The organism is Veillonella sp. (assembly GCF_018381775.1).
In the GTDB taxonomy this organism is placed as follows: Bacteria; Bacillota; Negativicutes; order Veillonellales; family Veillonellaceae; genus Veillonella.
In genome coordinates this window covers 1-57,671 of sequence record NZ_JAGZRH010000003.1, presented here as the reverse complement: position 1 = coordinate 57,671, position 57,671 = coordinate 1, and the positions used below count along the sequence as shown (strand labels likewise).

Below are 57,671 nucleotides of genomic sequence, written 5' to 3'. Positions count from 1 at the left end.
AACTACAAGAGGAGGCTCGTAAAGGAGGCGGGAAATAATGGCAACCATTCATGTATTGGATGAAACCACAATCAATAAAATAGCTGCTGGAGAAGTTGTGGAACGTCCCGCATCAGTTATTAAAGAGCTCATCGAAAACTCAATTGATGCTTCTGCTACCAATATTGAGGTTGAAATTGGCGATGGTGGTGTAGCCTATATGCGGATTACCGATAATGGTATTGGTATGACGGAAGAGGATGCACGCCTAGCAATTTTGCGTCATGCCACCTCTAAAATACAACAAGTAGAGGATCTATTTGATATTGCTTCTCTAGGCTTCCGTGGTGAGGCATTGGCTAGTATTGCCTCTGTATCTCATTTCTCGTTGACTACACGAAAAGCAGACTCTGATTTAGGAACTCGTATTACTGTTGACGGTGGTACTTTTACCGATTGTATTCCTTATGGTGCTGCACCAGGTACGACTATTGAAATAAGAGATTTGTTCTACAATACGCCAGCCCGTCGCAAATTCTTGAAATCTGAGCGTACCGAATCTTCTAAAATTCAAGATATTGTAGGCAAACTTGCCCTTAGCAATCCACATATTTCTTTTAAACTTATCGTAGATGATCGGGTAGCTATAATTACACCTGGCAATGGTAATATTGGTGATACGGTAGCTGCATTATATGGATATAAAACAAAGGATGATATTTTCACTGTTGCCTACGAAAGTGATTCTATTTATATCGATGGTGTAGTGAGTAAACCGACCCTTCTTAAAAGTACTAGAATTTGGCAAACTATTATCGTCAATAACCGTGTTATTTCTGATAAAACCATTATGAAGGCTATTGATAATGCATACCATGCACTATTACCGAAAAATGGTCATCCGTTAGTGGTTCTAAATATTACAGTGCCTGCAGGAATGGTTGATATTAACGTACACCCTCGTAAGAGTGAAGTAAAATTCTCTGATGATAAGATTATATTTAAAGCCGTTTATCACGGTATTTTAAATGCTCTCAATAATCCACTTCATGAGCGATATGAACGGGAGTCTTCTGCCTATATGGGCATAAGTGAGTCATTATCAAAAGATAGTAGTAATACTCACAATACGGCTATCAACCAAAGTGATGACAATACTAATATGTCTAATGGAACTAGTAACTATGATTCTTATAGAACACCTTCTGTTGTTCACGACGATATGCAATCTGCAGAACATATAGCTACTGCTGTAGATTATGATAAAGTATTTGGTGGTCGCCGTACTAAAGGGTACGAAGTTATGCGTGGCGAAACTACCCAGTTTGTAGAGAATCTTAAAGCTAAGGGATATACACCACCTGCACCAAAGGCTACTTTTGAACAATCTTCCTTTATAGATGAAAGTTTCGACGCTGTTCCTAAGGAATACACTAGTTATACTAAAGAGGATATAGAACGTTTTAAGTCTCTATCTCAAGATATACGTGAACAAGATAGTGAGGAACGAACTATACAAAACTCTGGATTCTTACCTATGGGCCAAGTTGCGTCTTGTTATATTTTGGCTAAAAAGGGTGATGATCTCTATATTATAGATCAACATGCTGCACATGAACGTGTCCGTTATGACAAGCTATGTAAGTCTTCTGAATCTATTCCAATGCAATCTATATTAGTTCCTCAATATAACGAGGCTACAGATGATGAAATGAATTTGGTAGAGGAAGAACGAGAAACCTTACTTGATCTTGGCTTTGATGTAGAGTTAGGTGGTCCTACGAAAATCAAATTAGTAGGGGCTCCTGTAGATTTAGTAGAGTCAAAGGCTTTTGAAATTCTCCAATATGTATTCTCTTACTTGCATGAACATCAACAGCCTACTAAGGCTCAGTTACGTCATGAAATGCTAGCTTATGCATCTTGTAGAGGGGCCATTAAGGCAGGTCATAATTTAAATATGTATCAAATGACTACCTTAATTGAGGATTTATTTAGTACTGAAAAACCGTACGTATGTCCTCATGGTCGTCCAACGATTATAAAATTTACGCCTGATGAATTAGGTAAGTTATTCTTACGGTCTTAATATGAATATTGTAACAACAGCTCAAAAATCTAATGAGGCCATTCAAGAGGAAGCCAAAATATTGGCTTCCTCTATGCATATGACCTATATAAAACGAGGTAAATCATCGATACCTGCTTTATTCGGTAAGTATCGATGCGAATATATTGCGGTTCTTGCTGGTTCTGGATTAACTATTCATTTCCCAGAACATCAACAACATACCTTTCATTTGTCTATGGCTCAATTGCGTATATTACGTTTACAACGCGGTGAAGCTGATCATCTAATTAATGCGGTACAAGTCATATTAGATAAAAAAGGATTATCTAATAGAGATAGATTTACGTTTTTAGACTGTACAATTGGTCTTGGTAGTGACAGTATTGTAGTGAGTTATGGTTACCCACAGGCTCAAATAACTGGCCTAGAAGGGTCTTTACCTATTTGGCTTGCCACTAGTCATGGTTTAGCTCATTATATTCATAGTGATGATAGTGTAACGAATGCATTACGACGCATTAAGGTAAATCACGATACCTTTGAACACTATTTACCAAATTTACCTGACAATAGTATTGATATCATTTATTTTGATCCTATGTTTGAAGTTCCTGTAGAGGAAAGTCCTCAATTCAAACCTCTTCGAGGACATACTGTGGAAAGTCATATAGATGATAAAATCATGGCACAGGCTATGCGTGTAGCCACTTATGGTGTTATTATTAAAGAACGACCATTTAGTTCGGTCTTTCAAAACTATCCACCCCATCAATGGGTGGGTGGAAAATATAGTCGTATAGGCTATGGTGTATATATGAAGGAGTTAATGTGAATCCCTTAATTACCATTGTTGGACCAACGGCGGTAGGTAAAACAGATCTTACCTTGGATTTAGCAGAACATCTACATGCTGAGGTTATTTCTGGTGATGCTTACCAAGTATATAAACAACTCAATATTGGTACCGCTAAACCATCGGTGGATGAACTTAACCGTGTGAAACATCATCTTATCGATATATTAGAACCAAATGATTCCTATTCAGTATCTATTTTCCAAAATCAAGCTAAAGAGATAATTGGTAGATTAAATGACAGGAATATTCTACCTATTCTGTCTGGTGGTACAGGGTTATATGTTCAATCGTTATTAGAGAACTATAACTTTAATGACGTTAAGCCTGATGAAAGTTTACGGTTAGAACTAGATGAGCTATTTAATGCTAAAGGTATTGATGGTTTACGAGAATATGCTTTCACCTTAGGTAAAGAACATAATATAGAAATTCAATATAGTGATAAGCATCGTTTATATCGAGCTATTGAAATATTGCATCATGGCGATGTAGATTCGTTACGTAATCAGACAAAAGATGGTGTATCTTATAAAGGACCTGTTATTGGTCTTATGAGAGAGCGAGATAAGTTATATGAACGCATTAATTTACGGGTTGATATGATGTTTGATGCAGGTTTAATTGAAGAAGTTGAGGAGCTTGTTAAGTCTGGTGTAAACCCTGAGTGCCAAGCCTTTAAAGGTATTGGTTATAAAGAGGTTGTAGACTATATAAATGGCAGTATTAACCTTGATGAATGTAGAGTTTTAATCAAGAAAAACACTCGTCATTTTGCAAAGCGCCAAATCACTTGGTATAAGCGCATGCCATATATTGAATGGATTCATATTGATAATAATACATCTAAAGATTTTATATTTAATAAAGCTATGGAATTAATTCGTAGAGAAGGATTAGCATGACATTAGAAGAAATACGTAGTAAAGCCCTTGAGATGGCTGAACCTGAATTTAAAAAGTTTGAACCTATTGCGTTAGCCAATACTAAAAAAGTATTAGAAGCATTTAAAGAGTGCCAAGTTTCTGATTATCATTTTACAGGTACTACTGGTTATGGTTATAACGATGTGGGCCGTGAGAAGTTAGACGAAGTATTCGCCTATGTATTTAAAGGTGAAAAAGCTATTGTTCGTCCTCATTTTGTATCTGGCACACATGCACTAGCAACAACTTTGATTTCTTTAATGGGGAATGGTTCAAAAGGGGCTGAATTTATCTATGCAGTAGGGGCACCTTACGATACGATGCAATCTGTTATCGGTGCATCCCGTAAAGTGCGTGGGTCTCTCGTAGAAAAGGGATTTACCTATACTGAGGTACCTTTGAAAGATAATACTTATGATGTAGATGCCATTGTTAATGCTGTTAATGATAATACGCGTGTGGTCGTGATTCAACGCTCTCGTGGTTATAGTACGCGCGAACCATTATCTATTGCTGATATTAAAATTATTGTAGATGCTGTAAAAGCTAAAAATCCTAATACGATTTGTTTTGTAGATAATTGCTATGGTGAGTTTACAGAGCTTCAAGAGCCTTTAGAAGCAGGTGCAGATATTATGGCTGGTTCTCTCATTAAGAATGCAGGGGGTGGTTTAGCACCAACAGGTGGCTATATCGTAGGTCGTGAAGACTTAGTTGAAGATGCAGCCTATCAATTGACTGCTCCAGGACTTGGTGATCATATGGGTTCTTATGCGCCTGGTTACCGTTTATTCTTCCAAGGCTTGTTTATGGCTCCTCATGTAGTATTACAAGCTCTTAAAGGGGCTGTATATACGGCTGCAGTAGGTGAATTGTTAGGATATGATGTCTTCCCTAAGGTAAATGCTGATCGCTATGATTTAATTCAAGCTATTAATCTAAAAAATGGAGAAGAAATGGAGCACTTCTGTGTAGGTATGCAAGCATATTCTCCGGTAGATGCTCACGTACATCCTATTCCTGGTGATATGCCTGGGTACGAAGATAAAATTATCATGGCCGGTGGTACCTTTGTACAAGGCTCTTCTATTGAATTAAGTGCTGATGGGCCTGTTCGTCCTCCGTATACGATTTTCATGCAAGGTGGCTTAGTATTTGAACATTCCATGCTAGGTATTTTAGGTGCTGCAGAAGAATTACTAAAACATAGATAATAATTAGAATCTCTTTCTTTTGATGAAAGGGATTCTTTTTATTTCAAATCTTTTCAATGTACCTAATTCTAGGCTATAATATAAGTTGCTATAATTTCATAGCAATACTACTCGGACTTTTACACCGAACTAGTGTTTTACACGTCAGGCTTTCACCCTGATTAGTTTTATGATCAAGAGATCATTAAAAGGAGAAAGTATGGAAAAAGTTATCGCTGTAGCTATGAGTGGTGGCGTAGATAGTTCTTTAACGGCTGCAATGCTACTAAAACAAGGCTATAAAGTATTTGGTATTACCCTATGGCTGTGGGTGAGTGGTACACCTTATGATTCAGTGCCCCTCGCTGTAACAGATGCTAAGAAGATGTGTGATTTTCTTGGCATTGAGCATCATGTTATTGATGCTCGTGATGTATTCTACGATAATGTAGTAGATTACTTCGTAAAAGAATATGCCTATGGTCGCACACCAAATCCTTGTGTATTCTGTAATAAAAATATCAAATTTGATTTGATGCTCAATCGTGCTCTTGAACTTGGGGCCACACATATGGTTACTGGTCATTATGCACAGGTTAATTATAATGAAGAAACAGGTTTATATGAATTACATAAAGGCGTTGATCCTACCAAAGATCAAAGTTATGTTATGTACAATATGAACCAACGAATTTTGAGTCATCTTATGTTCCCACTAGGTGGACAATGTAAAACTGAAACACGTAAACTAGCTGCTGAATATGATTTACCAGTAGCTAAAAAACCAGATAGTGTAGATATTTGTTTCTTGCCTCATGGTAACTACCAAAAGCTTGTAGTAGAAGAAATGAAGGACAAACCAAAGTCTGGTAATATCGTTACTGAAGATGGCGAAGTATTAGGTAAGCATACTGGCTTATTTAATTACACTATTGGTCAACGTAAAGGCCTTGGTATTGCATATAAGCATCCATTATACGTTATTGGCTTTAATGGGGAGCGCAATGAGGTCATCGTAGGTCCTAATGAACGACTCTTTACAAATCGTATGATTTGCAAGTTCTATAATTTCTTAGATGATACAATTCATAAAGAATTAAAGGCGGAAGGTAAAATTCGCTACGCTGCGAACCCTTCTCCATGTACTGCACGTATCTTAGATGATGATACGATGGAAGTTATCTTCGAAGAACCACAACGGGCTATTACACCAGGTCAGTCCGTAGCCTTTTATAATGGCACTCAATTATTAGGAGGTGCTGTTATCGATCGCGTATGTTAGAAAGGAGAATACAAGTTCCTTGAACTTGTTCACATAGTATGTCAACGAAAAAGATTAGAAACTTCTGTATTATAGCTCATATTGACCATGGTAAATCTACCATCGCCGACAGATTAATTGAATATACTGGCACATTACAAAAACGAGAAATGGAAGCGCAAGTCCTAGACTCCATGGATTTGGAACGAGAACGTGGTATTACTATCAAAGCCCAATCTGTTCGCATTTTGTATAAAGCACAAGATGGAGAAGAGTATACTTTGAACCTTATCGATACTCCTGGCCATGTGGATTTCAGCTATGAAGTATCTCGTTCTCTTGCAGCTTGTGAAGGTGCATTACTCGTAGTAGATGCTGCACAAGGTGTAGAGGCTCAAACGTTGGCAAATGTGTATCTCGCTTTAGAACATGACCTTGAAATCATTCCTGTTATTAACAAAATTGATTTGCCTTCTGCCGATCCTGATCGGGTTAAACATGAAATTGAAGATATCATTGGTTTAGACGCATCAGAAGCAGTATTATGTTCTGCTAAATCTGGCATTGGCATTCCAGATATTTTAGAAGCCATTGTAAATAAGGTGCCTGCACCACCAGATAAATCTGATGAACCTACGAGAGCATTGATTTTTGATAGCCGCTTTGATTCGTATAAAGGTGCTATTGCGTATGTACGGGTAAAAGAAGGCACTATTAAGGCAAAAGATACTATTCGTATGATGCATGATAAAAAAGATTTTGATGTAACTGAGCTCGGTATCTTTACACCAAATCTCGTACCGGTACAAGAATTACCTTGTGGCTCTGTAGGTTGTATTGCAGCTAGCATTAAAAATGTAAAAGATTGCCACGTAGGTGATACGGTAACATTAGCTAATAATCCTGCACCAGAACCATTGCCAGGCTATCGTAAGGCTGTATCTATGGTATATTGTGGTCTCTATCCGACAGAGTCTAAAGACTATGAGAATCTTCGCGATGCATTAGAAAAATTACAGCTTAATGATGCTGCCTTAGAATATGAAGCTGAAACATCCTTGGCCTTAGGTTTTGGTTTCCGTTGTGGCTTCCTCGGTTTGTTACATATGGACGTTATTCAAGAACGGTTAGAGCGAGAATATAACTTGACGCTCATTACGACCGCTCCGTCTGTAAACTACAAGGTATATAAAACAAATGGAGAAATGCTAGAGGTAGATAATCCGGCTAAATTGCCACCTCCAACAGAAATCGACTACATTGAAGAACCTTATGTAAAAGCAACTACAATCGTACCAAAAGATTTCGTAGGTACTATCATGGAATTATCTCAAGATAAACGCGGTGAATATCAATCTATGGAATATTTGGATGAAACACGTGTATCTGTTGTGTATCACTTACCATTGAGTGAAATTATTTACGACTACTTTGATAAATTGAAATCTGCTACTAAGGGTTATGCATCTCTTGACTATGAGTTAATTGGGTATAAACAATCTCCAATGGTTAAGATGGATATTTTGTTAAATGGTGATCCTGTAGATGCATTGTCTATTATCGTACATAAGGACCGTGCTGCAACACGTGGTCGTGCATTAGCAGAAAAATTAAAAGAACTTATTCCTCGTCAAATGTTTGAAATTCCAATTCAAGCAGCGGTAGGTACAAAAATTGTTGCTCGTGAGACTGTAAAAGCGTGGCGTAAAGACGTTTTGGCGAAGTGTTACGGCGGTGATATTTCTCGTAAACGTAAACTCTTAGAAAAACAAAAAGCTGGTAAGAAACGTATGAAGTCTGTGGGCTCTGTAGAGATTCCACAAGAAGCATTCATGGCTATTCTCAAGGTTGAGGACTAATATAATGAAAACAGATTCTAATACTTTGAATCTGTCTACACTTGGGGATATGGGCTTGTATGTCCATATCCCTTTTTGTAAACAGAAATGTATGTACTGTGATTTTCCTGCCTATCAAAATTTACAAGATTATTATGAAACCTATGTATATGCCTTAGTACAAGAGATGGATCTTTGGGGTTCTGAACATCCTGAATCTAAAGAGCGGTCCATTGATACGATTTACTTTGGTGGTGGTACGCCTACTGAATTATCAATTCAACAGCTACAGATGATTATTGATAAAATAAAAAGTACTTTTACTATCGATGAAAACTGTCATATGACTATAGAATCTAATCCTGGGGAAGTAGATTTACAGTATCTAACAAAGTTAGTTAAACTAGGCTTTAATCGCATTAGTTTTGGCGTTCAAACCTTTGATGATAAGGCTCTTACCATGCTACATCGCAGTCATAATGGTGAAAAGGCTAAACAAGCGGTTTACGATGCTAAAAAGGCGGGCTTTACTGATATTAATATTGATTTAATTTATGGCTTGCCACGACAAACCTTAGAGGATATTCAGCATAATTTAAATATTGTAAAAGATTTGCCAATTAATCATATTTCTACGTATGGTTTACAAGTTGAGGTAGGCACTTATTTATATCATTTAGTACAAAAGAACTTGATCTCTATTCCTAGTGAAAGTATTGATGAATCCATGTATGATACGATGATGGAAGGCTTAAAAGAACTAGGTTTTGAACGATATGAAATTTCCAATTTCGCTAAGGGTAATTCCTATAGTCGTCATAATTTAAAATATTGGCACTATGTAGACTACTTAGGATTTGGTGCTGGAGCTCATTCCTTTTATGATGGTATTCGCCGCAGTAACAATCGAAATGTGATGCCTTATATACAATCTGTTGATCGATACACTATGCCTACTACCGATACGGAGACGATTACTGTAGAGCGAGCCCGAGAGGACTTTTGCTTCTTAGCGCTTCGTACTAAGTGGGGCCTTGATGAGCAAAAATTTGAGGATAGATTTGGCGTATCTGTTCATAATTTATTTGGTAATATATTAGAAGATTTGGTTACTAAAGGCTTATTAGAGTATCAAAATGGTAGTTATCATTTGAGTTCTGAAGGGGCTAAGCATGGTAACTATGTATTTAGTCAATTTATTCGAGAGTAATTTCTCACAGTTTCTCAAAATCTAATATGTTAGTATAAATAGGATGATGATGAATAAGCATGCTAGATTTGAGGAGGAACGATGAAGACATCTGTCATATTACACGGTTTACATAACGAATTTACTTTAGATCAAATGAAGGCATGCATAGAATTAGCTGAAAAATATGGTGGATCTTTCCGCCATGTTGTAACAGGTATACAAATTACAGGTATTGAAAAAGACGATAAGGAAAAACTTATCTCTGAATTACCAGAAGGTGTAACCACTGTTATTCATAGAGGTGTTAATTCCTTAATTGCTTGCGTAGGTAAAGGATACTGTAAAAATGGCCAAATGGAAACTAAAGAATTGGCTGATTATGTAGAGAGAAAACATTACGGCCGAAAAACATCTCACAAGTGCAAAATTGGAATTAGTGGCTGTGGTCGTAACTGCCCAGATGCAATGGTAAAAGATATTGCTTTTATTGGAACATCCCAAGGTTTCATGCTGGCTGTTGGTGGCAATACGGGAATGCGACCAGAGGCTGGTAAAATTTTGGCTAGAAAGCTTACTGTTGAGCAATCCAAAAAAGCTGTAGATATCTTAGTAGATTGGTATGCAGAACATGGCGAGCCCCGTGAGCGTATGGGAAAACTATTAGAACGCCTAGGTAATCCCTTAGAAGGTGTAGAACTATAAGTTGCTATATTTTTAGTGCTAATGGTTTTATAGTTCTTGATCTGTACGTTTATCTAGAGAGTTATTAGTTTTTCTCCAAATTTTAGTAACAATTAAATTATGACATATATAAACACTTATACTATTTTATGGTTTTAATAATAAAAATTTTATTAGACCATCATATTCTACTATTTAGATTTTAGAATATGGCATAAATGTAGATAGTATAAGTGTTTTCTTATTATTACACTTTGATTTTTTGACTAATTAATTTAAAATATTCAATTGTCTTTTTGACTAAATAGATATTATTTGACTTTTTAAGGATTTTTTTGCTTGACAATTTTTTCCTATGTGATAATATTATACATGCGATTAGCACTCAAAGTTTATGAGTGCTAACAAGAGGTGTCATTATGGATGAAAGAAAACAGCGCATCTTGCGAGCCATAATTGAAGACTACGTTAAATCTGCTGAACCTGTAGGTTCCAGGACGATTGCAAAGAATTATAATCTTGGTATTAGTCCTGCAACAGTACGAAATGAAATGTCCGATTTAGAGGAGTTAGGCTATTTGGAGCAACCTCATACATCGGCGGGACGTATTCCTTCAGCTAAAGGCTATCGCTTATATGTTGATTCTATGTTGAGTCAACAACCTGTTCCATTACAGGATGCTGAAAAAATTGAAATGTTATGGAAACATTCTAATGGATCTACCAGTGAGCTCTTCTTAAATATGGCTAAATTATTATCACAAGTGAGCCATAGTATGAGTTTGTTCTTAGCTCCAGCCCATGATAGAGCATTAATCAAATACATTCATGTATTGCCGCTTGATTCACATCAAGCTGTCATGGTTGTTATTACTGAGACTGGTGCTCTTGATAATGAATTAATGTACTTTACTGAAGGGGTTTCGCCTGATGTATTACAAAGTATAGCTATGCAATTTAGCAATGCTTTACAGAATATAGGTATTGGTCATGTAACGGCTGAAGCGTTAGGAACACTATTGATTCATATGGAAGGTCCACAAGGGATTTTGATGATCCTTTCAGAAACATTATTACGAGCAATTAATAAACGTAAGTTGTTCTATTCTGTAGGTACCACAGAGTTGTTAAATCAACCAGAGTTTAAGTCTGTTGAAAAGGTACAACCCTTACTTTCATTAGTGGAAGAACAAAATCAATTGGGGCAACTATTAAAGGATGATTCACCTACACCTGTAAAGGTAAAGATTGGCAATGAAAATGATACCGAAGCACTTCAATCGATGAGTGTAGTACAAGCTGATTTTACAAATCAAGATCAACCTATCGGTACTCTTGCTATTCTAGGACCGACACGAATGGAATATGGTCGTATCATTGGCATGTTGTCTCATATGAAACATATAATGGAATCTATGGTAAAAGAACAAAAATAGAAAGGGCATATAATGGCTGAAGAACAAGACATTAAACAAGAAACAGTTGACGAAACAGTGGAAACTACAAATGTAGAGACGCCAGCTGTTGAGGAAGCCGAAGAAGTTGTGGCGGACGCAGCTCAAGTATTAGAGGAGCTCAAAGCAGACTTTGATAATCGCTATAAGCGTTTACAAGCGGACTTCGACAACTTCAAACGTCGTACTAATCAAGAAAAAGAGCAACTTGCAGGATATGTTAAAGGGGATGTACTTACAGATCTACTTCCTGTATTAGATAACTTTGAACGAGCTGTTCAAAGCCCAGCGGAAGGTGATGCAAAGGTATTCCTTGATGGATTTATCATGATCCATCAAAACTTGATGGCTATGTTATCTAAACATGGTTTAGCCGTTATCGATGCGGTAGGTAAACCATTTGATCCAAATTTCCATCAAGCGATTATGCGAGTGCCGTCAGATGAATATGAATCTGATACGGTATGTGAAGTATTGCAAACTGGCTATACTGTTGATGGTCGTTGTATTCGTCCAGCAATGGTAAAAGTTGTTGAATAGATTATAAAGGTTTTAGGAGGCATATATTATGGCAAAGGTAATTGGTATTGATTTAGGTACTACAAACTCTTGTGTTGCGGTTATGGAAGGTGGCGAACCTACGGTTATTACTAACCAAGAAGGCGCTCGTACTACTCCTTCCGTTGTTGGTTTTGCAAAAAATGGCGAACGTTTAGTAGGTCAATTGGCTAAACGTCAAGCTGTATCTAACCCAGAAAACACAATCATTTCTATTAAACGTCACATGGGTACAGACTACAAAGTAACTGTAGAAGGTAAATCTTATACTCCTCAAGAAATTTCTGCAATGATTCTTCAAAAAATCAAAGCTGATGCAGAAGCATATTTGGGCGAACCTGTTAAACAAGCCGTTATCACAGTTCCTGCTTACTTTACAGATGCTCAACGTCAAGCTACTAAAGACGCTGGTGCTATTGCAGGCCTTGAAGTACTTCGTATCATCAACGAACCAACAGCAGCAGCTCTTGCATATGGCGTAGATAAAGATGAAGATGGTAAAGTTCTTGTATTTGACCTTGGTGGTGGTACATTCGACGTATCCATTCTTGAACTTGGCGATGGCGTATTCGAAGTATTAGCAACATCTGGTAACAACCATCTTGGTGGTGATGACTTCGACCAACGCATTATGAACTACCTTATTGAAGAGTTCAAAAAAGAAACAGGTATCGATTTATCCAATGATAAATTAGCTGATCAACGTTTAAAAGAAGCTGCTGAAAAAGCAAAAATTGAATTGTCTGGCGTAGCAAGTACAAATATCAATTTGCCATTCATCACAGCTGATGCTACTGGTCCTAAACACTTGGATGTAACATTGACTCGTGCTAAATTCGAAGAATTAACTGCTGATTTGGTACAAGCTACTATCGAACCTACTCGTAAAGCTATGAACGATGCTGGTTTATCTGCATCCGATATCGATAAAGTGTTGTTAGTTGGTGGTTCTAGCCGTATTCCAGCTGTACAAGACGCTATTAAAAAAGTATTGGGTAAAGAACCAACTAAAAACGTTAACCCAGATGAATGTGTAGCTATTGGTGCTGCTATTCAAGGTGGTGTATTAGTAGGTGAAGTTAAAGACGTATTGTTACTTGATGTAACTCCATTGTCTCTTGGTATCGAAACAATGGGTGGTGTATTCACACGTATTATTGATCGTAACACTACAATTCCTACATCTAAATCTCAAGTATTCTCCACTGCAGCAGATAATCAACCATCTGTAGATATCCATGTATTACAAGGTGAACGTGAGTTCGCAGCAGATAATAAAACATTGGGTCGCTTTAACTTGGATGGTATTCCAGCAGCTCCTCGTGGGGTTCCTCAAATCGAAGTAACATTCGACATCGATGCTAACGGTATCGTACATGTAAAAGCAAAAGACTTGGGTACTCAAAAAGAACAAAAAATTACAATCACTTCTTCTAGCGGTTTAAAAGAAGACGAAATCGATCGCATGGTTAAAGAAGCTGAAGCACATGCAGCAGAAGATAAAGCTAGAAAAGAAGAATTAGATGTTAAAAACAATGCAGATTCCTTGGTATACCAAGCTGAAAAAGCATTGAAAGAACTTGATGGTAAAGGCGACACAGCTTTGTTGAAAGAAGTTGAAGAAGCAAAAGATAAATTGAAAAAATCTATCGAAGCAGGCAACATCGAAGATATCAAAAAAGACAGTGAAGCTTTGGAACAACCATTACATAAATTAGCTGAGCAAATGTATGCAGCAGCACAACAAGCTCAACAAGCAGCTGGTGGTGCAGAGCAAGGTCAACAACAAACAAAATCTGATGACAATGTAGTTGATGCTGATTACACAGTAGTGGATGACGATAAGAAATAAGAAGGGTTGGTAACTAATGGCACGTGATTATTATGACATCTTAGGGGTCAGTAAAAATGCCTCTCAAGATGAAATCAAAAAGGCCTTCCGTAAAAAGGCACGCCAATACCATCCAGATGTAAATAAAGATAATCCTAAGGAAGCGGAAGCAAAGTTTAAAGAAGCGAACGAAGCTTACGAAGTATTGTCTGACGAAACTAAAAAAGCTCAATATGACCAATTCGGCCACGACGCCTTCAAACAAGGAGGCGGCGCTGGCGCCGGTGGTTTCCAAGGAGGCTTTGGCGGTTTCGGTGGTCAAGCTGGCGGCTTTGGTGATATCTTTGGCGACATTTTTGGTGGCATGTTTGGCGGTGGTCGCCAACAACAAGGCCCTCAAAAAGGCAATGACTTGCGCGAAGATATTGATATTTCCTTTGAAGATGCAGCCTTTGGTAAATCTATGGAAATAGAAGTGCATCGTCATGAAGAATGTGATCACTGTCATGGTACTGGTGGTGAACCAGGATCTCGTGTCGATACTTGTCCAAACTGTCATGGTTCTGGTCAAGAAGCGGTTATTCAAAATACTCCATTTGGACGTATGCAATCCGTTCGCACTTGTTCTCGTTGTCATGGTACTGGTAAAAGCATTGAAAAACCTTGTTCTAAATGCCGTGGTACAGGTGAAATGCTTGCTAAGCGCAAGATTTCTATCAAGATTCCAGCTGGCGTAGACAGCGGTTCTCGCTTACGTGTAGCTAATGAAGGGGAACCAGGTATTTTGGGCGGTCCTAAGGGTGACCTTTACGTATATATCTTTGTTCGTCCTCATAAGGAATTTGAACGAAATGGTAATGACGTTATTAGCCGTGTAAATATTAGTTTTGCTCAAGCTGCATTAGGTGCTACTATACAAGTTAACACCTTAGATGGTAAAGTAGAGTTAAAGATCCCAGAAGGTACTCAAACGGGAACGGCATTCCGCGTAAAGGGCAAAGGTATTCCATATTTGCGTAACCCTAAGCAACGAGGGGACCAACATATTGTGGTAACTGTTCAAACGCCTAAGAAGTTGACAGATACTCAACGTGAGTTGTTATTACGCTTTGCAAACGAAAGTAACGAAGATGTAAATAACTTACAAGTGAGCAAAAGTCTTTTTGAAAAAATTAAGGACGTTTTGACTAAATGAACAGCTCATGTGAAGGAATGGTTTGTTCCGTCACATTCCCTATAAAGGAGCATATATGCAGTGGATAGAAGTATCCATTGTCTGTGAAAGAGTAGCCACCGATGAGGTGACTACTCTTTTTGACGATTACGCAGACAATGGAATTATAGAAGAAGATGTAGAAAATCAACCAAATTTAATTAAATTAACTATGTATGCAGATCCATCATTGGACTCTAATACAATTAAGTCAGACTTAGAAAAACGTCTTACAGAAGCAAATATTAGTGTCACATCCGTTGATACAAATATATTAGATGAATCTACATGGCTTAATTCTTGGCAGCAATATATTGAACCTACAGAAATTCTACCTAATTTAATTATTAAACCTGCTTGGCAAGAATATGATAACGTCCACAATAAAACAATTATAGAAATCGATTCCGATATTTCCTTTGGTACTGGCTCTCATGAGACAACACGTACATGTGCCGAACTATTGAAATCTTATTGTGAATCCATGGATCTTAATCAAGTTACTTGTTTAGATATTGGTACAGGAACGGGTATTCTCTTATTGGTAGCAGCACATTTAGGGATCAAGCATTTGGTTGGGATTGATATTGAGGAATATGCTGCCAATCAAGCTCGTATTAACTGTGAGAATAATCATGTATCTGCAGAGATTATTTGTGGTAATTTGGATAGTGATTTCAATGGTACTGCCCAATTAATTTTAGCTAACTTAACAGTGGATCCACTTAAAATACTATTACCTCAAATTGGTAAAAAACTAGAGGATAAGGGTATTTTAATTATAAGTGGCATTATAGATGATCGGCATGATGAGATTATGCCATATATTAAGGCTGATTGGCATATTATTGAGGAGCGCATTGCAGGGCCTTGGCATACATTTGCGCTAGAAAAGCGATGAAAAAGATTTTTATTCCTACACCATTAGATGAAAGAATAGAATTACCGAAAGATGTGACACATCATGTGTTACATGTATTTCGTCATAATATGGAGAAACCCATTACTGTAACGGGCAGTGATAATCGTTGTGGTATCTATCAGATTACCGATGAAGTGGATGGTATAGCACAGGCTAAACTTATTGAATATGTATCGTCTGATGTATCGTCGTATCGAACTATTCTAGTTCAATCCTTATTGAAAGGCGAAAAGTTAGAATGGGTATTACAAAAGGCGACGGAGTTAAATGTAGATACCATTTATCTTGTATCTACGGCAAACTGTGTAGCTAAATATGATGATAAGAAACTACAATCAAAAGTCAGTCGTTGGGAAAAAATTATGCTAGAAGCAGCCCAACAGTGTGGACGCAATCAACTGCCCACACTTGTAGTAGGTGAAACGCTTTTACAAGTATTAACAATCGAAGCTGACGCATTAAAATTAGTAGCTTATGAAAATGAAGATGGTCATACTATTAAGACTGCACTACAATCAGTACACACTAATCAAACTATAACTGATATTCTAATCTGTGTTGGTCCTGAAGGGGGCTATCAAGAGAAGGAAATCAATGCTATTATAGAGAGTGGTGGAAAATCAGTTTCTCTTGGTACTACTATTTTACGAGCAGAAACTGCTGCTATTGGATCATTAGCAATGATTCAATATGAATTAGAACTATAAATTAAACAAGAATAGAGAGGTGCAATGAAAACCGTTGCTTTTACAACCTTGGGCTGTCGTGTCAATCAGTATGACACAGATGCTATGAAAGGTTTATTTTTACAAAATAATTACGAAGCAGTAGACTTCGATGAAAAAGCTGATATATATGTAATTAATACATGTTCTGTAACCAATATGGGGGAAAAGAAATCCCGTCAATTGATTCGGAAAGCAAAGCGTCAAAATGAAGATGCTTATGTAATCGTTACTGGTTGTTATGCTCAGCTTGATCCAGATGCGATTGCTGCTATTGACGGTGTTAACCTTGTTATTGGTACCAATAATCGATCTAAAATCGTTGAGCTAGTAGAGCAATTAGAATCTACAGAACGTCAAATCAATGCTGTTAGAGATATTATGAACGAGTCTAACTTTGAAGAAATGCCATTATATGGTAATGAATCTGACAAAGCTCGTGCTTTCATGAAAATTCAAGAAGGTTGTAATAACTATTGCGCCTTTTGTATCATTCCTTATACTCGAGGAAAATTGAAATCTCGTAAAGTTGATGATATTGTACAAGAAGCAAAACGTTTAGTAGAACATGGATTCCATGAAATCGTATTAACAGGCATACATTTGGGGAATTATGGTGTAGAATTACCAGGTCGCCCTACATTAGCCGATGTAGTAAAAGCTTTATTAGAGATTCCTAATTTATATCGTATTCGTTTCGGGTCTATTGAGTCTGTTGAGGTTTCTGATGAGTTAGTAGAATTAATGGCTACTAATAAACGTGTTTGCCCACATTTACATCTACCACTACAAGCTGGTTCTGATCATGTATTACAATTGATGAAACGCCACTATACATTACAAGAATATAAAGACTTGATTGCAAATTTACGTTCTCGTATTAAAGATTTATCAATTACAACTGATATAATTGCAGGATTCCCACAAGAAACAGATGAGGATTTTGAAGAAACATTAAATACAGTGCGAGAAATAGGCTTTACTCATATTCATGCCTTCCCATACTCTATTCGTGAAGGTACACCGGCTGCGACCATGTCTGATCAAGTACCTGAAGCCGTTAAAAAGACTCGTGTAGCACTTTTGAATGGTCTTAGCCAATCTGGTTATGAAGCATACGCAAAATCTCGCATTGGTAAGCCTGGTGAGATTCTCATCGAAAAAGAAGAGAATGGATACTATATGGGCTTAACAAATGAGTATGTAAATAGTAAAGTAAAGTCTGATGGATTACATAAGATTGGTGATCTAATCGGAGGTACTGTTGTAGGTTTAGAAGATAATTATTTAATTATTGAATAAGGAGTTATCGTATGAGTGACTGCATTTTCTGTAAAATTATCAATGGTGAAATTCCATCTAAAAAAGTATTAGAAAACGATAAATTTTATGCATTCCATGATATTGAACCAGTGAAAAAAGTACATGTTCTTATTGTGCCAAAAAATCACGTAGCTAACATTGCTCATCTTACTGAAAAAAATGAAGACTATGTAGAAGGTTTATTGCCATTCGTACGTGATGTAGCGAAAGAACTAGGTATTTCTAAAGATGGTTATCGTTTGATCTTTAATACTGGCGCAAAAGCAGGTCAAACGGTGTTCCATATGCATGCACATCTTTTAGGTGGCGAAGAAATGGGCTGGCCTGAAGCTTAAAATTGAGTATAATGTATTCTTTTTATAATACTTATTAAAATTCCTATAAAATATACCGGAAAATATTGACAACATCTATACCTATACATATAATATTATATGTGCGTATGTAAATTATCAGCACTTCCCGAGATTATTTTTGGAGGGAGGGATATAGATGTCTGAAATCAAAGTCGGTAAAAACGAAACGCTTGAAAGTGCTCTTCGTCGATTCAAACGCTCCTGCCAAAAAGCGGGTGTTTTGTCTGAAGTAAGAAAACGCGAACACTACGAAAAACCAAGCGTAAAAAGAAAGAAAAAATCTGAAGCAGCAAGAAAACGCAAATTCAGAGCATAAGATGATTACCCTAATTCTGCCTTTTCATGGCTTCATGAAATCCAGAATTAGGGTTTCTTTATATATAAAATAGGAGGAACTATGAGCTTAAAAGATCAATTAAAAGAAGATATGAAAGCGGCTATGAAAGCGCGTGAAGAAGGTAAAACCGCTCTTTCTGTAATTCGCATGGTTAATAGTGCTATTAAAAATACAGAAATCAATGATAAAGTAGAACTTGATGATAATGGTATTCTTGGTATTTTGGCAAAAGAAATGAAAACTCGTCAAGACTCGTTAACCGAGTTTGAAAAAGCTGGCCGTGAAGATTTGATCTCTCATGTAAAAGAAGAGATGGCTGTGCTTCAAAAATATTTACCAGCTCAAATGAGTGAAGATGAAATTCGCACTGTTGTAAAAGAAGCGATTGCAGCATGTGGCGATGCTGTAAACATGGGTAATGTTATGAAACATGTAATGCCAAAAACTAAAGGCCGTGCAGATGGTAAAGTAGTTAATAATATCGTTAAAGAGTTAATTGGATAATATATTGTAAAATAGCTAATTAAACAGTTGATATAGTTAGTATATTTAATTCATTAACATAGAACTCTTAAAACTATAGTTAAGAGAATTATGAAATTCTATAGAAAGTTATTGACATATATTTTCACTATATGATATTATGAGTGCAACAAAATAATTGGTCAACGAAGACTCCACTTTAGATATATGGAATATATATCTATTTGTTGGAGTCTTTTTATTTTTAGGAGGAACCATTATGACAAGTACTAAAGATTTATTGTATTACATTCCAGCAGGTCAATATGGTAAAGAAGGTGTTCTTGCACTATTAGAACAACATCCAGAAATTAAATTTGTATCTCTTGTTGGTATTGATTTAGCTGGTAATGATACAGATGAAAAAATCCCTATGGCAGCATTCTTTGATGATTATGAAGCATTCTTCGAAGGTCGTGCTGTTCAAACAGATGGTTCTTCTGTTGTACTCACAAATATCGCCACATTGAATAATGCACGTGTAGATATGTGGGGCGACCCAAGTGTAAACTGGTTCGTTGACTATAACTATGAAAATATCGATGAAGCAACAGGTTTACCAACTGGTACACTTCGTATTCCTGCATTCTTGATGCATAACTACCGTTATGTTGACTCTCGTTCTATCTTAAAAAACAGCTGTGATTATGTTCGTGCAGAACTATTATCCTTGATCAAAGAACATGGTCTACCTGGTATGCCTCATGTGAAAGCTGATGACGTTGTAGACATTATCTTTACATCTGCTACAGAATTGGAATTCTGGGTAAAAACTCCATCTAGAACAGTTACCAAAAAAGAATTATCTGTATCTCAAAAATTACAAGAACAATACTGGCAACGTACACATGGTACAGTTCGTACTGCATTAGAACAAGCAGTTGAACGCTTAGACCAATACGGTATGGTTGCAGAAATGGGTCATAAAGAAGTAGGTGGCGTTAAAGCTAAACTTGATGAAGATGGTCATGAAGCAGTTGTACTAGAACAATTAGAAATCGACTGGAAATTCTCTAATAACCCATTACAAACAGCAGATAATGAATTACAAGCTCGTATTATTGTTCGTGAAGTGTTCCGTGAAAATGGTCTTGATGTAACATTCAATGCAAAACCTATTATTGGCGTAGCTGGTTCTGGTGAACATACACACTTTGGTGTTATGGCTAAATTAAAATCTGGTAAACTTGTAAACTTGTTTAGCCCAGAAGATATGCGTAAAGAATCTGCTAGCTCCTTGGGTATTGGTGCTATCATGGGGTTATTGAAGCACTATGAAGCAATCAATCCATTTATCAGTTCTACAACAGACTCCTTAAATCGTTTAAAACCTGGTTTCGAAGCTCCAGTATGTATCGTTACATCTTTAGGTACTGATCCTTCCGAACCAAGCCGTAACCGTACAATCCTTTGTGGTTTGATTCGTGATATCGATAATCCTATGGCTACACGTTATGAATTGCGTTCTCCAAACCCTTACACAAATACATATACTGCATTAGCATTGATCTTCATCTCTGCATTTGATGGTATGAAATATGCTATTACATCTGGTAAAACACAAGCACAATTAGAAGCAGAGCTTTCCAAAGAAGTGGGTGAATCTGCTGATTATCTTGCTACAAATCGTGCATATCGTACAGAAAAAGACGTATTCGATGATTTCACTCAAGAAGAACGTAATCAAATGTTTGGTGTTGCACCAGCCACTGTATGGGAAAACATTAAAGGTTACCATAACAATCCTGAATTAGTTGAAACATTAGCTCAAGGCAATGCATTCGCAAAAGATTTGATGGATTCCTTTATCGCATCTATCTTGAAACGTTGGAAACTTGTATTGGCTCACCGCTTAATTCCTGATAATCTTGATACAGTTCGTAAGATGGTAGCTATTCATACTGATAGCCGTAATAGTGTAGATGATAAACGTTTTGCAGAAGTTAACGACTTACGTTTCTATCTTGCTAAAGATAGCGATGATCGCAAATCTTTATTCACTCGTTTAATCGATGCACTTAACTCTGGTGAATATGACTTAGCATCTCAATTGCAAATTGAAATGAACGATAAAATGGAAGAATTAGAAGCTAAATATGCTAACTATGCAAAAAATATCTTCTAATATCGGTTGATTCTATTGCTTAAAAAGGGCTCCTACATTTGTAGGAGCCCTTTTATTCATATTAACTTTTTATAATTTAGTCGTTAAAGCTATTACTCATTATGTCCTATAAACTTTTCTACTAATACTAAACTACATACAAGTACAAAAATTGCAACAGACCAGATTAAATTATCATATGACGATTCATGATCGATGATTAGCAGTCTAACAATTGCGGTTATGCCAATATATAAAAAGAAATTAAGCGGGAAGTGGAAGTTATTTTTAAAATATTTTACGATGAGTGCAATAAACTCAAAGTATAAGAAGAAGGTAATTAATTCTTCAATTAATAAAGAGTAAGTGCTATAACCTTGGATATTTGCCCATGTAATAAATCCTAGGCTAATTAATGTATTAATGAGGGCAATACAAAGAGCAATGCCTACACCTACAAGGGCTATATTTTTTATAGTTAATAATAATTTAGAAATACGTATCCACATATATAATTCACCTACAATAAATATCTAAATACTATACCACATAAAAAAGACCGTACACCGTACGGTCTTTTTACGATTACACCACAGTATAATCAAGAGAATATCAAAGGATTAGATATCAGCTTTAATTGCTTCTAATGCAGCATCGAAGTTAACTGCTTGAGTTACTTCAGGTACGTATTCAACATAAGTTACTTTATTTTCTTTGTTGATTACTACTACGCCACGAGTTAAAAGACGAAGTTCTTCAATCAAGAAGCCATAGTTTTCACCGAAGGAAGCGTCTTTGTGGTCAGACAAAGTAATAACTTTATCTACGCCAGCAGCGCCACACCAACGTTTTTGAGCGAAAGGCAAGTCCATAGAAATTGTCAATACTACAACATCATCAGAAAGTGCAGTAGCATCTTGGTTGAACCAACGAGTTTGAGCGTCACAAACGCCTGTATCAAGGGAAGGAACAACGGAGATAACTTTTACTTTACCTTCGAAATCTTTTAATGTTTTAGGTTGTAAGTCGTTGCTTAAAACTGTGAAGTCAGGAGCTTGTTGACCTACTTTAACTTCTGGACCAACCAATGTGATAGGGCCACCTGCAAATGTTACTACGCCAGTACGTTTTTCCATGTTGTATTCCTCCTAAGAGTTTTAATTCTAATGTTCGTAAGGATACGTTTTGTATCTATGCATAGTATAACACTTACATTACCATAAGTAAACTAAAAAATTCGATATAGTGTTTTTAAGGGAATAAATAGTATGTTATTGGCTTCATAATCAAGAAAATATCTTAAAACTACATTATATACGTATAGGTGTATTATGATATATGAAAAAAATGTGTATACTATAAGGAGTATATTTAAATAATGATAATCCTGTAATACAGAAATTTAACTGAGAGGTCCTATGAAACCTATAGAGCTATTTATGCAGTTTTTCCGCCGAGAAGGCTGGGTATATGCCATCGGCTTAACTATGCTAATCGCTATTGATATAGCATTTTTATTTGTTCCACAATTCATTGGTAATGCCATCGATACACTAAGTCACAATAAAGAGGGCTTAGTCAATTATATTATTTACTTTATTTTATTATTTATTATTATAACGATTCTAAAAGTTATTTCGCGACGCACCTTACTTGGTTCCATCCGTCGTATGGAGTACCTTTTTCGTGAAATCTTGTGTAGAAAAGCATTACAAATAAAAACAACATATTATGAGGCAAATGGACCTGGTAAAGTTATGGCGTTGATGACAAATGATGTTACATCTCTTCGTGTAGCGTTAGGTTTAGGTGTAATGATCGTGGTGGATATTATATTTTATTCCATTGTAGGATCTATTATTTTAATACAAAAAATAGATGGTCTATTAGCTTTTAAAATCATGACACCTGTATTCTTCATCATTGTTGCAATATTTGTGTTGGGCAGAAAATTACGTGCTAAACAGCGTAGTGCTCAAGCTACTTATAGTGATATGACAGAGTTTGGGCAAGAATTATTCCAAGGTATAGATGTAATTAGAGCCTTTAATCGAGAACGTATTATTTCTGACTCGTTTGAAAAAATAAATAAATTGAACTATAAGAAAAATATGGAGGTTGCCTTATTAGATTCTGTACTAACACCGTTAACAAGAATTGCACCGTTTATTTGTATTAGTATCAGTATTTTCATATGTGGTCACCTAGCTGTAAATGGTCAAATGTCCATAGGTGAATTTGTAACTATCAATTCATTCATTATGCTAATCGTAGGACCTTTAATTGGCTTTGGGGGACTCATTTCGATTGTACAAAAAGGCTTGGCATCGTTAGATCGTATTACCGATTTCTTACGACTACCAATAGAGTCAATTGATGACTCAACTGAAGTATTACCACTTGAGGATATTAATATACGATATTTAGATTTTAATTATGAAAATTCTAAAGGTCATGCATTGTCTCAAGTATCTACAACTATTCGTAAAGGCTCTTTTATAGGCATTGTTGGTAAACCTGGATCTGGTAAAAGTACTCTCTTTAAATTACTCATTGGTTTGCAACAAAGCCCCTCTAAATCTATTTATTTTGGGAACCAAGATATTTCAGATATACCTTTATCTAAGCTTCGAAATTCAATAGCTTATGTACCAACTCAATCTTATTTATTGAGTACTACTATTGAAGATAATATTAAATTTGGTAAAGAATTACCTATGCATGAATCCGTAGAGGTGGCTGCAAAAAAAGCCGACCTATATAGAGATTTAGGTAATCTATTAGATAATGACTTACATACTCTTGCAGAAGAAGGACATGATTTATCTGGTGGTCAAAAGCAACGTATTAATATGGCTAGAGGTTTTTATAAAAATGCACCATATTTATTATTAGATGATTGTTTCTCAGCTTTAGATGCCGTAACAGTAAATACTATTTTAGAGACATTACATACAGTAAATTCACAAACTATATTATGTATTTCGCAACGATTAGAGGTTATTGAAAAAGCTGATAAAATTATTGTCTTTGATGAAGGTCATATAGTTGAAGAGGGGACACATGAGGAATTATTAAATCTCAATGGTTTATATAAAACACTCTATGAAGCACAGAAAGGAGAGGCTCAAAATGAAAACGCATAAAGAAAGAAACGATTGGGCTTTATTCTCCTATATAACTGCATATATTAAACCCTATTTAGGAATCTTATTAGTAGCAACAATTGCACTTGCGGGAAATCTTGTACTACTATTATTTAGACCATATCTTACAAAACAAGTCATCGATCTTGGTTTTGCTACAAATGATATTCATGTCATTGAATATTATGCTATTTTATATGGTCTCACTATCATTGGCAGTGTGTGCTTTATTTTCATAGAAAATTACTTTTTAAAAAGTTTTGGCCAAAAGATTATCTACAATATTCGCCATATTGTGTTCCAAAAAATTCTACATAAATCACATGATGAATTCTATAAATTGCCTATTGGTAATTGGGTAACACGCATTACAAATGATGTAGAATCACTGCGCACCTTATATACAGACGTATTATTGAATTTAGCTAGTAGTGGATTAATGATTATCGGTATATTAGCCTTTATGTATGCTATTAATATACCATTAGCCATTATTATGACAATTTTAGTGCCTATTATGGGTGGCATTATTTGGGTATATCAAAAGTTCTCTAGAAAGGCTTTTCGTCAAGTAAGACGATCCGTAGCAGCGTCAAATGCGAGTATTAAGGAACTACTTAATTATATTGTTATTGTAAAGTCCTATGGTGGAGAAAAGGCTATAGAAGATAAATATGAAACTGTTAATAAAGGTTTTTTAGAAGCCGGTCTTTTTGAAGTAACAACATTTTCTATTTTTAGACCTCTCGTTGATGGATTATTTTTTGTAGCATTAATTGTTATATTTACCACTACCAATTTAATTGATTCTATAGCTGATGCAGGTACTGTTTTTGCTTTCATTCAATATATGGATCGATTCTTTCAACCATTAAAGGACATTGCAGACAAATATAATTCCCTGCAAAGTTCATTAGCTGGTGCAGAACGGTTAGTTCCATTATTAGAGGAAAAAGAGCGAAATATGGTAGATGAAGTTCCAAAGGAACTGATTCCAGTAGAATCAATTGAATTTGATCATGTTTGGTTTTCCTATGAGAATAACGATGTCTATGCATTACAAGATTTCACCTTACATATTAAAGCTGGTGATTTTACTGGTATTGTAGGACCATCCGGTAGTGGTAAGTCCACATTATTGTCCTTACTAATGGGTATCTATAAACCTACAAAGGGTTCCATCTACATTAATGGTATTGATATTTCAAAATATGATAGTTCTGTACTTCGTCATTTAATGGGCTATGTATTCCAACAAGCTTACTTATTTAAAGGTTCTATTAAAGATAATCTTACACTTTTTGATAACTCTATATCTCATGATGAAATGGTAAAAGCTGCAAAACAAGTAAATTTAGATTCTATGATTGAACAATTACCTGAAGGCTATAATACACCTGTTGGGTACTTAGGTTCTTTATTATCAGATGGACAAAAGCAATTACTAGCCTTTGGTCGTACATTAATAAGAAATATACCTATTTTATTATTAGATGAAGCAACTGCTAATATTGATAGTCATACGGAAAAACAAATACAAGCAAGTATCGAAAATATCCGTGGCAGTAAAACAATCGTAAGTATTGCTCATCGGCTATCCACCGTACAAGACGCCAATGAAATTGTTTATATTGAATATGGTAAAATAAAAGAAAAAGGTTCTTTCAACGAATTGATTGAGTTAAAGGGCGCCTTTTATAATCTATGGATTCGTCAAAAAAGTGGGAGTTAGCATGGAATTTATCCAATCTAAAGATAATAAAACTATAAAGCATATAGTTTCTCTAGGGCAACGCAAAAATCGTAGTAAATATGGTGAATACATTGTAGAAGGGATTCGTTCCATTCGTGATATTTCAACTATGGGAGTAATAAAAGCAACTGTTATACGCGAATCTAAATGTAAAGATAAAAATATAGAGGCATTATTATCCTTAGAGTCGATGCAATCGATACCTACTTATATTGCTCAAGATCCAGTATTTGATAAAATTGATAACACCGTAAATGGACAAGGTATCGTTGCAATAGTATCTAAACCTAAACATAGTATGGAATCAATTTCTATTGAAGATGGTGTATATATTACATTAGATGGCGTACAAGACCCGGGTAATCTAGGTACGATTTTACGTACCGCTGTAGCGGCAGGTGTGAAGGGGATATTTTTAATGAAAGGTACTGTTGATCCATATAATGATAAGACTGTACGTAGTACAATGAGTGCATTACATAAAATACCTGTTTATGAAGATGTTACATTATCTATGCTTAATGATCTTATTGCAGAATCTAATATGTCTACCTATGTAACTGCCCTAGATAATTCAAAACCATACCATATGGTGGCCTATGATAAACGATGTATGTTGATTTTAGGCAATGAAGGGAATGGTGTAACACCAGAGGTTATGAATCTATGTAAACACCGTATTATGATTCCTATGTATGGAGATATAGAATCGTTAAATGTGAGTGTGGCAGCAGCTCTATGTATGTATAAAGCACAAGAACAATTGATGTGCTAATTAAAATATATTAGGGTTGAATTATGTATTTATGATAAAAATTTATAAGTATATCGAAAGTCCTCTACTAGTATACAAGTAGAGGGCTTTTGTATTGATTTTATAGCTCTGTATTTGGTACAATAACATATATCCTTTGTGGGAGAACAAAGTTCTCCCTTTTTTTTATGAAAAGGAAGTAAACTATGTCCAAATTAATAGTAAATGCAGATGACTTTGGTCTTCATAGTGCAGTTAATGCTGCCGTCATTGATGGTCATCGTACAGGTATCATTACGAGCACCTCTCTATTAGCGGGAGGCGAAGCTTTTTCAGAAGCCATAAGTATGGCAAAAAATAACCCTAAGTTGGGCATTGGTGTTCATATCGCCTTAGTAGGTGGACTTAAACCAGTATGTAATCCTGCTGAAGTACCATCGCTGCTAACCTCTGAAGGCGTATTTCCAGAAACATATATCGATTTTATGAAGCGAATTTATACTGGAAAGATTAATTATAGTGAATTGCGCAAAGAAATTCACGCTCAAATGGAACGTATTATGGAATCTGGTTTACATGTAACGCATATTGATGGTCATCAACATATGCATGTATTACCGACGGTACTACCAATCGTAATAGAGCAAGCTAAACAGTATGGTATTAATGCTATACGCATTCCAGATGAATCTTCTTTATTTGTCAATTATATGTACTCTCCGGTGCGATTGTTAGGTAAGGTGGGATTATCCACTGTGGCTGCAAAAGCACGTCCTACAATACGTGATAATGGCATGTATTCCACACAATATTTTTGGGGTATGGTAAATGGGGGACACATTAATCAAAAAACGTTAATGGGTATATTAAAATCCGTATCTAAAAAATCGGGTACTCATGAATTGATGATTCATCCAGGTTTAAATAATACGCTTCTTGGAAATCAATATAAATGGGGCTATCATTGGGAAGATGAATTACAAGCTGTGTGTTCCAACCATACGCATTTATATATTAGACAACATAATATTGAGCTAATTAATTATGGAGATTTGATATGAGTAAAATGATGAAGAGAGGCATTTTTATGTTTCTCTTACTATTGGCTGTGTCAATTGGTATCATTTACTACACTATTGATCTAGATGCATTAAAAACAATTTCATCATTTAATAGTATTTCTTTATTATTGGCTTTAGTGGCCTTAATAGTAGGCATGTATTTTGATGGTTTACGTTTACAAAGACTCGTAAAAATCGGAGGATATAAGCTATCTATAAAGGCTGTGCTTCGTGTAATCTTTAGTAATTATTTCATGGCTATGTTAACCCCAGGTGCTAGTGGGGGTGCTGTTGCTCAAGTATTAGTATTACGGAGTTATGGTGTGCCAATATCTAAAGGGACTCCTATTGTGTTAATACGTACCGTATTTTCTATTATGTTCCTTGTTATTATGTTACCCTTCGTATTCTTAAGAGATGCTATTGAAATTCCATATATTTCAAGAGATATGCTATTGATTTTTGCAGTAGTATCTGTTATTGCAATGCTGGTAGGTACTTATATCTTACAAACTAAATATATGCGTCAATTCGTATATAACTTAGCGCAACGGTTTAAAGCACATAAAACGAAAGATTGGCTTTCTAAATTAGAAACATTGAATCAAGGTTTAGGATTACTATATAAACAACCAATTCAATCGTTTATTGTATTTATTGAATCTGGGTTGAGTCTATTATGCTTATACTGTATTGCGCCAGCATTAATGTATGCTTTTACACCAGATATTCCTATCATTGATATATTAGATCGAATGATTCTATTGAATCTTATTTTATATTTTGCACCAACACCAGGGGGAACAGGGATTGCAGAAGGACTATTTGTAGTATTGTTTAGTACCTTTGTCCCTAATGGAACGGTTGGTATTGTTGCTGTAGCATGGCGCGTTATGGCAGAGTATTTGCCATTTTTTGTCGGCATGTATGCGGTGTTAACATTATATGGGCGTCAATTTGTAGCCCAAGAAACTTCAACAGAACAATAAGGGAGTGTGTGTTCTATGACTAAACCAAAAAAAGATAAGTTTTATCTGGTGCAAGAAGATATTTTACCAGAAGCGATAAAAAAGACGATTAAGGTAAAAGAAATTTTGAAACTAGGTGAGGTTAAAACTATTAACGAAGCAGTGGAAAAGATGGATTTGAGTCGTTCTGCATACTATAAGTATAAAGACTATGTATTCCCATTTTTTGAAATTGCTCAAGGTAAAATTGTAAGCATTTATGTTTCAATGTCTAATGAATCAGGTATGTTATCTAGTGTGTTAAAAGCAATTGCAGAACGCAATGGTAGTATACTGACTATCAATCAAGACATTCCACTACAAGGTATAGCTAATAGCAGCATTTCCTTTGAAACTAAAGACTTACAAGGTTCATTAGAAGATTTATTATTAGATATTCGCTCTATGAAGGGCATTATTAAAGTAGAAATTTTAGGCCAAGCATAGGCTAATTAAGAGAGTAGGACAATTATGACCACTATAAAAATTGCGTTATTAGGTTTTGGTACTGTTGCACAAGGTACATTTAATTTATTGCAAGATAATGCTGAGTTAATTAGAAATCGCACAGGTGTTAATGTTGAAATTTCTAAAATCTTTGTACGTAATCCTGATAAATATAGCGATATTACATTGCCTGAAACAGCTCAATATGTAACAGATATTGATGAAGTACTAAAAGATGATTCCATTCAAATGGTTGTGGAATTAATGGGTGGTACAACCTTTGCTAAAGATTGTGTAGAAGGCGCTTTAAAGGCTAAAAAAAATGTAGTAACTGCAAATAAAGATTTGTTAGCAGAATCTGGCCCATATCTATTAGACTTAGCTAGCAAAAACGGCGTAGATTTACGCTTTGAAGCATCTGTATTAGGTGGGATTCCAATTATCCGTACATTATATGAGTCCTTAGCTGGTAACCGTATTACTGAGCTCATCGGTATTATGAATGGTACTACAAACTTTATTTTAACTAAAATGTCTGAAGAAGGTTTAAGCTATCAAGACGTACTAAAGGAAGCGCAAGATCTTGGTTATGCTGAGGCCGATCCTACAGCAGACGTTGAAGGTCTAGATGCAGCTCGTAAACTTGCTATCCTTGCATCTATTAGTTTCAATCGTCGCATTTTCTTTGAAGATGTATCCGTAGAAGGTATTACTTGCATTGATACGGAAGATATTAAATTCGGTAAAGAATTTGGTTATAACATCAAGCTATTAGGTATTGCAAAAGAAACTAGTCAAGGTTTATCTCTAAATGTATACCCAGCATTTATTCCTACCACACATCCTTTAGCATCTGTTCGCGGTTCTTATAATGCAATTTATGTAAAAGGTAATGGTATTGATGATGTAATGCTATACGGTCGTGGTGCTGGTAGCTTACCTACAGGTAGCTCTGTAGTATCCGATATTATGGAAGTGGCTAAAAATGTTTCATATAACGAAACAGGTCGTTTGAAACCATTCTATTATGACCAAAAGAATATTTACGCTCCTGGTAAGATTCAATCTAGCTATTACTTACGTTTGGAAGTAGATAATAAAACAGGTGTATTAGCTAAAATTTCTGCCAAATTGGCAGAACAAAAGATTTCTGTTTTATCCATCGTTCAAAGAAATATGGATCCAGAAACTGCTGTATTAGCGATTGTAACATCTAAATGTCCTAGATCTTATATTTTAAATCTTATCGATTCCTTTAACAGCTTGCGTTCCGTTAAGTCTGTTAATAGTGTAATTCGTATTATGGAAGCTTAAACTATGAACACTGTTCGCGTACAAGTACCAGCCACTAGTGCTAATTGTGGACCTGGTTTTGATTGCTTAGGTTTGGCACTCAATCTATACAATATTTTTAGCTTTACACCTGATGTAAAAGCTACTGAATACACCTATACTTTTGAAGGTTTTGGCGCAGACATTTTACGTGCTGAAGATCCTAAAAAAAATCTTATTGGCTTTGCGATGGATCAAGTTTTTGCTACTGTGCAAGAACCAATTCAATATGGACATATTACGTCTGAAACTTTAATTCCTCCATCTCGTGGGCTCGGTAGTAGTAGCACAGCAATTGTAGGCGGCTTATTATTGGCTAACGCGTTAGTTAAACATCCACTTTCAAAAGAGGAATTGTTAGTCATTGCAAACCGTATGGAAGGTCATCCAGATAATGTGGCACCTGCTATTTTCGGTAATTTATGCTGTGCTACAGGCTTAAAAACAAAGGTATTAAATACGGTTATCTCTGTTCCATCTGAATTGCATTTTGCCGTAGTCGTACCTGAGGTTATGGTTTCTACAGAATACGCTCGTTCTGTGTTACCTAATCATGTACCATTTAAAGAGGCTGTGCAAAATGTGAGCCATGCATCTTTATTTGTAACTAGTTTGATTACACATCAATTAAACAATTTATCTGTTGCATTAGATGATAATTTGCATGTACCATATCGTAAAACATTAATACCACATTGTGATGCAGCCTTTGAAGCAGCTAAAGCTGCTGGCGCATATGGTGCAACTATTAGTGGATCTGGTTCCACTCTAATTGCCTATGTAGATAAAGCCCACGTACAAGCTGTGGCAGATGCTATGGGTGCTGTATTTACATCTAATGGAATTGAAAATAGAACATATTGCTTAGAAGCCGATAGTAAAGGAGCATCAATTATTTAGTTTGTGGTATAATTATAGTGTTAGGCATAGTCCATAACTATAATTGGAGGAAACTATGAACAATATAAAAACAACACTTTTATTAGCGACTTTGACAGCCATTTTAGTGGTCTTAGGTGATATGATTGGCGGTAGAAGTGGTATGATGATTATGTTCGTTATATCCATGGGCATGAATTTTATGTCCTATTGGTATAGCGACAAAATCGTTTTAGCACAATATGATGCACAACAAGTTACTGCACAATCTAACCCAAAATTATATGGCATGGTAGAACGTTTGGCTAAGAATGGTAAGTTACCAATGCCAAAAGTGTATATCATTCCAAGTGATGTACCTAATGCATTTGCAACAGGCAGAAATCCGAGTCATGCAGCAGTTGCTGTTACAGAAGGTATTCAACGACTATTAACAGATGACGAGCTAGAAGGTGTTCTAGGACATGAATTAACCCATGTTAAGAATCGTGATACATTGATCAGTACTATTGCTGCTATGATGGCAGGCGCAATTTCTATGATTGCTTATGTGCTTCAATTCTCAGCGATTTTTGGTCGTTCAGATGACCGTGAAGGCTCTAACCCGTTAGAGTTAATAGGCGCCATAGTTATTGCACCTATCGCAGCAGGACTCATTCAAATGAGTATCTCTCGAGCTCGTGAGTTCTTAGCTGATGAGGGGGGCGGAGAGATGTGTCGCAATCCTTTAGCTTTGGCATCTGCCCTTGCAAAAATTGATTACTATTCAAAACATGGTGCATTGCCAAATGCAAGTAATGCAACAGCCCATATGTTTATCATCAACCCTATGGTTGGTATTGGTGAAAGCTTGAGCAATCTTTTTAGTACACATCCTCGTACAGAGGAACGTATTGCAAAATTGAAACAACAAGCAATGAATCCTAAATATAAAGAGAAAGCATTATTTTAATTAATATCTACAGGAGGATATCATGCAAGAAACATTAGTTTTAATAAAACCAGATGCAGTTAAGCGTCAATTAAGTGGTGAAATTATTAGCCGTTATGAACGTAAAGGTCTTGTCATTAAAGCGTTAAAACTTTTACAAGTACCTCGTGAACTAGCGGAAGAGCATTATGCTGAGCACAAAGAAAAACCATTCTTCGGTGAATTAGTTGATTTCATCACATCTGGTCCAGTTCTTGCTTTCGTATTGGCCGGAGATAATGCCATCGTATCCGTACGTGCTTTAAACGGTGCCACAAATCCTGTAGATGCTGCCCCTGGTAGTATTCGTGGTGACTATGCCCTAACAATGGATGCAAACGTAGTACATGCGTCTGATTCTCCAGAGGCTGCTGCTCGTGAAATTCATCTTTGGTTCCCAGAATATAAATAATCTCAAGGTTGAGAACATATAGCTTTTCATTCTACATTTATGTATTTCTATAGGAGGTAATACATATGGCAAGTAGTGTTTACACAAAAACAGGCGATGCTGGTACAACTGGTTTATATACCGGTGAACGAGTACCTAAATCCTCATTACGCGTAGAAGCTTATGGTACAATCGATGAATTACAAGCCTTTTTAGGCTTGGCTCGTTCCTATGCGGAAAATTCACGTGTTGCTACTGAATTATATGATATTGAGCGCAACTTATGGACTTTAATGGCAGATATTGCTAGTTTAAATGCAGCGCCAGTCATTACAGAGCAACATGTTAAACATTTAGAAAAGGTCATTGATCGCTTTGACGAAAAGCTTGAACCATTATCTAATTTTGTGATTCCTGGTGAAAAACAATCTTCAGCTTATTTACATGTAGCGAGAACGATTACTCGACGTGCTGAACGTGCTTTATGGCGTGTATTAGATGCTGGTGAAAGCGTTCACGAATCTAATTTAAAATATTTAAATCGTCTATCCGACCTTTGCTTTATTATGTGTCGCGTAGAAGAGGAAATTGGAGCTGAATAAACAAAAAAAGCTATGTATTTTACATAGCTTTTTGCTCGTTATAGACCTTATTGTGAAATTGTTTGATTTAAAACATCGTGAGGACTTGGATAGTAGAAGAAAATATGAGGAATTTCATAACGGAATTTTTCTCTCAATAGATCAGAAAGTGTTGTTTCGAAGTTTATAATTTTATCAGCTTCGAAATCAAAATCTTCTACCAAAACCAATAACTGTGGTTCTACTTGAGGTGCATTTTCTGGTAACATTTCTGGTGGTAGTGGAACATTTACTACTACACGTGCGGTGCCAATATATTTACCTTGTCCATCGTCGATGGCAACACGATAGGTATTATCCCATAAAGTAGCCATCATTTTTAGTTTCATATTCATAATTTCCATAGTATCGCTCCTTTGTTATACTTATAATGATACTGAAATTATAAATTCTTGTATAGGTGCATTATGAAATCACAAATTATATTGTGTTCCGGTGGGGCACGAAGTGGAAAAAGTGAATTTGCAGAACGTTTAGCCCTTGCTACAGAAGGTCGAAAAGCTTATGTAGCAACAGGACAAGCTTTTGATGATGAAATGGTTGATCGTATAAAGAAACATCAAGAGCGACGTGGTAATATATGGACGAATTTTGAAATACCATTATATTTGGCCGAAGAGTGGCAACATATTAGCAGTGTAGCGGATGTAATACTCATAGACTGTTTAACCATGTTTACAACAAATCATATGATGGCTCATGGGTCAATTCAAGGCCAACAAGATGCAAATCGGTTAGAAGATATGGTACTTTCAGAATTAGAAGCATTATTAAATCTAATCAAAGTAAGTGATGATAAAATAGTTATATTTGTAACTAATGAAATTGGTCTTGGTATTGTACCAGATAATAAGCTAGCAAGATATTTTAGAGATATTGCAGGCCGCGTCAATCGAACAGTAGCAACTGAGGCTGATAAATTATACTTAACGATTAGTGGCGTTACCATTGAATTAAAATCCCAGGAGGTTCATATAAATGGCTAAGAAAATTATGTTCCAAGGAACAAGTTCCAATGTAGGCAAAAGTATTTTATGTACTGCATTATGCCGTATCTTTTATAGAAGAGGTTTTAAAACTGTTCCCTTTAAAGCTCAAAATATGGCCCTCAATTCTTATGTGACAAAATGGGGCGATGAAATTGGTCGTGCTCAAGTAGCGCAAGCTGAGGCTGCTGGCATAGATCCTATTGTACAAATGAACCCTGTATTATTAAAACCTACAGGTAATCAATCTTCTCAAGTAGTATTGATGGGGAAACCTGTGGGCGTTTATAGTGCTAAAGAATACCATACAAAATACTCCTTAACCGCCCTTGATAAGGTAAAAGAATCTATCGATTTCTTAGATTCCAATTTTGATATGATGGTTATTGAAGGTGCAGGTAGCCCTGCAGAAGTGAATCTCAAGGCTAATGATATCGTAAATATGCGCATTGCTAAAATGACGAAAGCACCTGTATATCTCATCGCTGATATCGATCGTGGTGGTGCTATTGCATCTATCGTTGGTACTTTAGAATTGCTCGAGCCAGAAGAACGAGATCTCATTAAAGGTATTGTTATCAATAAATTCCGTGGTGATATTAAACTATTAGAACCTGCACTTACCTTCATTGAAGAAAAAACAGGAAAAAAGGTAGTTGGTGTCATTCCTGCCATTGAAAACCTTGATATTGATGAAGAAGACTCTGTTGCACTGGAAAACAAACGGAATAGTGGTGCTAAAGAAATTCAAGTAGTGGTTATGCAAACACCTAAAATTTCTAACTTTACTGACTTTGATGCATTAAATTATGAACCAGATGTTTCTGTTCGATTCGTCGGCCCTGGCGATGTTATTGGCAATCCGGACTTAATCATTTTACCGGGCTCCAAAAATACACTAGCAGATCTTACATATCTTCGTAACTCAGGTTTTGCCGATGAAATAAAAAAACTTGCTGACCAAGGTACACCTGTCATTGGTGTATGTGGGGGCAATCAAATGTTGGGTAAAACGATTTATGATCCGCATCATATGGAAGGTGATATTGAAGAAATTGAAGGTCTTGGTTTAGTCGATTCTTCTACGACTATGAAGGATCAAAAAACGACACATCAAGTAGAATTCAATGTTTCAAATCTTCAATTTTTAAATGGTACATTTACAGGTGAAAAACTAGTAGGCTATGAAATCCATATGGGTGATACTACACCATTAGTAGATACTGTGCGCCGTTGTTTCACCATTACAAGTCGCAGTGAAGAAGCCGTTAATGTAGTTGATGGTTTTATCGATGGTAATCACCAAGTAATGGGGACATATATTCATGGTGTGTTTGATAATGATGAATTTAGACGCTTTATTATCAATCAATTGCGTGAACGTAAGGGGTTAGAACCATTAGATGTAGTATTCCATTATTTCGAACACAAGAATGCAGCTTATAATCGATTAGCTGATATTGTAGAGGAACACTTAGATATGGATTATATTATGTCTACCTTGGGGTAATAGGGGAGATATATGGAACATTTAACAATCTTGCATTGGTTTACAAAGTATAGCTTTGTATGTATACCAGTCTTAGCATTTTTATTAGATTTACTCATTGGGGATCCCAATAGTAAATACCATCCTGTAGCTATTATTGGTCGCATCATATCTTTTTTTGAAGCAGTTCTCTATAAAGATACTGATAACGATACTAAAAAATTATGGTACGGTGGTATTGCGGTTGGCTTAATCCTCGTTTCTGTATATATTATAGTGTCTTTAATACTATGGCTTGGTGGCGTAATTAATGAATGGGTAGAATATGCTCTTGAAGTAATTATTTTATATATTGCTATATCTCCACGTTCACTAGCTGGTGCAGGCTTTACTATTAGCCAATTAATTAAACAAGATAATATTGTAGAAGCACGCAAGCGATTATCTTGGATTGTAGGTCGCGATACAGAAGAATTAGATGAGAGTGAAATTACACGAGCTACGGTAGAAACCATTGCTGAAAACACAGTGGATGGAATTATTGCTCCGTTATTCTTCTTTATCCTTGGCGGTCCAATGGGTGCAATTCTATATAGAACTGCCAATACTATGGACTCTATGCTTGGGTATAAGAACCAAAAATATTTATACTTTGGTCGAGTAGCAGCTCGCTTTGATGACGTGCTCAATTGGATTCCTGCACGCATTACCTTTATATTATTAATAATTTCTGCATTCTTTTTACGCTTTGATGCTAAAAAAGCTCTACAAATTGGCTTGCGTGATGCCCATAAGCATCCAAGTCCTAATGGCGGTTATGCAGAAGCACCAGTTGCAGGAGCCTTACATATTCGATTAGGTGGTTACAACCAATATTTCAAAAAAATGACCTTCCGTGAATACATGGGAGATCCCATTGAAAAATTAAATCGTAACCACATTACACGTACAATTTATATGATGTATTTTACGACTATACTAATGACTATAATTAGTACAGCCATTACTTATGGGATGAATGTATAATGACACCTTTTTTCATAGCATTACAGTTTCTAACACGTTTAAAAATCGTTAATCAAACAGAATGGTCTGTAGAAGATTTTGGTAAATCCGTTGTAGCCTTTCCCTATGTAGGCTTAATTATTGGCCTTATTTTAGCATTATTATATGGTATATTATCACCATTTATACCGTTAGTACCATTGATGTTAATCCTTGTGATAGCGGAATTCTTAATTACAGGTGGTCTCCATGCTGATGGCCTAATGGACACCAGTGACGGTTTATTTTCTGGACGTGAACGGGACCGTAAGTTAGAAATTATGAAAGATAGCCGTATAGGCTCTTTTGGTGTTGTCGCTTTTGTATTTGTTACACTTTTAAAATGGCAATTATTAACAGCGATTCCAACAGCGGAATTTATTCCAATGGCACTGATTATGATGCCATTAATGAGTCGTTGGTCCCTTGTTTTGAGTATTCGATCCTATCCCTATGCACGAGAGCAGGGGATGGGGGCTGCATTCGCTAATTTAGCTCCAAAACATGTTATTACATACAATACACTTTCAACCTTCTTTATGCCTATTGTAATGTTACTAATTGGTGTAATTTTATATACCCTTTTATATGGTGTATATTCTATTTTTTCCATAGCTGATGTAGGCTATGTTGTTGGATTAGGTGTATTGATTTACGCCACATTAGGTATTTTTCAAATCAATATTGTAAGTATGATTATTACCTATATTATCAATCGTATACTCAACCATTATATTGTTAAGCAACTTGGTGGTACTACAGGTGATACTTACGGATTTGTTGTTGAAGTTACAGAGGTTTTACTACTTTTAATTTATATTATTATATTATCTGTATTATCTGCTTCTGTGGCCTCTAATACTACGATGTTTTAATAATTATTTATCCATTGTTTTGTAAAAACAATTACTGTTTTTGTTTAATGCGAAAGGAGTTTAATGTGACCTATTATGTAAGAGCCCCAGGTACATGTGGGGAATTTCTACAAGGTTCTATTAATGGCCAGTCATTTTTAGTGACTTGTCCTATTAATCGTTACTCCTACGCATTAAGTAATGTAAAACATCCATTTTCAAAACATTATTGTGCATTACAACCTAAGTCAGCTCTGGCAAGACAATTAGTACAACGATTATTAAAGAAAAATAATAAAGATCAAACTTGTCCACCGGTATATGTACGTTCTGACATTATACAAGGTAAAGGGATGGCTTCAAGTTCTGCGGATATTTCTGTAACGGCTATGGCTACCGCTTTAGCTATGGATTATAATTTATCACTAAAAGAACTAGAGCAAATCTGTTTATCCGTAGAACCTACAGATGCTTCATTTTACCAAGGTGTAACGCAGTTTGATTATATTAAAGGTACCATTTCTCAACCACTAGGAATGTGTCCGCCATTGAAAATTCTTGTATTTGATGAAGGCGGTAGTATAGATACCATTACCTTTAATCAACAAGTAGATTTACAAACTAAAATTTTAGAAAAAGAATCTATTATACGTGAGTCACTAGATTTATTTAAACGAGGCTTACATACACATGATATCAATTTAATTGGTCAAGCAGCTACATTGAGTGCTTTTGGTAATCAACGCATACTATATAAACCAAACTTATATGATTTTCACGATATAGGTAATTACTATAACAGTGTTGGTACAATCATAGCTCATAGTGGTACCATTATGGGACTTCTATTTCCAGTAGATTATGGTCGCATTGATGATTGTAAGCAAGAAATCATACGTAAGTTACCTCACTTATCCTATGTGGATACAGTAGAAACCACAAATGAAGGATTAACCTATATTAAACGATAATATATTTAATAGAAAGAGAATTAAATGTCTAAGATACATGGGGGCAATATATTTCAGTTTGCCCATGAACAACGAATTGAACCATATGAGGTAGTCGACTTTAGCGCTAATATTAATCCCCTTGGACCTAGTCAACGTGGATTAGATGCATTAAATGCACAATTACGCTATATATCTCATTATCCGGATGCTACCAATGATGATGTATTAAATGCTATTGCTGATACATATGGAATGGATAAACATCAAATTATAGTTGGTAATGGTGCAGCCGAGCTATTATATGCTATTTGCCGTTTACCTGGATATACAGGTGCTTTTGTACCAGCACCAGGATTTTCTGAGTATAAAGAGGCTCTTGAAGCAAGTAAGATTCCTGTACGTGATATTTTTTATCGACCTCGGGAAGATGATAATGGAAAACCTTATTTTGAGGTACCATATTTGGCATTAGAAACCTTTGCAGCTGAACTAAAGGGGCAAGATGGTCGCATCATTGTATTTTTAGGGAATCCTAATAATCCAGATGGTACATTACTTGATAAAGATCATATTCGCACTGTAGCGAGCATGTTGAAAGATGCCAATAGCTTACTTGTTATAGATGAATCATTTATCGATTTTGTTGGAAATGATCCATTACAAGATAATGAATACTCTATGCGCTCTTTAGTAAATGAATTTGATAATATCATCGTAGTTCATTCCTTCACAAAATTCTATGCTGTACCTGGCTTACGCATCGGGGCCGCTTTTACTAACGAAACATTAATTACTCAATTACAGCAATATATCCCTAGTTGGTCTGTAAATACATTAGCGCAAGCATATACAAAGGCTGCCTTGAATGATGTGGATTACATTAAGCGAACAAAACAAGAATTAAATGAAGAAAGAGCATTTATGTACAATGCATTAGATGCTATAGAAGAAATTACTGTATATCCACCTTCAGCTAATTTTATTTTGTTCCAAGTTAATCAAGAAGAAATTACAGCAAACTATATTAATGAAGAGCTGAAGAAATATAATATGATTGTGCGCAATTGTGACTCATATGTAGGTTTAACTAATCACTGGGTACGCATTGCTATTAAAGATCATGAGACTAATATCAAACTAGTGGATAAACTAACAGATATTTTGAAAGTATAGGAAGATTATGAAGACATTATATATTGTGCGCCATGGTGAAACTGATTGGAATAAAATGGGGAAATATCAAGGTATTACAGATATTCCCCTCAATGAAAACGGTTTAAATCAAGCTAAAGCATGTGGTAATGCCCTTAAAGATGTTACCTTTGACCGTATCTTATCTAGTGATTTAAGTCGTGCCTTAGTTACAGCCGAAACGATTCGTGGTGACCGCACAACACCTATCACAGTGGATAAACGATTGCGAGAGCTTAATTTTGGTGACTGGGAAGCTATGCTATTTTCAGACATTGAAGCACGTTGGCCTGGCCTTATTGATGAGATGTATTTGCGGCCTCATCTTGTAAAAGTACCAAATGGCGAGAGCTTTAAAGATTTGCAAGATCGTGCCTGGGCAGGTCTTGAAGAATTCCTCAATGTTAACGATGAGGAAGAGACTCTTTTAATAGCATGTCATGGTGGAACTATTAGAACCTTATTATGTAAATTATTAGATATTTCTATTAGTCATTGTTGGAATTTTAGCCAAGGTAATACAGCTATTAACCGTATTTTCTATAATGGTATGGGCGAATATGATCATAATATTTTAAATTTGCTCAATGATACGGCTCATGTTGAATTACTCCAAGGACATGTATAATGCGACTCGATAAATTATTAGCTAATAAAGCTTATGGCAGTCGAAAAGAAGTTCATCAACTCTTAAAGGATCAAAGAGTTACTATTAATGGTGAAATAACTACAAAAAAAGATATCCATATTGATATTGAGTCTGATGTAATTACGGTTGATGGACAAGTAGTTAATACTAAGCAACAGTATTATGTAAAATTTCATAAACCCAAAGGCTATGTTACAGCTGTGGAGGATGCAAATCATCCAGTTGTTATGGATTTATTGCCACCTGAATATATTAAAATGGGTGTAGTTCCAGTCGGAAGATTAGACAAGGATACAGAAGGATTACTGTTGCTTACCAATGATGGTGTTTGGGGACATTCAATCATCAATGGTAATAAACATGTATCCAAGGTTTATTATGTAGAATATGATGGTGAGTTAACAAAAGAAGGAATTCAACGTATAAAAGAGGGGATTGTACTAGGTGACGGAACCCATTGCAAGCCTGCTTTAATTGATGTTGTATCTTCTCAATCTCTGTATATTACCATTGAAGAAGGCAAATATCATCAAGTAAAACGTATGATTGGTGCTGCAGGCGGTACTGTTACATATTTAAAACGATTAACTATAGGGCATATAGATTTAACAGGGATTGAAGAGGTTGGTTCTATACAAGACTTAACCATTGGTGATATAGAGGCTTTCAAAAAATAGCATAAAATTCTATTCAATATAGGTATTTTATGGTAAGATTAATTGTACTTTATTGACTAGGAGCATGATTATGAATGGTTTAAATCTGCTACAACAGTATATTAAAGAGCAAGAATTAACAGGTGTCATTTTGATGAGCCCTATTAATTTACATTATTTTGCTGGTTTTACTGGTACTACAGGCTTTGCTATCATTACACAAGATAAAGCCTTTATGATCACTGATTTCAGATATACTGAGCAAGCTACAAAACAATGTGAAGGATATACAGTCATTCAATATGAATCCTCTGTTATGGATACTCTTGTAGATATATTCAATGAACATCATATTCACGAAGGTTTATTCGGTATTGAAGGCAAGCAAATGCCGGTAGATACGTATGAAACCTTATGTGATACATTAGATGAACGCTTTAATTTTACTTCTATCAATTTTGCTAAACTACGAGCAGTTAAACGAGAAGATGAATTAGAATTATTGCGAAAAGCTGCTAAAATTGGTGACGACGCCTTTGCTGCATTATTACCACAATTAAAGGTAGGAATGACAGAAAACGAAGCGCGCATCATATTAGAAACAGAAATGTTAAAACGTGGATCAGAGGAGCCTTCCTTTGCAACCATCGTTGCTTCTGGTAACCGTTCTAGTATGCCTCATGGTGTAGCTAGTGATAAGGTCATTGAAGCAGGTGATTTTGTTACCTTCGACTTTGGCTCCGTATATAAGGGTTACCATTCCGATATGACTAGAACTATTGTAATGGGGCCTGCCTCTGAATTACAAAAGAAGTTATATAGTATAGTTTTAGAAGCACAAAAACGTGGCGTAGCTGCAGTTCGAGCTGGTATAACTGGCAAAGAACTTGATGCAGTATGTCGTGATTATATCAAAGAACATGGATATACCAAGGAATTTAATCATGGTACTGGTCATGGCGTAGGTCTTGAGATTCACGAAGAACCAGTAGCGAATACTAAATCCGATACGGTATTTACAGAAAATATGATCATTACGGTAGAGCCTGGCATTTATATTACAGGTACTATCGGATTGAGAATAGAGGATAGTGTCATCGTCAAATCTGACGGCTATGAGGTGTTGACACATAGTCCAAAAGAGTTAATTGAAATAGGTATTTAGAAGGAGAAGAGTTAGATGATTTCCAGTAATGATTTTCGTCCAGGTGTAACCGTTGAAATCGACGGTAATGTATGGCAAGTAGTTGATTTCCAACACGTTAAACCAGGTAAAGGTGCTGCATTCGTACGTACTAAAATGAAAAATTTGCAAACTGGTTCTGTAGTAGAGCGTACGTTCAATGCTGGCGAAAAAGTGCCTAAAGCACATGTTGATCGTCGTCGTATGCAATATTTGTACGAGTCTGATGGCTCCTACACATTCATGGATAACGAAACTTATGATCAAGTTGAACTTAACCTTGAACAATTAGGTGATGCTAAAAACTTCCTTCTTGAAAATATGGAAGTATCCATCATGTTCTTCCAAGGTATCGTAATCGGTATCGACTTGCCTGTAGCTGTTGAACTTCGCGTAGTTGAAACAGACCCTGGTATCCGTGGTGATACTGCTACTGGTGGTAACAAACCAGCTGTATTGGAAACAGGCTACACTGTAAAAGTACCTCTCTTCATTGAAGTAGATGATGTACTTCGTATTGATACTCGTACAGGTCAATACATCGAACGTGCCTAATACTTATTGATATGTATTGGGGCTAGATCTTTTCATGGAATCTGATTCCCCATATATCTAACATTTGCACTGTAAGCACTTGTCGTCTATGTAATTATATATAGGGACAAGTGCTTTTTTTGAAAGAGGCCAGTATGACCAAGAAAAATACTGAACTAGAGTCGGGTAAAATTAAGATTAGTGAAGATGTATATGCTACGATTGTCACTATGGCAGCACTTGAAACAAAGGGTATACATCATATGAGCTCCACCTTTAATGATGGTGTTAATACCTTCTTTAGACGTAAATCTGATCATGAAGGTGTAAAGATATCATTTAATGATGAAGGAGCAATTTCTGTTACTTTATATGTTTGCATTCAATATGGGTATCGTATCCCTGATGTGGCCTTACGTTTACAAGAACGTATCAAAACAGCTTTAGTTTCTTATACAGAAATTGAGGTACAAACCATTGATGTAGTGGTACAAGACATTATTTTTGATGATTTAGTAACACCATCACAGCCTTAGGAGGGTATCTATATGAGTTCAGACAATCAATTAAACTATGGATTAGATATGGATACCATTGATATTGCAGACTCTGTCATCATCGATGTAGCTACTAAAACGTTAGCTACGATTCCAGGTATTCATTCTTTAAGCCCTCGCTTTTACGATGAATTAGTAGAGGGCATTACACATGCCTTTGGCCAACGTAGTTTACCAGGTATCAATGTTAAACATCGTAAAGGTTTTATTGAAATCAATATTTATATTAAAGCCTTGTATGGATACAATCTTATTGAGTTATCCAAACAATTGCAGTTAGAAATCAAACAAACCTTAAAGAATATGCTTGATCTTGATCATGTTAAGGTTGATGTTCATATTGAAGGTATTGTTAAAGAAAAGGAGCCAACTCCACATGGTAATTAAGCGAAATCGACGTGAAGCACGTCAATACGCATTTCAAATGTTATATGCCAATGAATTTCATGTAGACCAAAGTGATGTTCAATTTCCAGAAGGACATATGCATAAATCTATGGATAAGGCCTATGCGAATAACATTATAAATGGTGTATTATCCACTTCTGAAATTATAGATGCAGCATTACAGCCATTTTGTAAATCACGTAAAGTTGAAAACTTAGACAAGGTTGATCGTGCTATTTTACGTATTGCTCTATGGGAAATGACAAATGAAGATGAACCTTTAGAACCATCTATAGCTATTAATGAAGCTATTCAATTAGCTAAAGATTTTGCTTCTGATTCTTCTTATAAATTAATTAATGCAATTCTAGATGCATATAATAAGAGTAAATAATGAAACGATATTACTTAGGCATTGATACTAGTTGCTACACTACAAGTTGTGCCATTATAGATAGCGACTTTCAAATAGTTGGGGAAGCCCGCAAAATATTAGAGGTCAAACAGGGTGAGCGAGGACTACAACAATCAAATATGGTCTTTCAACATACAAAGGCATTGCCTAAGTTGATATCTGAATTGCCACATCTTCCAATTAGTGGTATTGGTGTTAGCGGATTTCCTAGACGCGAGGAAAATTCCTATATGCCTGCTTTTATGGTTGGGCTAGGATACGGACAGTCTCTTAATCATTTAATGAATGTACCGCTACACGTTTTCGCACACCAAGAAAATCATATTTTAGCTGCCCTTCGAGAACTAAAAACAATTCCTAAAGATCCATTTTTAGCACTTCATTTATCAGGTGGTACTACAGAACTTGTGTATTGTCATTACAAAGATGAAGGCATATTTGATTCTCTTATTATTGGCGGTTCTAAGGATTTACAAGGCGGTCAATATGTAGATCGTATTGGTGTTGCAATGGGGTTGCCATTTCCTGCAGGTAAGCATCTAGAGGCATTAGCATTACAAACTACAGAATATGAACCATTACCATCTTCTGTAAAAGAAGGTTGGATAAGCTTTGCTGGGCCATGTAGTGCGGCTATGCGACGCATTAGTGATTCCATGAATGATATGGAAAAATCTAATCTATCGCGAGCTGTATTCACCTCTATTGGAAATGCACTAGAAAAAATGATTACCTATCATTTAAAAAATAAACCTGTTAAAACATTAATTGCCGTAGGTGGTGTAATGAGCAATAGTATACTTCGTCATCGTATGGAGCATTATTGTATGCGTAATCACATTACATTACACGTGGCACAACCACAATTTTCTGTTGATAATGCCACTGGCAATGCTTTTGGCGCTGCTTTTTTAGAGGAAATTAGAGGATAATCGTGAATGTATTAACCATTACACAATTAAACAATCTTATAAAGCGCACCTTAGACCGTGAATATCTACTTAAGAATCTTTATGTTAGCGGTACTATTATTAACGCTAAGCGTCATAGTAGTGGTCATATGTATTTCTCGTTAAAAGATGAAGAATCCGCTATTGATGTTACCATGTGGTCTAGTACAGTTATGCAAAAAGGACTGGCCAATGCCATTCAAAATGGATTATTAGTCACTGTGAAAGCATCTGTTAATTTTTACAATAAAATGGGCCGTTTAAATCTTATTGCATCGGATATGCAAATAGGGTCTAAAAGTCCATTACAGCTCGAATTTGATGCGTTAAAACGAGAGTTAACGGCGCTAGGATACTTTGATGACAGCCACAAACAAAGTCTTCCGTACATGGCAAGTTGCATAGGCATTGTTACATCTCAATCTGGCGCTGTATTGCATGATATTTTACATGTTAGTGAGAGACGTAACCCCTTAGTGCAATTTAAATTATTCTCTGTTCCTGTCCAAGGCAATACTGCAGGACCTGTTATTGCAAGAGGTATAGCTGCTGCCGATGCTGACCCAGAGGTAGACCTTATCATCGTTGGTCGTGGTGGTGGATCTATGGAGGATTTATGGTGCTTCAATGATAGAGCAGTTGTAGAGGCTATATATACTGCTAATACACCAGTTATCTCAGCAGTAGGTCATGAAACAGATTATACCTTATGTGATTATGTAGCAGATGCTCGTGGAGCAACGCCAAGCCACGCTGCAGAAATGGCTGTACTTCCTATTACTACACTACAAGATCAATTAACAGAAAAAGAAGAATACCTACACGAGTTTATACGTTATACATTACAGCAGAAACGTACAGATTTGACCTTGCTCTTTAATCGTAGATTAGGTATTCCAGCTCTACAATTTTTGCATAAACAGAAAACGCATTTACAAGAGCTTTCACAATCATTAACTAATGCTACAAAAGAACGATGCAATACAGAGAAACATAGTTTAGCATTATTAGCTCAACAATTAGAATCTCTTAATCCATTACAAATGATGGTAAAAGGGTTTGCAAAGGTTGAACATGATGATAAACCTATAACGTCTGTTACTCAATTACATCCAAAGGATGATATACGAGTTACACTTGCTGATGGGTATGTGAATGCTACGGTAAAGGAGGCGCACAAAGATGGCCGCATCACTAAAAAATTATGAAAAGAAATATAAAGCCTTAGAGGATATTGTGAAACAATTAGACGATGGTGATATGACCATCTCTGAACTCTTAACTCAATATAAAAAGGGCTTAACATTAGTAAAAGAATGTGCAGAAATGCTCGATTCGGTTGAAAATGAAATTCAACAAATTATCGAAGAAGTCCGCATCAGCGAATAAGGAGATTCTATGTTCAAAGATTATTTAGGGTCTAGCAAACAACATATTGAACAATGGTTAGGTGAGGTCTTAAGTAGCCCAAATCAAGAATTTAAACCTCTTTATGAATCCATGAGTTATAGCTTAATGCAAGGTGGCAAGCGAATCCGACCAATCTTATCTAAAGCTGTGTTAGAAATGCTTCATAAAGATTCAGCTGATTATAAGGAATTTCTATGCGCCATGGAGTGTATCCATACATATTCCTTAGTACATGATGATTTACCCGCTATGGATAATGATGATTATCGCAGAGGTAATTTAACAAATCATAAAGTTTATGGTGAAGGTATGGCGATTCTAGCTGGTGATGGTTTATTGACTTATGCTTTTCAGCTAATGACTGAGAATAAAACTGCTACGCCTCAGCAAAAAATAGATGCTATTAAATGTGTAGCTACTGCAGCAGGCCCGGAAGGCATGGTCGGTGGTCAAGCCTTCGATATGCTCAGTGAAAATAAGCATATCCCACTAGAAGAGTTAAAGGTTTTACACAGTGGAAAAACGGGTGCATTATTTAATGCATCAGTAGAATTAGGCCTTATTTTAGGCAATGCAGATACGACTACTCGAAAAGCGCTTATGGAATATGCTAATTGTTTAGGATTGTTATTCCAAATTACTGATGATATTCTAGATGTAACTGGAACTATTGAAGAATTAGGAAAGACTCCTGGTAGTGATATTCGACAACATAAATCGACGTATGTATCTTTCCTTGGTTTAGAAGGAGCCAAAGAGCAAGCCCTATTAGTTGGCAAACAAGCTCACGATGCATTAAACTCTGTTTCTTATGATACATCTATATTATCTGCTCTAATTGATTATCTTTTAGAACGAACTAATTAATTGGTATTACCTGAAGAAGGTATAAATAATGATTGATATATTACCACAAATAGCACACAACTACATAGCGCAAGCTGCATTTTGGGGATGGTTTACTGCGCAGGCTATCAAATTTGTATGGCAACTAGTTCGGCATGGTAAATTTCGTCCAGAACGCCTTGTAGGCTCTGGGGGATTTCCCAGTTCTCATACATCCTTTGTAATCGCTACAACTACGGCTATATATCTAAAAAGTGGGGCTTCGGATCTATTTATTCTATCCTTAGTATTTTCTATTGTAGTTATGTATGATGCATCTGGGGTGCGATTAGAAGCTGGGCGTCAAGCTCAAATTCTAAATCAAATTGTAGATTATTTTACAAAGAAAAACATACCTGTTGTCATTACTCGTAAAGAGGCCTTAAAAGAATTATTAGGACATACACCAATAGAGGTATTTGGAGGATTAATCCTCGGTATTCTTGTTGCATGTATTCAATTTTATTATATTTATAATGGTGTTATATGAGCAGTAAAGAACGTTTAGACATACTCCTCGTTAACCGAGGACTTTTTGAAAGTAGAGAAAAGGCAAAAGCGGCCATAATGGCTGGCCAAATCTTCATGGATACTACGCGTATTGATAAAGCAGGTACAAAAATTCCTGTAGATGCTAATATCGTAGTAAAGGGCAATACGTTGCCTTATGTTAGTCGCGGTGGATTAAAGTTAGAAAAAGCTATTCAAACATATCCTATCAACTTACAGGATGCTGTTATGGTTGATATAGGTGCTAGTACAGGTGGTTTTACAGATTGCGCCCTACAAAATGGTGCATCTAAAGTCTTTGCCATTGACGTAGGCTATAATCAATTGGCTTGGAAATTGCGTCAAGATCCGCGTGTGATTAATATGGAAAAGCAAAATATCCGTACTGTTACACCTGAGCAACTTGGTGAACTTGTGGACTTTATTTCTATTGATGTAGCATTTATTTCTTTGGACAAGGTTCTGCCAGTTGCAACTACCTTATTAAAGGATACAGGAGCTCTTGTTGCTTTGATTAAGCCTCAATTTGAGGCGGGCAAAGAGAATGTAGGTAAAGGCGGTATTGTGCGAGATCCTGAAATCCATAAAGAAGTTTTACATCGTATCTTACACGTTGCTCATGATTGTGGATTATATATTCACGGCTTAACATTCTCACCAATTAAAGGCATGGAAGGCAATATTGAGTTTTTAGGTTATTTTAAAAAGTACGAAGAAGGGGCTTTAGCCATTGATGATGCTTTAATTGATACAGTGGTTGCAGAAGCCCATTCATTATAGGAGATTACTATGCGTATCGGATTCTTCCCAAACATGGGGAAAAGCAATATTATGGCAGTTTTAAAAATGGCTGCACATATTTGTAAAGATGAAGGTATCGAAGTATTTTTGCCAGATGATCTCGAATCAGATGCACCTGCACGAGTACTTAAGATTCCTGAAACTCACATTTTAAGTCGTCCAGAAATCTTTAAACAAATTGATATTGCCTTTAGTTTTGGTGGTGATGGTACCATCATCCATTTGGCAAGACAAATTTACCCATATAATGTACCTGTTTGTGGTATTAACCTTGGTGAACTCGGCTTTTTAAACCAAATTGAAGTTCATCAAATGCAAAGTCATATTAAACGTATTGCAAATGGTGATTATAATATAGAAAAACGTGGACATTTATATGCATATATTGACCGAAATAATGGTAATGAAGAAGAATTAGTACCTATAATTAATGAAATCGTTATTACCCGTGCTGAACCAGCAAAAATGGCACGTATTAACATGTCTATCAATAATCAACATACACAAATGTATCCTTCAGATGGCTTGATTATTTCCTCTGCAACTGGGTCTACGGGATATAATCTATCTGCAGGTGGTCCTATTATGAAGCCTGATAATAGATCCATTATTGTTACACCTGTAGCGCCACATCTGATTCAAGGTGTTTCACTTGTATTAGAAGAGCATGATACAATTCAAATCACGATGCCAGAACGTGAACCACAATTACATATCTGTATAGACGGTACATTTGACTATACGTTTACCAATAAAGAAACACTACATATAAGCTCTAATCCTGTATATTGTTTATTCGTACGTTTTAAAGATCAATGTTTCTTCGGTACATTATTTAAAAAACTAGCATCTCGTCGTGACGAGTTGTTGTAATACTAAAATCTCAAGTGGGGTGATTTTGTGATTAACATTAACAATGCTGTTCAGTTTCAACATTTAATCTGGGATCGAGTAATGAAACACGCTAATATAGTAGTAGATGCAACATGTGGTAATGGCCATGATTTACTATATTTGGCAGAACGAGCAAAAAAGGGCTGTCATTTATATGGCATCGATATTCAAATGAAAGCGATTAATAGCAGCCAAGAGTTATTGCAGTCAAATGATATAGCACAAGATGTAAGTCTAACATTTATTCATGACTCCCATGATCGTGCATTAGCTAATCAATTAAAAGATGAAGTTATTGATTTAATGATCTTTAACCTAGGCTATTTACCAGGTGGTGATCATCAAGTTATAACTAAACCGCATCAAACTATTGATGCCATAAATGAAGGCTTAGAAAAATTATCGAAGTCTGGAGTTATCACAATTGTTGCTTACCCTGGAACAACAGAAGGGTTTGAAGAAATGCAGATGCTTAAATCGTATTTATCAGATTTAGAACAAAAATTGTATAATGTATGTCATTGGCATCCAATGAATCAAATCAATAATCCACCTGAGTTATTCATATTGCAAAAACGATAAAACGAAATATATCTTTATTCATTATGAATAAAAGTCATAAGAAATATGTAAAAGCCCCTTTATAGGGGCTTTTATTTATACATGTATAATCTTCTAATTTTAAATTATTAATTTCATATAAATAGATGAAGCCTATAGGATATGTGTTTATACGCTATCAGTATATAGAAAATTAACAATATTTTAAATATTAATATAATATGCATAACTAGTATGAGACATGCAATTTATACCATATATTAATTATGAATATATGGTATAATAATAGCAGAAAGATACTATTCTCTTTTATGTGCAAGGTTTAAAAAAGGGAGTTCAAAATGAAACGCTATCGCTATAACAAAATCAAAGAAATCGTGCAGTCCAAGGCGATTGAAACTCAGGAGGAATTAGCAGCGGCCTTATTAGAAGAAGGTATTGAAGTAACGCAAGCTACAGTTTCTCGTGATATTAAGGAATTGATGTTAATCAAAATTCCTACAGGCGATGGACACTATCGATATGCATTATCTCCAGAAGAAAATGTAGTTCTATCTCGTAGTCGAATCAATCGATTATTCCAAGATTCTCTAATTAAGGTAGATCACAGCTTAAATCAAGTTGTATTACATACAATTCCTGGTTCAGCTCAATCCGTAGCATTTTCCATTGACCATGCAAAATGGTCTGAAATTATTGGTACATTAGCTGGTGATGATACAATTTTGTTAATTGCAAAATCTGAAGCTGAAGTTCCAGCGATTTTAGCTAAAATTCAAGATTTAATGAAGGACTAAATAGATGTTAACGCAAATGAGCATTCGCAACTTTGCGTTGATTGAGCAAATGAATATTTCATTTAATGATGGCATAACTATCTTTACCGGCGAAACTGGGGCAGGGAAATCCATATTAATGGATGCCTTTAGTATCCTTTTGGGAGAACGCGCAAGCAGCGAGTTCATTCGTCACGGTAAAGATAGTTTTGTTATAGATGGAATATTTGATATTGCCAATCACCAAAGTATACAAGAGCTATTAGAATCTAAAAATATTATGGTTGAAGAAGGGGAATTAATTCTCTCCCGTTCATTTAATCGCAATGGTAAATCTACTATCTTAGCTAATGATCAACCTATACCATTAAAAGCATTAAAAGAAATTGGTCAACATTTAGCAGATATTCATGGTCAATATAGCAATCAACGATTGTTAGATGCAGATACTCATCATGAATATTTGGATACGTATAATAAAGAAGGGCAAGTAGCTTATAAGGCCTATTTAGATGCTTATAAAGTATATAAGCAAGCTAAACAAGATGTGGATCACTTACAAGAAAATATGTCTGAACGAGCACGTGAGCTCGATATGCTACGATATCAAATTGATGAAATTGAAGAAGCCGGTCTCACTATGGGTGAAGATGTCTCTATTGCAGAAGAATTAAAACGTCTTGATAGCTTTGAGCATATTGATAAGGTATTAGGTTCTTGTTATGACGCCTTCTATAATGGACGCCAACCATTACTAGACACTATTAACTCTATCAAGGTAGAGGTTAATGATCTTGTAAAGTATGATAGTGAATTAAAGGAAGTATCTGAAATGGTTGACTCTGCTTATTTTCAATTAGAGGAAGCAGCCCAATCATTAGATCGCTACAGAGATACTATCAGCTATGATGAAGAGCGCTATAAGTATTGCCAAGATCGTGACACATTACTTTATGGGTTAAAGAAAAAATATGGTGAAACCATAGAAGAAATTCTAGCATACGAAGAAAAAGCACAAGCCCGTTTAGAAGAACTTGAAAGCCTTGTATTTGCACAAGATGAATTAGAGGATCGTCTTCATAAAGCGCAAAAAGTGGCAGAAGAGGCTTTAACGGTTTTACATGACATTCGTCAAAAAAATGCAACAGCTATAGCTAGTGCATTACATCAAGAATTAGTAGATTTAGGAATGCCAAAAGGTGATATTCAGTTCCATATAGAGGATGGCGAAGGATTATCTCCTTTAGGTGCTAAATCAATTGAACTACTATTTTCTGCCAATAAAGGGGAGCAATTATTACCGCTTCACAAGGTAGCCTCTGGTGGTGAATTAGCTCGTATTGCGCTAGCCTTCAAATCTGTATTCCGTACTGACACTTTCAAAACAATGGTATTTGATGAAATCGATGTTGGTATCAGTGGAGATATAGCGTTAAAAGTAGCTGAAAAGATTCTACATCTATCTAAAACTAATCAAGTATTCTGTATCACTCATTTACCTCAAACTGCGAGTATTGCTAAGCAACATTATCACTTGTCTAAAATAGAGCAAGATGACCGTACAGTTTCAACATTATCTGTACTTAATGAGGATGAACGCGTTACGCAAATCGCTTCCATGATGTCTGGTCGAGGTATGTCCTCAACAGCATTAGCAGCGGCAAAAGAACTAATTGCCCATTTTAATTGACTAAAATCGCATAATTACTTATACTAATAGTATTAAGTGAATATGTTGATAGAGGTGCGAGTATAAATAGTAATCATGAGGAGTAGGCATGCATTGATCCATGATAAAAGGGATGCTTGCCGAAGTTCGGTGATTGCGACTCATCGTTCTGGTTGTCTATTTAATAAATGGACGACTGTCATCAATTTGAATTGGTGGAGTGCTATCATTGAGCTTTTAGTAACAGTTATAAGCTATATAAACTATAAGGCCAGTGGATGCATCCACTGGCTTTTTTGGAGGTATATATGATTCGAGTAATGGTAAATGGCGCTGGCGGTAAAATGGGCCGCGAAGTAGTCAAAGCAGTACATAATGATCCTGAGTTAACATTAGTAGGCGGTATCGATCCTACTAAGGCAGGTCAAGATGTAGGCTCCGTAGCGGGCATCGAACAATTAGGAATTACAATGAATGCCTCCATCGATGAGGTTCTAGATACTAATAAACCTGATGTAATTGTAGATTTTACAAATCCTGCTGTTATTTATGAAAATGCTAAAAAAATGTTATCTGCAGGTATTCATGTAGTTATTGGTACTACAGGTTTAACTGCGGAACAACGTGACGAATTAGATGCTATTGGTCGCCAAAATAATGCAAACTGCCTTGTAGCACCTAATTTCTCTCTTGGTGCAGTTATGATGATGAAGGTTTCTGCAGAATTAGCACCATATTTCCCTAATGTAGAGATTATTGAATTACATCATAACCATAAATACGATGCCCCATCTGGTACATCTATTTTAACAGCTAAATTAATTAACGAAGCTAAACAAGCGGCGAATGCAACGCCTGATGAGGATTTGACTCGTGAAAGTTTACCAGGTGCTCGTGGCGCTAAGGTTGATGACGTAACAATCCACAGCGTTCGTTTACCTGGTTACGTAGCTCACCAAGAAGTACTATTTGGTGGCTATGATGAAACGTTAACAATTCGTCACGATAGTTTAAGCCGACTTTCCTTTATGCCAGGTGTAGTATTAGCATGTAAAAAAATTAGTGCTAAAACTGGTTTAACATACGGCTTAGAGCATTATTTATAATATTAGAGCAAGGAGATATAGTAATGAAAAAACCTAATGTTGCAATTCTTGGTGCTACTGGTGCAGTAGGTGCTGAATTTATTACACTTATTGAAGAGCGTAATTTCCCATATGAAAATTTAAAATTGTTGGCATCTGCTCGTTCTGCAGGTACTGAACTTACAGTGAATGGAAAAACATATGTAGTAGAGGAAGCAAAGCCAGAATCCTTTGAAAATATTGATATCGCATTATTTGCAGGTGGTTCTATTTCTAAAACATTAGCACCAGAAGCTGCTAAACGTGGTGCAATTGTTATCGATAACTCTAGTGCATTCCGTATGGATCCTGAAGTACCTCTAGTTGTACCGGAAGTAAATCCAGAAGATATCTTAAAACATAAAGGTATTATTGCTAACCCAAATTGCTCTACTATTATTATGAGCTTAGGTTTAAAACCACTACATGATATTTCTCCAATTAAACGTATCGTTGTAAGTACATATCAAGCAGTATCAGGTGCTGGTAAAGAGGGTATTGAAGAACTTGAAAACCAGGTAAAACAATATACTGCTGGCGAAGAAATGACTGCAAACTTATTGCCAACAGGATCTGCCCCTAAACATTATCCTATAGCATTTAACTTATTGCCACAAATTGATGTGTTCTTGGACAATGATTACACAAAAGAAGAAATGAAAATGGTCAATGAAACACAAAAAATTCTTCATGACGACACAATTCAAGTAGTACCAACTACTGTACGTGTTCCAGTGTATCGTTCCCACTCTGAATCTGTTTTAGTAGAAACAGCTGAACCAGTTTCTGTAGAAGCTTTCAAAGCAGCATGTGAAAAATTCCCTGGTTTACAAGTAAAAGATAATCCTGCAGAACAAATTTATCCTATGCCATTATATACGTCTAATCAAAACGACTGTGAAATCGGCCGTATTCGTAAAGATTTATATAACGACAAAGGTATGAATTTCTGGATTGTAGGGGACCAAATTCGTAAGGGTGCAGCACTTAATGCGTTGCAAATTGCTGAGTACTTGGTAGAAAAACAAGCATTTTAATCTATCAAGGGGAGGACAGATATGAAAACCTTTGGTCGAGTATTAACGGCTATGATTACATCATTTAATAATGATGGATCCCTTAACATAGAAAATAGTATAGCTATTGCTCATCATTTATTAGATAATGGATCTGATGGACTCGTTGTATGCGGTACAACAGGGGAAAATCCATCCATGTCAAAAGAGGATAAATTAGAATTATTTACAGCTATCGCTAAAGAATGTGGTCATAAAGGATCTATTATTGCTAATGTAGGTTCAAATGACACAAAATCTTCTGTAGACTTTGTAAAAGAAGTATCTAAAATTGATGGAATCGATGGTTTATTAGTTGTAGTACCTTACTACAATAAGCCAAATCAACAAGGTCAATACTTACACTTTAAAGCTATTGCAGAGGCTACTACACTGCCAATCATGGTATATAATGTACCAAGCCGTGTTGGAACAGGCATTTTCCCAACAACACTAGCACAACTACATAGTGAGTATCCACATGTATGCGCCATTAAAGAGGCTAGTGGCAATCTTATGATTGCATCTGAAATCAAACGCTTAATGCCTGAGGACGACTTCATGGTATATAGTGGAGATGATGGTCTTACATTACCAATGCTATCTGTGGGAGCATGCGGTGTTGTATCCGTAGTTTCTCATGTAGCGGGCAAAGATATGAATGCGATGATTCAAGCTTATGAATCTGGTCATAATCACGAAGCACTTCGTATTCACCAAAGCTTAGCGGATATCATAAAAGCTATGTTTATTACTACAAATCCTATTCCTGTTAAATATGCAGTCCGTAAAATAGGTTTACCTGCTGGTGCATTTAATTTACCAATGTGTGATCCAACTGCTGATGAAGCAGCATATATTGATAAAGCATTAGCGGAATATTTACAATAATATATTAATAACTATAAAACCAGTAGCTACATTGTAGTTACTGGTTTTGTTTTATAATTCTTCTATTAGTTACTAACAGTTATAGCCTAAAATAAAAAATCGGCAACCATAAGTTGCCGGTTTTTTCTATATTCTATCTCGTACAAGACCAATGACAAGACCTTCAATATGACAATCATCTACAATGATTGGATCGAAATCATCATTTTCTGGTTGCAAACGAATGTGACCATTTTCTTTATAGAAACGTTTTACTGTAGCTTCATCATCGATACGTGCCACAACAACATCACCATTATTAGCCGTATTTTGATGGCGTACAATGAGCATATCACCTTCATACATACCAATATTCATCATGGATTCGCCTTGAACGCGTAGTAAAAAGCAGTCAGAATCACCAGTTAATTGAACAGGTAATGTAAGAGTAGATTCTAAATTTTCTACCGCTGTAATAGGCATACCTGCTTGTACAGTACCAATAAGAGGAACTTGTTTTAAACCAGCGCCTAAGAACTCAAAATTATCAGAACTTGATGTTTCATTACCATCTACAGAAATAGAAGGTTTTGTATCCTCTAGTACTGTAATAGTGCGATTTTTATTAGGATCCCGTTTAATATAACCAAACTTTTCAAGAGCATTCAAATGAGATTGCACAGTAGAAGTAGAACTAAGGCCTACATGGGTACAGATTTCTCGAACAGTTGGACAACGATATTCATTATGTAAAGAGTCCTTAATAAAATCTAATATACGGAGCTGTTTTGTATTAATATCTGTAGCAGGGCGTCTCACGATGAACCTCCATAGTCAATGTAATGTCAAAATAATATCAATATGTATATGCGTAAAAATTTACTCATTTCGTACTATATAATAAAAACATAAGATAATTACTTATCTTATATACCTATTATAGGCAATTTTAAAAGTTTTTGCAAACATTTGTTCTAAAACACTTGACCGAACATTCGTTCGTGTGCTAATATAAGCATGTAAACAAACAAATGTTCTCAGATATTATGTTCGATGTAAATGTGAGGTATGAGATGAAAAATATATTGATGATGGTAGGAATGTGCTTAACAATCTTATTCGGCTATAATATGACAAATCCTGTAACAGAAGCAAACACACATGCTATCCGTGAAGTAAAAGTACAAGGAGGTGATACGATGTGGGATATTGCAGCTCGCACAGCTCATAAAGATATGGATGTTCGTGAAATGGTATATGCTATGAAGGAACTCAACAAAATTGATGACTCTGGTGCATTAGTTCCTGGTACAGTTTTAAAAGTACCGGTTAAGAAAAATGATAGTCCTGTTAGAGCTTTGGACTATGTGGCTCAAAACTAAATATATTGGTCCTCTAATACAGGAAAAGGAACAATGCGTGGAATGGAAGCACCTATAGTATTAACTAGGATATATCCTATAAATTGGAAAGAATATTCTAAAGTTGATGATACTAATAGTGGTACTTTTATGTATCTTGTAAATAGGATAAGTAAATAAAATTAGG

Annotated in this window: 62 protein-coding genes and 1 riboswitch (1 of these 63 running past the window's edge); of the genes, 58 read left to right on the top strand and 4 right to left on the bottom strand. The window is 35.8% G+C overall.

All coding sequences use genetic code 11. The annotated features are described in order from the left end of the window. The 20 genes from mutS to KH109_RS02565 form a co-directional block, all read left to right on the top strand. A protein-coding gene (mutS, locus tag KH109_RS02660; RefSeq protein ID WP_295215478.1) for a DNA mismatch repair protein MutS crosses the window boundary here: on the top strand, window positions 1–38 show its final stretch. Its footprint begins 2,596 nt before the window's first position; the window shows 38 of its 2,634 coding nt (coding positions 2,597–2,634); its start codon lies off the left edge, out of view; its stop codon occupies window positions 36–38. Then, a complete protein-coding gene (gene mutL, locus KH109_RS02655; RefSeq protein WP_295215475.1) occupies window positions 38–2,068 on the top strand; it encodes a DNA mismatch repair endonuclease MutL in 2,031 nt (676 codons plus the stop codon). Before mutS ends, mutL begins: the two co-directional genes overlap by 1 nt. A 1-nt stretch (window position 2,069) precedes the next feature. After that, window positions 2,070–2,882, top strand: coding sequence for a class I SAM-dependent methyltransferase (locus tag KH109_RS02650; RefSeq protein ID WP_295215472.1), 813 nt, complete (start codon window positions 2,070–2,072; stop codon window positions 2,880–2,882). Continuing rightward, window positions 2,879–3,808 carry a tRNA (adenosine(37)-N6)-dimethylallyltransferase MiaA gene (gene miaA, locus KH109_RS02645; protein ID WP_295215469.1) on the top strand — a complete coding sequence of 310 codons (930 nt, stop codon included), beginning with the start codon at window positions 2,879–2,881 and terminating at the stop codon, window positions 3,806–3,808. The genes KH109_RS02650 and miaA overlap by 4 nt, the downstream gene beginning before the upstream one ends. Beyond that, window positions 3,805–5,043: a methionine gamma-lyase family protein gene (locus KH109_RS02640; protein ID WP_295215467.1), complete on the top strand. Its 1,239-nt coding sequence runs from the start codon at window positions 3,805–3,807 to the stop codon at window positions 5,041–5,043. The genes miaA and KH109_RS02640 overlap by 4 nt, the downstream gene beginning before the upstream one ends. A gap of 199 nt (window positions 5,044–5,242) precedes the next feature. Continuing rightward, the gene (mnmA, locus tag KH109_RS02635) at window positions 5,243–6,304 is read left to right on the top strand and encodes a tRNA 2-thiouridine(34) synthase MnmA (RefSeq protein WP_295215465.1); all 1,062 of its coding nucleotides are present in this window, start codon (window positions 5,243–5,245) and stop codon (window positions 6,302–6,304) included. A 38-nt stretch (window positions 6,305–6,342) separates the two neighbouring features. Continuing rightward, window positions 6,343–8,142, top strand: coding sequence for a translation elongation factor 4 (lepA, locus tag KH109_RS02630; RefSeq protein WP_295215462.1), 1,800 nt, complete (start codon window positions 6,343–6,345; stop codon window positions 8,140–8,142). Window positions 8,143–8,146: 4 nt separating this feature from the next. Then, window positions 8,147–9,331, top strand: coding sequence for a radical SAM family heme chaperone HemW (gene hemW, locus KH109_RS02625; RefSeq protein WP_295215459.1), 1,185 nt, complete (start codon window positions 8,147–8,149; stop codon window positions 9,329–9,331). Window positions 9,332–9,412: 81 nt separating this feature from the next. Continuing rightward, on the top strand, window positions 9,413–10,015 hold the full coding sequence (locus tag KH109_RS02620) for a nitrite/sulfite reductase (RefSeq protein WP_060924627.1): 603 nt from the start codon (window positions 9,413–9,415) through the stop codon (window positions 10,013–10,015). Window positions 10,016–10,413: 398 nt separating this feature from the next. Then, a complete protein-coding gene (gene hrcA / locus KH109_RS02615) occupies window positions 10,414–11,430 on the top strand; it encodes a heat-inducible transcriptional repressor HrcA (RefSeq protein WP_295215455.1) in 1,017 nt (338 codons plus the stop codon). A 12-nt stretch (window positions 11,431–11,442) separates the two neighbouring features. Beyond that, a complete protein-coding gene (gene grpE / locus KH109_RS02610) occupies window positions 11,443–11,988 on the top strand; it encodes a nucleotide exchange factor GrpE (protein WP_060924625.1) in 546 nt (181 codons plus the stop codon). A gap of 28 nt (window positions 11,989–12,016) precedes the next feature. Then, a complete protein-coding gene (gene dnaK, locus KH109_RS02605; protein ID WP_227720930.1) occupies window positions 12,017–13,858 on the top strand; it encodes a molecular chaperone DnaK in 1,842 nt (613 codons plus the stop codon). A 16-nt stretch (window positions 13,859–13,874) separates the two neighbouring features. Further along, complete coding sequence (gene dnaJ, locus KH109_RS02600; protein WP_105085588.1) at window positions 13,875–15,032, top strand: molecular chaperone DnaJ; 1,158 nt, start codon at window positions 13,875–13,877, stop codon at window positions 15,030–15,032. 55 nt (window positions 15,033–15,087) lie between these two features. Next, the gene (locus KH109_RS02595; protein ID WP_295215449.1) at window positions 15,088–15,951 is read left to right on the top strand and encodes a 50S ribosomal protein L11 methyltransferase; all 864 of its coding nucleotides are present in this window, start codon (window positions 15,088–15,090) and stop codon (window positions 15,949–15,951) included. Further along, window positions 15,948–16,679, top strand: coding sequence for an RsmE family RNA methyltransferase (locus KH109_RS02590; protein ID WP_363158498.1), 732 nt, complete (start codon window positions 15,948–15,950; stop codon window positions 16,677–16,679). Before KH109_RS02595 ends, KH109_RS02590 begins: the two co-directional genes overlap by 4 nt. A 24-nt stretch (window positions 16,680–16,703) precedes the next feature. Next, window positions 16,704–17,999, top strand: coding sequence for a tRNA (N(6)-L-threonylcarbamoyladenosine(37)-C(2))-methylthiotransferase MtaB (mtaB, locus tag KH109_RS02585; protein WP_295215444.1), 1,296 nt, complete (start codon window positions 16,704–16,706; stop codon window positions 17,997–17,999). Between the two features lie 11 nt (window positions 18,000–18,010). Then, window positions 18,011–18,355, top strand: a complete 345-nt coding sequence (locus KH109_RS02580; RefSeq protein WP_024063776.1) for a histidine triad nucleotide-binding protein — start codon at window positions 18,011–18,013, stop codon at window positions 18,353–18,355. Between the two features lie 157 nt (window positions 18,356–18,512). Next, on the top strand, window positions 18,513–18,692 hold the full coding sequence (gene rpsU / locus KH109_RS02575) for a 30S ribosomal protein S21 (RefSeq protein ID WP_004695751.1): 180 nt from the start codon (window positions 18,513–18,515) through the stop codon (window positions 18,690–18,692). Between the two features lie 81 nt (window positions 18,693–18,773). Continuing rightward, window positions 18,774–19,217, top strand: coding sequence for a GatB/YqeY domain-containing protein (locus KH109_RS02570; protein WP_295215442.1), 444 nt, complete (start codon window positions 18,774–18,776; stop codon window positions 19,215–19,217). 238 nt (window positions 19,218–19,455) lie between these two features. Continuing rightward, window positions 19,456–21,360 (top strand): glutamine synthetase, encoded by a 1,905-nt coding sequence (locus KH109_RS02565; RefSeq protein WP_060924618.1) that lies wholly within the window; start codon window positions 19,456–19,458, stop codon window positions 21,358–21,360. 92 nt (window positions 21,361–21,452) lie between these two features. Here KH109_RS02565 and KH109_RS02560 read toward each other — a convergent pair whose 3' ends face one another. Next, entirely contained in the window at window positions 21,453–21,848 is a 396-nt protein-coding gene (locus KH109_RS02560) for a phosphate-starvation-inducible protein PsiE (protein WP_156719109.1), read from the bottom strand. 111 nt (window positions 21,849–21,959) lie between these two features. Further along, entirely contained in the window at window positions 21,960–22,475 is a 516-nt protein-coding gene (gene tpx, locus KH109_RS02555; RefSeq protein ID WP_024064190.1) for a thiol peroxidase, read from the bottom strand. Between the two features lie 282 nt (window positions 22,476–22,757). Here tpx and KH109_RS02550 point away from each other — a divergent pair, with 282 nt between their 5' ends. The 11 genes from KH109_RS02550 to KH109_RS02500 all read left to right on the top strand — a co-directional run bounded on the left by KH109_RS02550 (window position 22,758) and on the right by KH109_RS02500 (window position 33,681). Then, the gene (locus KH109_RS02550; protein ID WP_295215437.1) at window positions 22,758–24,485 is read left to right on the top strand and encodes an ABC transporter ATP-binding protein; all 1,728 of its coding nucleotides are present in this window, start codon (window positions 22,758–22,760) and stop codon (window positions 24,483–24,485) included. Then, on the top strand, window positions 24,472–26,217 hold the full coding sequence (locus KH109_RS02545; protein ID WP_060924615.1) for an ABC transporter ATP-binding protein: 1,746 nt from the start codon (window positions 24,472–24,474) through the stop codon (window positions 26,215–26,217). Before KH109_RS02550 ends, KH109_RS02545 begins: the two co-directional genes overlap by 14 nt. A gap of 1 nt (window position 26,218) precedes the next feature. Continuing rightward, on the top strand, window positions 26,219–27,013 hold the full coding sequence (locus tag KH109_RS02540; RefSeq protein ID WP_295215434.1) for an RNA methyltransferase: 795 nt from the start codon (window positions 26,219–26,221) through the stop codon (window positions 27,011–27,013). Window positions 27,014–27,198: 185 nt separating this feature from the next. Then, a complete protein-coding gene (locus tag KH109_RS02535) occupies window positions 27,199–28,053 on the top strand; it encodes a ChbG/HpnK family deacetylase (RefSeq protein WP_156719112.1) in 855 nt (284 codons plus the stop codon). Next, the gene (locus KH109_RS02530; protein ID WP_295215431.1) at window positions 28,050–29,042 is read left to right on the top strand and encodes a lysylphosphatidylglycerol synthase transmembrane domain-containing protein; all 993 of its coding nucleotides are present in this window, start codon (window positions 28,050–28,052) and stop codon (window positions 29,040–29,042) included. Before KH109_RS02535 ends, KH109_RS02530 begins: the two co-directional genes overlap by 4 nt. Window positions 29,043–29,057: 15 nt before the next feature. Further along, complete coding sequence (locus KH109_RS02525) at window positions 29,058–29,507, top strand: ACT domain-containing protein (RefSeq protein ID WP_005386672.1); 450 nt, start codon at window positions 29,058–29,060, stop codon at window positions 29,505–29,507. Between the two features lie 24 nt (window positions 29,508–29,531). Continuing rightward, window positions 29,532–30,821, top strand: a complete 1,290-nt coding sequence (locus tag KH109_RS02520; RefSeq protein WP_105089177.1) for a homoserine dehydrogenase — start codon at window positions 29,532–29,534, stop codon at window positions 30,819–30,821. 3 nt (window positions 30,822–30,824) lie between these two features. Continuing rightward, entirely contained in the window at window positions 30,825–31,739 is a 915-nt protein-coding gene (gene thrB / locus KH109_RS02515; RefSeq protein ID WP_105089178.1) for a homoserine kinase, read from the top strand. Between the two features lie 55 nt (window positions 31,740–31,794). Further along, window positions 31,795–32,670, top strand: coding sequence for a zinc metalloprotease HtpX (htpX, locus tag KH109_RS02510; protein ID WP_105089179.1), 876 nt, complete (start codon window positions 31,795–31,797; stop codon window positions 32,668–32,670). 22 nt (window positions 32,671–32,692) lie between these two features. Beyond that, window positions 32,693–33,100: a nucleoside-diphosphate kinase gene (gene ndk / locus KH109_RS02505; protein WP_105089180.1), complete on the top strand. Its 408-nt coding sequence runs from the start codon at window positions 32,693–32,695 to the stop codon at window positions 33,098–33,100. Between the two features lie 65 nt (window positions 33,101–33,165). After that, on the top strand, window positions 33,166–33,681 hold the full coding sequence (locus KH109_RS02500) for a cob(I)yrinic acid a,c-diamide adenosyltransferase (protein ID WP_105085602.1): 516 nt from the start codon (window positions 33,166–33,168) through the stop codon (window positions 33,679–33,681). A gap of 47 nt (window positions 33,682–33,728) precedes the next feature. On the opposite strand, the gene KH109_RS02495 is transcribed toward KH109_RS02500, so the two are convergent. Continuing rightward, window positions 33,729–34,064: a hypothetical protein gene (locus KH109_RS02495; protein ID WP_129823014.1), complete on the bottom strand. Its 336-nt coding sequence runs from the start codon at window positions 34,062–34,064 to the stop codon at window positions 33,729–33,731. 63 nt (window positions 34,065–34,127) lie between these two features. Here KH109_RS02495 and cobU point away from each other — a divergent pair, with 63 nt between their 5' ends. The 26 genes from cobU to dapA all read left to right on the top strand — a co-directional run bounded on the left by cobU (window position 34,128) and on the right by dapA (window position 56,144). Further along, window positions 34,128–34,706 (top strand): bifunctional adenosylcobinamide kinase/adenosylcobinamide-phosphate guanylyltransferase, encoded by a 579-nt coding sequence (cobU, locus tag KH109_RS02490; RefSeq protein WP_295215423.1) that lies wholly within the window; start codon window positions 34,128–34,130, stop codon window positions 34,704–34,706. Beyond that, window positions 34,699–36,216: a cobyric acid synthase gene (locus KH109_RS02485; protein WP_105094363.1), complete on the top strand. Its 1,518-nt coding sequence runs from the start codon at window positions 34,699–34,701 to the stop codon at window positions 36,214–36,216. Before cobU ends, KH109_RS02485 begins: the two co-directional genes overlap by 8 nt. A 12-nt stretch (window positions 36,217–36,228) precedes the next feature. Then, window positions 36,229–37,221, top strand: a complete 993-nt coding sequence (cbiB, locus tag KH109_RS02480; RefSeq protein ID WP_295215419.1) for an adenosylcobinamide-phosphate synthase CbiB — start codon at window positions 36,229–36,231, stop codon at window positions 37,219–37,221. Continuing rightward, complete coding sequence (gene cobS / locus KH109_RS02475) at window positions 37,221–38,114, top strand: adenosylcobinamide-GDP ribazoletransferase (RefSeq protein WP_295215417.1); 894 nt, start codon at window positions 37,221–37,223, stop codon at window positions 38,112–38,114. The genes cbiB and cobS overlap by 1 nt, the downstream gene beginning before the upstream one ends. 65 nt (window positions 38,115–38,179) lie before the next feature. Beyond that, entirely contained in the window at window positions 38,180–39,064 is an 885-nt protein-coding gene (locus tag KH109_RS02470; RefSeq protein WP_295215414.1) for a GHMP kinase, read from the top strand. A gap of 24 nt (window positions 39,065–39,088) precedes the next feature. Beyond that, window positions 39,089–40,219, top strand: a complete 1,131-nt coding sequence (locus KH109_RS02465; RefSeq protein ID WP_295215412.1) for a threonine-phosphate decarboxylase — start codon at window positions 39,089–39,091, stop codon at window positions 40,217–40,219. A gap of 7 nt (window positions 40,220–40,226) precedes the next feature. Next, complete coding sequence (locus tag KH109_RS02460; protein WP_295215409.1) at window positions 40,227–40,865, top strand: histidine phosphatase family protein; 639 nt, start codon at window positions 40,227–40,229, stop codon at window positions 40,863–40,865. Then, window positions 40,865–41,563 carry a pseudouridine synthase gene (locus KH109_RS02455; protein WP_295215406.1) on the top strand — a complete coding sequence of 233 codons (699 nt, stop codon included), beginning with the start codon at window positions 40,865–40,867 and terminating at the stop codon, window positions 41,561–41,563. The genes KH109_RS02460 and KH109_RS02455 overlap by 1 nt, the downstream gene beginning before the upstream one ends. 70 nt (window positions 41,564–41,633) lie before the next feature. Next, the gene (locus KH109_RS02450; protein ID WP_156719123.1) at window positions 41,634–42,707 is read left to right on the top strand and encodes a Xaa-Pro peptidase family protein; all 1,074 of its coding nucleotides are present in this window, start codon (window positions 41,634–41,636) and stop codon (window positions 42,705–42,707) included. Window positions 42,708–42,722: 15 nt separating this feature from the next. Then, complete coding sequence (efp, locus tag KH109_RS02445) at window positions 42,723–43,280, top strand: elongation factor P (protein WP_005386642.1); 558 nt, start codon at window positions 42,723–42,725, stop codon at window positions 43,278–43,280. A 134-nt stretch (window positions 43,281–43,414) separates the two neighbouring features. Beyond that, complete coding sequence (locus KH109_RS02440; protein WP_178884980.1) at window positions 43,415–43,795, top strand: Asp23/Gls24 family envelope stress response protein; 381 nt, start codon at window positions 43,415–43,417, stop codon at window positions 43,793–43,795. Window positions 43,796–43,807: 12 nt separating this feature from the next. After that, complete coding sequence (locus tag KH109_RS02435) at window positions 43,808–44,203, top strand: Asp23/Gls24 family envelope stress response protein (protein ID WP_129823021.1); 396 nt, start codon at window positions 43,808–43,810, stop codon at window positions 44,201–44,203. Then, window positions 44,193–44,597 carry a transcription antitermination factor NusB gene (gene nusB / locus KH109_RS02430; protein WP_295215402.1) on the top strand — a complete coding sequence of 135 codons (405 nt, stop codon included), beginning with the start codon at window positions 44,193–44,195 and terminating at the stop codon, window positions 44,595–44,597. The genes KH109_RS02435 and nusB overlap by 11 nt, the downstream gene beginning before the upstream one ends. After that, entirely contained in the window at window positions 44,597–45,550 is a 954-nt protein-coding gene (locus KH109_RS02425; RefSeq protein WP_295215399.1) for a metallohydrolase, read from the top strand. The genes nusB and KH109_RS02425 overlap by 1 nt, the downstream gene beginning before the upstream one ends. A gap of 2 nt (window positions 45,551–45,552) precedes the next feature. Then, window positions 45,553–46,776 (top strand): exodeoxyribonuclease VII large subunit, encoded by a 1,224-nt coding sequence (gene xseA, locus KH109_RS02420; protein WP_295215396.1) that lies wholly within the window; start codon window positions 45,553–45,555, stop codon window positions 46,774–46,776. Further along, complete coding sequence (xseB, locus tag KH109_RS02415; protein ID WP_156719128.1) at window positions 46,751–46,957, top strand: exodeoxyribonuclease VII small subunit; 207 nt, start codon at window positions 46,751–46,753, stop codon at window positions 46,955–46,957. Before xseA ends, xseB begins: the two co-directional genes overlap by 26 nt. Before the next feature lie 9 nt (window positions 46,958–46,966). After that, a complete protein-coding gene (locus KH109_RS02410) occupies window positions 46,967–47,845 on the top strand; it encodes a polyprenyl synthetase family protein (RefSeq protein WP_295215392.1) in 879 nt (292 codons plus the stop codon). Window positions 47,846–47,873: 28 nt separating this feature from the next. Beyond that, complete coding sequence (locus KH109_RS02405; RefSeq protein ID WP_156719130.1) at window positions 47,874–48,353, top strand: divergent PAP2 family protein; 480 nt, start codon at window positions 47,874–47,876, stop codon at window positions 48,351–48,353. Beyond that, on the top strand, window positions 48,350–49,153 hold the full coding sequence (locus tag KH109_RS02400; RefSeq protein ID WP_119208725.1) for a TlyA family RNA methyltransferase: 804 nt from the start codon (window positions 48,350–48,352) through the stop codon (window positions 49,151–49,153). Before KH109_RS02405 ends, KH109_RS02400 begins: the two co-directional genes overlap by 4 nt. A 9-nt stretch (window positions 49,154–49,162) precedes the next feature. Continuing rightward, window positions 49,163–50,047, top strand: coding sequence for an NAD(+)/NADH kinase (locus KH109_RS02395; RefSeq protein ID WP_105085621.1), 885 nt, complete (start codon window positions 49,163–49,165; stop codon window positions 50,045–50,047). A gap of 27 nt (window positions 50,048–50,074) precedes the next feature. Then, on the top strand, window positions 50,075–50,650 hold the full coding sequence (locus KH109_RS02390; protein WP_060924590.1) for a class I SAM-dependent methyltransferase: 576 nt from the start codon (window positions 50,075–50,077) through the stop codon (window positions 50,648–50,650). A 320-nt stretch (window positions 50,651–50,970) separates the two neighbouring features. Beyond that, on the top strand, window positions 50,971–51,426 hold the full coding sequence (gene argR / locus KH109_RS02385; RefSeq protein ID WP_024065706.1) for an arginine repressor: 456 nt from the start codon (window positions 50,971–50,973) through the stop codon (window positions 51,424–51,426). Between the two features lie 4 nt (window positions 51,427–51,430). Further along, the gene (gene recN / locus KH109_RS02380; RefSeq protein ID WP_295215385.1) at window positions 51,431–53,095 is read left to right on the top strand and encodes a DNA repair protein RecN; all 1,665 of its coding nucleotides are present in this window, start codon (window positions 51,431–51,433) and stop codon (window positions 53,093–53,095) included. 41 nt (window positions 53,096–53,136) lie between these two features. Beyond that, window positions 53,137–53,308, top strand: a riboswitch (Lysine riboswitch). Window positions 53,309–53,382: 74 nt separating this feature from the next. Beyond that, window positions 53,383–54,180, top strand: a complete 798-nt coding sequence (gene dapB, locus KH109_RS02375) for a 4-hydroxy-tetrahydrodipicolinate reductase (protein WP_105094374.1) — start codon at window positions 53,383–53,385, stop codon at window positions 54,178–54,180. 23 nt (window positions 54,181–54,203) lie between these two features. Beyond that, the gene (locus tag KH109_RS02370) at window positions 54,204–55,235 is read left to right on the top strand and encodes an aspartate-semialdehyde dehydrogenase (protein ID WP_257846530.1); all 1,032 of its coding nucleotides are present in this window, start codon (window positions 54,204–54,206) and stop codon (window positions 55,233–55,235) included. A gap of 21 nt (window positions 55,236–55,256) precedes the next feature. Beyond that, window positions 55,257–56,144, top strand: coding sequence for a 4-hydroxy-tetrahydrodipicolinate synthase (dapA, locus tag KH109_RS02365; protein ID WP_295215381.1), 888 nt, complete (start codon window positions 55,257–55,259; stop codon window positions 56,142–56,144). A 126-nt stretch (window positions 56,145–56,270) separates the two neighbouring features. Here the strand turns inward: dapA and lexA are convergent, their stop codons facing one another. Continuing rightward, window positions 56,271–56,942: a transcriptional repressor LexA gene (gene lexA, locus KH109_RS02360; protein WP_295215378.1), complete on the bottom strand. Its 672-nt coding sequence runs from the start codon at window positions 56,940–56,942 to the stop codon at window positions 56,271–56,273. Between the two features lie 254 nt (window positions 56,943–57,196). On the opposite strand from lexA, the gene KH109_RS02355 reads away from it, so the two are divergent. Beyond that, window positions 57,197–57,505 (top strand): LysM domain-containing protein, encoded by a 309-nt coding sequence (locus tag KH109_RS02355; protein ID WP_123137934.1) that lies wholly within the window; start codon window positions 57,197–57,199, stop codon window positions 57,503–57,505. Window positions 57,506–57,671: the final 166 nt, after the last annotated feature.

Excerpts from the sequence above, each read along its gene's own strand:
- KH109_RS02550 (WP_295215437.1), top strand. The coding sequence starts at position 22,758 with ATGAAACCTATAGAGCTATTTATGCAGTTTTTCCGCCGAGAAGGCTGG.
- KH109_RS02500 (WP_105085602.1), top strand. The coding sequence starts at position 33,166 with ATGGCAAGTAGTGTTTACACAAAAACAGGCGATGCTGGTACAACTGGT.
- KH109_RS02560 (WP_156719109.1), bottom strand. The coding sequence starts at position 21,848 with ATGTGGATACGTATTTCTAAATTATTATTAACTATAAAAAATATAGCC.
- KH109_RS02465 (WP_295215412.1), top strand. The coding sequence starts at position 39,089 with ATGTCTAAGATACATGGGGGCAATATATTTCAGTTTGCCCATGAACAA.
- dapA (WP_295215381.1), top strand. The coding sequence starts at position 55,257 with ATGAAAACCTTTGGTCGAGTATTAACGGCTATGATTACATCATTTAAT.
- cobS (WP_295215417.1), top strand. The coding sequence starts at position 37,221 with ATGACACCTTTTTTCATAGCATTACAGTTTCTAACACGTTTAAAAATC.
- KH109_RS02450 (WP_156719123.1), top strand. The coding sequence starts at position 41,634 with ATGAATGGTTTAAATCTGCTACAACAGTATATTAAAGAGCAAGAATTA.
- KH109_RS02425 (WP_295215399.1), top strand. The coding sequence starts at position 44,597 with ATGAAACGATATTACTTAGGCATTGATACTAGTTGCTACACTACAAGT.
- KH109_RS02525 (WP_005386672.1), top strand. The coding sequence starts at position 29,058 with ATGACTAAACCAAAAAAAGATAAGTTTTATCTGGTGCAAGAAGATATT.
- ndk (WP_105089180.1), top strand. The coding sequence starts at position 32,693 with ATGCAAGAAACATTAGTTTTAATAAAACCAGATGCAGTTAAGCGTCAA.
- grpE (WP_060924625.1), top strand. The coding sequence starts at position 11,443 with ATGGCTGAAGAACAAGACATTAAACAAGAAACAGTTGACGAAACAGTG.
- hemW (WP_295215459.1), top strand. The coding sequence starts at position 8,147 with ATGAAAACAGATTCTAATACTTTGAATCTGTCTACACTTGGGGATATG.
- recN (WP_295215385.1), top strand. The coding sequence starts at position 51,431 with ATGTTAACGCAAATGAGCATTCGCAACTTTGCGTTGATTGAGCAAATG.
- KH109_RS02545 (WP_060924615.1), top strand. The coding sequence starts at position 24,472 with ATGAAAACGCATAAAGAAAGAAACGATTGGGCTTTATTCTCCTATATA.
- rpsU (WP_004695751.1), top strand. The coding sequence starts at position 18,513 with ATGTCTGAAATCAAAGTCGGTAAAAACGAAACGCTTGAAAGTGCTCTT.
- argR (WP_024065706.1), top strand. The coding sequence starts at position 50,971 with ATGAAACGCTATCGCTATAACAAAATCAAAGAAATCGTGCAGTCCAAG.
- thrB (WP_105089178.1), top strand. The coding sequence starts at position 30,825 with ATGAACACTGTTCGCGTACAAGTACCAGCCACTAGTGCTAATTGTGGA.
- KH109_RS02540 (WP_295215434.1), top strand. The coding sequence starts at position 26,219 with ATGGAATTTATCCAATCTAAAGATAATAAAACTATAAAGCATATAGTT.
- htpX (WP_105089179.1), top strand. The coding sequence starts at position 31,795 with ATGAACAATATAAAAACAACACTTTTATTAGCGACTTTGACAGCCATT.
- tpx (WP_024064190.1), bottom strand. The coding sequence starts at position 22,475 with ATGGAAAAACGTACTGGCGTAGTAACATTTGCAGGTGGCCCTATCACA.
- KH109_RS02535 (WP_156719112.1), top strand. The coding sequence starts at position 27,199 with ATGTCCAAATTAATAGTAAATGCAGATGACTTTGGTCTTCATAGTGCA.
- KH109_RS02435 (WP_129823021.1), top strand. The coding sequence starts at position 43,808 with ATGAGTTCAGACAATCAATTAAACTATGGATTAGATATGGATACCATT.
- KH109_RS02460 (WP_295215409.1), top strand. The coding sequence starts at position 40,227 with ATGAAGACATTATATATTGTGCGCCATGGTGAAACTGATTGGAATAAA.
- KH109_RS02640 (WP_295215467.1), top strand. The coding sequence starts at position 3,805 with ATGACATTAGAAGAAATACGTAGTAAAGCCCTTGAGATGGCTGAACCT.
- dapB (WP_105094374.1), top strand. The coding sequence starts at position 53,383 with ATGATTCGAGTAATGGTAAATGGCGCTGGCGGTAAAATGGGCCGCGAA.
- KH109_RS02395 (WP_105085621.1), top strand. The coding sequence starts at position 49,163 with ATGCGTATCGGATTCTTCCCAAACATGGGGAAAAGCAATATTATGGCA.
- KH109_RS02455 (WP_295215406.1), top strand. The coding sequence starts at position 40,865 with ATGCGACTCGATAAATTATTAGCTAATAAAGCTTATGGCAGTCGAAAA.
- KH109_RS02530 (WP_295215431.1), top strand. The coding sequence starts at position 28,050 with ATGAGTAAAATGATGAAGAGAGGCATTTTTATGTTTCTCTTACTATTG.
- mtaB (WP_295215444.1), top strand. The coding sequence starts at position 16,704 with ATGAAAACCGTTGCTTTTACAACCTTGGGCTGTCGTGTCAATCAGTAT.
- cobU (WP_295215423.1), top strand. The coding sequence starts at position 34,128 with ATGAAATCACAAATTATATTGTGTTCCGGTGGGGCACGAAGTGGAAAA.
- efp (WP_005386642.1), top strand. The coding sequence starts at position 42,723 with ATGATTTCCAGTAATGATTTTCGTCCAGGTGTAACCGTTGAAATCGAC.
- cbiB (WP_295215419.1), top strand. The coding sequence starts at position 36,229 with ATGGAACATTTAACAATCTTGCATTGGTTTACAAAGTATAGCTTTGTA.
- KH109_RS02370 (WP_257846530.1), top strand. The coding sequence starts at position 54,204 with ATGAAAAAACCTAATGTTGCAATTCTTGGTGCTACTGGTGCAGTAGGT.
- nusB (WP_295215402.1), top strand. The coding sequence starts at position 44,193 with ATGGTAATTAAGCGAAATCGACGTGAAGCACGTCAATACGCATTTCAA.
- KH109_RS02590 (WP_363158498.1), top strand. The coding sequence starts at position 15,948 with ATGAAAAAGATTTTTATTCCTACACCATTAGATGAAAGAATAGAATTA.
- KH109_RS02565 (WP_060924618.1), top strand. The coding sequence starts at position 19,456 with ATGACAAGTACTAAAGATTTATTGTATTACATTCCAGCAGGTCAATAT.
- KH109_RS02440 (WP_178884980.1), top strand. The coding sequence starts at position 43,415 with ATGACCAAGAAAAATACTGAACTAGAGTCGGGTAAAATTAAGATTAGT.
- KH109_RS02580 (WP_024063776.1), top strand. The coding sequence starts at position 18,011 with ATGAGTGACTGCATTTTCTGTAAAATTATCAATGGTGAAATTCCATCT.
- KH109_RS02570 (WP_295215442.1), top strand. The coding sequence starts at position 18,774 with ATGAGCTTAAAAGATCAATTAAAAGAAGATATGAAAGCGGCTATGAAA.
- hrcA (WP_295215455.1), top strand. The coding sequence starts at position 10,414 with ATGGATGAAAGAAAACAGCGCATCTTGCGAGCCATAATTGAAGACTAC.
- KH109_RS02495 (WP_129823014.1), bottom strand. The coding sequence starts at position 34,064 with ATGGAAATTATGAATATGAAACTAAAAATGATGGCTACTTTATGGGAT.
- KH109_RS02410 (WP_295215392.1), top strand. The coding sequence starts at position 46,967 with ATGTTCAAAGATTATTTAGGGTCTAGCAAACAACATATTGAACAATGG.
- KH109_RS02650 (WP_295215472.1), top strand. The coding sequence starts at position 2,070 with ATGAATATTGTAACAACAGCTCAAAAATCTAATGAGGCCATTCAAGAG.
- mnmA (WP_295215465.1), top strand. The coding sequence starts at position 5,243 with ATGGAAAAAGTTATCGCTGTAGCTATGAGTGGTGGCGTAGATAGTTCT.
- KH109_RS02355 (WP_123137934.1), top strand. The coding sequence starts at position 57,197 with ATGAAAAATATATTGATGATGGTAGGAATGTGCTTAACAATCTTATTC.
- dnaJ (WP_105085588.1), top strand. The coding sequence starts at position 13,875 with ATGGCACGTGATTATTATGACATCTTAGGGGTCAGTAAAAATGCCTCT.
- KH109_RS02595 (WP_295215449.1), top strand. The coding sequence starts at position 15,088 with ATGCAGTGGATAGAAGTATCCATTGTCTGTGAAAGAGTAGCCACCGAT.
- KH109_RS02485 (WP_105094363.1), top strand. The coding sequence starts at position 34,699 with ATGGCTAAGAAAATTATGTTCCAAGGAACAAGTTCCAATGTAGGCAAA.
- KH109_RS02405 (WP_156719130.1), top strand. The coding sequence starts at position 47,874 with ATGATTGATATATTACCACAAATAGCACACAACTACATAGCGCAAGCT.
- KH109_RS02520 (WP_105089177.1), top strand. The coding sequence starts at position 29,532 with ATGACCACTATAAAAATTGCGTTATTAGGTTTTGGTACTGTTGCACAA.
- lepA (WP_295215462.1), top strand. The coding sequence starts at position 6,343 with ATGTCAACGAAAAAGATTAGAAACTTCTGTATTATAGCTCATATTGAC.
- xseB (WP_156719128.1), top strand. The coding sequence starts at position 46,751 with ATGGCCGCATCACTAAAAAATTATGAAAAGAAATATAAAGCCTTAGAG.
- mutL (WP_295215475.1), top strand. The coding sequence starts at position 38 with ATGGCAACCATTCATGTATTGGATGAAACCACAATCAATAAAATAGCT.
- KH109_RS02400 (WP_119208725.1), top strand. The coding sequence starts at position 48,350 with ATGAGCAGTAAAGAACGTTTAGACATACTCCTCGTTAACCGAGGACTT.
- dnaK (WP_227720930.1), top strand. The coding sequence starts at position 12,017 with ATGGCAAAGGTAATTGGTATTGATTTAGGTACTACAAACTCTTGTGTT.
- KH109_RS02620 (WP_060924627.1), top strand. The coding sequence starts at position 9,413 with ATGAAGACATCTGTCATATTACACGGTTTACATAACGAATTTACTTTA.